This window comes from Wolbachia endosymbiont of Protocalliphora sialia (assembly GCF_053891855.1).
The window spans coordinates 118116-175786 of the sequence record NZ_JAIUJX010000001.1; the positions used below are offsets into that span (position 1 = coordinate 118116).

The following is a 57671-nucleotide window of genomic DNA, read 5'->3' on the forward strand; positions in this document are numbered from 1 at the left end:
GGATCACTTTGAAAAAAATGGTCTAGACAAATGGGTGCATTATAGGTGTTGATGCATCATCTTCAACAGATCAAAAAGAGGCTAAGGAAGAAGAAGCTCGAACAAACATACCACAAAACATTATGGATTGGCCTGTTCCAATTCCAGACGATAAACCAGAAGAGCAGCGAATTCCATTAGAGCCAACTAAGGTAAATACAGAATTATCAGATCCAAAATCAACCCCTGCTAAGGTTCCAGAAAAATCTACTCCTTCAAAAGGATGAGTTTTTGCTTCAGCTATAGCCAGTCCAAACGAGATATTATATTGCAACAATCACTAATTTTCTGTGCTTTCAAAAAAACACATCAAGTAAAATCATTTGAGAGTAAGTGGACATTGTTAGATGAATTAACCCTAACTTAAGAATCAGATATATACAATATTAGTATATTTAATTAATAGTGAGGTTAAAAATGTTACCTAGTGCAATAAAATCTAACTCACGTCCTGTTGAAGCTCAACAAGATAATTTTGGTGTTAGTACAATTATGAAAGATTCATTAAGTGCAGATATTGTTCATGATTCTAAAAAACTAAAGGAAAGAATTACTGACTTGTTAAAAGGAGATACAGAATTCTCCAAGATGAAAAAAGGAGATCAGGCTCTTGTAGTAGGTACAGCAAGTGGATTATTTGCAGCAGTGCTACCACTTTTGGCAGTTGGTGCAACGCTTGCTATACCAGGTGCTATAGTTGGTCTTACTTTATTTTTCGCTGCGAAAGTTGCTGTAAAAGCAGTTCTATCTGGATATAAAGGACTCAAATGGTCAGCAGAAAAAACAGTTGAAGGAGCGAAGCATATTGGCGGAAAAATCAAAGATGGTGCTGTATATGCCAAGAATTCGGTAAAAGAAACTGCAAGTTCTGTAAAACAGGCAACACAAGAGAGAGCTAGCTCTACATTAAGAAAAATGGGGGATAACATTCAAAACCTTGGAAGGAAGATGAGTGATAGTGGTGCAAGCATGTCTAGTTTAGATGGCATCGCATATTCAATAGGTAATGAAGATCAAACTGTTATTTTGAAAACAAAAGAAAAAACGAGAAGTTTTAATAGTGTAAAGGAAATGTTTGTCAAGGAAGTTTTTGAAGACAAAGGTGTGAATAGCTCTGCTTTAACTAGGAAAATATTTTCTAAGCTGGGGGAAAAAATATTAGAGAAAGCTTATTCTGTTGATGGTCAACACAGTGCCAAAAAGGACCAGTTGATCAACCGATTGAAGCAGCAAATAGATTTTATCAATAAATTAGATGCTAAGAAGTTGCAACATTTGTTAGCTAAAGATAATAGCAGCCTATATGAAATTTTTTCTGAACATCATAATGAGATTAAGGAAGTTATTAGAGAATGCAAGGAAGAGCATACTCGTTTTAATACTTTAGAAAGGCTTAATAAGTTAGCAAAAAGGCATAAAGCAAGTTCTATGAATTCACTGGAAAATAGCTTATCAGGAAGTAGTTCAATGAATTCTTTAAGTAGTTACAGCACTACTAGCAGCGAAGCGGAGTTGTTAAACCCTAGTGAGCACAAGGAAGTAAAAGCACCTACTTCATTCTTTGGTAGGATGTTCTCGTCAAAAGGTAGCAAAAAGCCAGAGGAAGTTACTTATATAAGATATCAAGATTCTGAGTTGGATCAGATACAATCTGCGGAGATAGGAAATAGCCGTTTTTATGTTGCTCCGGAGAAATCGCCAAGAAGCAATTCAATGGGTTCTTTAAGCACTGACAGTACTGCTACAACTTCTAGCTTTGCCAGTTACCGTCGTAATTCTGATAGTGGGTTCAATTCACCAAGTTCTTCTACTCCACAAAGACACAGTCCTTCTCAAGAAACAAGATTTGGTCTAGGAGTTACGGAAGAGCTCACTGAGAAGTTGGCAAAACGACGTGCGATTGTAGATCAACCAAACGTAGAATCTGTTCAACAAAAAGCTGAGCCTAGTAAAGGATAAACAAAACCGCTTATCATTCTAAAAGGATGTTACTCAATGAGTAACATCCTTTTTCCATTTGATCAAAATGTTCGCTTATTTAAGATCAGTTTTCTAGCACTGGGCCAATTATTGAGTTTCTCTTGCCTTTTTTTCTAGGTTATGCAAGAAACTTGAAAAATAAAATTTTTATTCAATAATTTGTGTATAAGGGATATCATTTTACTGCTAGCGAAATAAACCAGAATGAAGTCTATTTTATTGACAAGGCCTTTATTAGATTCGTTGAGCACAAGAAGCACGCTAAAAAAATATGGATACAAAGTTTTTATAGAGCCAGTATTCACAATAAAGTACTTAAATCCTGATATATCTACGTATGAATTTGACGTTGTGATATCTACAAGTAAAAACAGTGTAAAGGCTTTCAGTCAAATATGCAAAGAGGATAACTTTTCGATTATTACAGTTGGTAATTCAACTATGCAGGCTGCAAAAAATTTGGGATTTTCCGATATAATCTCAGCAGACAGCAACGTTGATGGTCTGATATCATTCATAAAATCTCATTATTCAAATGCAATAAAGTTCTTATATATAAGGGGACAAGAAGTATCATGTGACCTAAAAAAAAGATTATCTGAAGAAGGTTTTAACGTAAGAGAAGTTGTACTCTATAAAACAATTACTAAAAGGAGTCTAACTAATAGGTGTAAAAATTTACTATTGGACGGTAAAATTGATAGCATTGCTTTTTTTTCCTCACAAACTGCAAGGGTATTTTGTTCATTAGTTCTAAAAAGTGGGCTATCTCCTGTGATGAATAATACAGTTGCATATACCATGAGTAAAAACATTGCTGATAGTTTAAAGTTAATCAAGTGGAAAAAAATTATAACATCGAGGTTGCCTACAGGGGAGAGTTTAATTGATATAATTAATAAGGATTGTTGATGCTAAAGATTGCAACTTGGAATGTAAACTCCATACGTAAAAGAATTAACCAACTTTGTAGTTTTATAGTTGATAGTCAGATAGATATAGTTTTGCTGCAAGAGATAAAATGTACAGAAGAGCAATTTCCTTATGCAGAGATAGAAGAATTAGGATATGAATATGCTGTCTATGGACAGGTTGCAAGAAATGGTGTTTGTGTTTTATCTAAATATCCAATACTGGAGAAGTTTAAAATTGATATTGTAGAGAGTCATCAAGAAGCACGTTATATAGAGTGTGTGATAAAACACACCAATAATAAGGTAAGGGTAGGAAGTGTATACGTTCCAAACGGTCAAAGCCCAGACTCTCATACTTTTGAGTATAAACTCAAGTTTTTTGATAACCTATATGAAAGGATGGGCACTTTGTTGAAAAATGAAGAGTTAACTATTATAGCTGGCGATTATAATGTTGCACTGGATGAAATTGATGTTTTTGATTCAAATTTATTAAATGGCCAAGTGTGCTTTCATATAAAAGAGCGTGAGAAATTAAGAGCGATCTTGAATCTTGGTTTTAAAGATGCATTTAGAATATCTCACCTCAACTTACAACAATTCACTTGGTGGCATTATCAAGGTAATTCACTCAGAAACAATCAAGGAATGCGAATAGATCATATGCTGCTATCGCCACAAGCTGCAGATAAATTGGAAACATGTTACATAGATGATAGGTTGCGTAAACTAGAAAACCCATCTGATCATACTCCTGTTGTATGTGTTATAAAACAATAAAAGACCTCTTACATATTTGGTAAATCTGTTTGCTGTCCTGTACTTTTAGCTGGCTGATCTAAAGTAGGTTGTTTAAGGGTAGCAGGTGTTTCTTTTCGTGGACTGCAAACTCGCTCAGAAGCAAAATGCTGTTTATTCTCTCCGTCTCCCTGAGAAATTTGTTCAGGAATTTCTTTAATTTCGGTTTTTAAAATATCATCAATACCCTTGCAAATTTTTTCATTCAATTTTGCTCTCTTTTCTGTATCATCTTTATCTTGTGAACTAGGGTCATATAAAGTACCTGGCCTATTATTTGAAAAAAGAACCTCAACTCCTCCCTTTACAGCAAATATTGTACCAATAACAGCAGCAACTATTGCAAGTGTAGTAGGACCAAAAATTAATATTGAAGCAATGGAAAAAAGAATAGGAAGAAAAACTTTACGTAAGAACTTTGTTACCATCTCTTCATCACTAAGTGGTGGTTCATCATCCTCTTTTTTACCACCGCCTAAGAATGGTATTTTCTCTTTTAGCCCACTCATACAAGAATCAGAAATATTTTTCGGGTCTATTTTTATTCCCAATGGTAACCCAACAAGTTTTATTAGTGAATCCTTAGCTTCTGTACCACGTATATCAGCTACACAATCATCTACTAATTTCTTTATTTCAACATTCTTGACATTCTCTTTGTTCGCTAATTTTTTCTCTCTAACTTCTTTAAATACAGAAAGTAAAAACTGACACAAATTCTCTTCACTGAGTGGTCTTATTTTTTCCGGATTGACATTATTAAGTAGTATGTCCTTATAAACTGATATGAAAGCATTAGTTATTCCTTGATTCTCTTTGGCCTTATCTTGTAGCACTTTCACAAAGTCATCATAAATTACCCTATGTTCCTCCTTGAGGACCATCTCATTTTTCTCCACCGCCTGAACAGGTGGCTTCGAAGGTTCCTGATTCTTTGATTGTGAAATTGGTATTCCTGTCATAACTGATCTATCCGTACTAACCTATGCTTTAATTATAGCATATTTTTCGCATTAATTCAAATTTCTTAGAACCTGTCTTGAAAGGGAAAAAAGAAAAGAATAAAGCAAGAAATAGAAAAGTAACAAATGATAAGGGAATGTAAAAAATTGCTTCCATATATTTTAAATCTGATTATAATTACAGTTAGAGATATTTTAAGAGCTCAAAATCTATCTTTGTCTGCAGACTTTTCAGTCAAATTTTTAATCAAAAAGCGTAGCGTATCTTCTTTAGTGCATGTAAATATGCTTAATCTCTGTTGTATGTGCGCTGCACTTTTTTCTAATCTTTTTTTTACACAGGGGGATTTTATGTCCATAATTCCAGATATTTGACCTTTACTTTAGCTAAAAACCAATAGGCGCCTATTGCTAGCTAAAATAAAATTTATATAGAAAAATCACTATTTACTGAAAACGGGGCAAGAAAGCTGCTAATGTCACAGAATTTTAGGTAAACGTTGTTTGCTTAACGTGCTCTCCTTACTTCAAGAACTCTTTAATATGACTACTATTATACTTACGAAATTAACCACTCAAGGCATCCGTTCAGGGGTGTGGCAAAATAAGGTAAAAGTGAATTTACAACAATAAGGTATCATTCCAGTGCTTGACACTGGAATCCAGCCTTTTGTAGTCTCATTGAAAGCGTTGCTTTTAATATCTATGATTAGGTTGCTTGTGAGCAATTTGGATCCCAGTGTCAAGCACTGGGATGACATTACTTTTGCTTCAATATTTACACATTAGCCATGCATCTGAACAGATACTACTTAAGTCCTTTCAAGACAGGTTCTTAGGGTCTACGGTATAATTAAGAAAAGCCCCAGTTGTCGCTAATTTTTATTTCTACTTCAAGTGGTATAGAAATTTCTACTGCATTTTCCATTATATCTTTCATAAGTTTTGCTGTTTCTTGCACTCTGCTCTCTTCCACTTCTACAAGTAATTCATCATGAACCTGGAGGATTATTTTACCTGACTTTAACTGATCAAAAAGCCGAATCATCGCGCGTTTTATTATATCAGCGGCAGTTCCCTGCAGTGGTGCATTTATTGCTGCCCTTTCTGCAAATTGTCTTAGATAAGGAATTTTATTGTTGATGTCTCTTACAAAACATCTTCTACCAAACAAAGTCTCTACATAACCATGATTTCTCGCGATAGATACTGCTTTTTCCATATAGACCTTTATTTCTGGGTAACAAGAAAAATAGTAATTAATGTATTCAGCAGCCTCTTGAAAGGTAATGCCAAGTCGCTTTGCAAGGCCAAATGGACTAATGCCATATATAATGCCAAAATTAATGGTTTTTGCTTTGCGTCTTAATTGCTCATCTATTTCTTGCACTCCAAAAACTTGTCTTGCAGTGATATCATGAATATCTTGCCTGTTTGCAAAAGCTTCTTTAAATGCGGTAACATTTGCAACGTGTGCCAGGATTTTTAATTCTATTTGTGAATAGTCAGCAGAAATTATCTTGCAACCTTTTGGCACAATAAAGGCTTGCCTGATAAGACTACCTTCTTCGCTTCTGATAGGAATATTTTGTAAATTAGGATTGCTAGAGCTCAGCCTTCCAGTTGCAGTCACAGTGATTGAAAAGCTTGTATGTATCCTACCATCAAGCGGATCAACCTGTTTTATTAACGCGTCAGTATAGGTACCCTTTAATTTACTTGAATGTCGCCAACTTAAAATTTTACCTGCGATTTCTGTCCCCTCCTCTTCAAGTGCCTCTAGAACTTCAGAGTTTGTGCTATAAGACCCAGATTTTGACTTTTTCTTTTTACTTAGCTCCATTTTATTAAACAAAACATCACTTAATTGTTTTGGCGATGCAATGTTGAATTTTTCTCCTGCTAAATTATGTATATCGTTTTCAAGTACAGCAATTAGCTGCTCAAACTTATCAGACAATTCCTGTAGTTTTTGAATATTGAGCAGTATTCCATTTTGCTCCATATCAAATATTACTTTCATGAGAGGTCTATCAAAGCGCTCGTAAATCGTAAAAAGTTTTTCCTGAAATAATCTTTGTGTCAGTTTCTCATGGATCGCTATTAAAATTTTTGCCGAGAAAGTTTCTACATTTTTACTTAAATTGTGTGCAATTATGTTTGGAATGCTGTGATCATGCTTACCTGTGTCAAGGCTGTATGACATGATCATCAGGTCATCAATTGAGTCTAGCACTCTCTCTATTGTAGGAAATATTTCTCTGATCTTTCTAATATCATGTACTATTTTAAGCACCCCATTTGAAAATAAAGTTGAATTTATTATAGTAAGTGCATCTTGTAGGCAGCTTTGATCTATGTAGAAAATATTATCCTCACTACAAGATAAGGAGATTTTGTTCAATCTATTGTTTTCAAAGTGGCAATGAATTGCAATTTTACCTTCATATCTGCAATGCTCCAAAAATTTTTCTAATTCTTCACTACTATATTCTATTTTCTCTTTTGTGCTAGATCCACTATAAGAAAAGAGCTTTTCTACTTTTCCTATCAATGAATTAAATTCATATTTCTTCAAAAAGGATAACAATTTTTCCATATTTGGAGGATGGACTTCATATTTTACAATATCATGTTGAAGATCTACTTTTTTGCATAGTGACAAAAGTTCTCTTGAAATTAGTGCTTTTTCCTTATGCTCAGTAAGAATATTACGAACTCTTGTTTGCTCAATGTTATTGATGTTTTCTATAATGTTATCCAACGAATCAAATTTATCCAGCAATTTAGCTGCAGTTTTTGGGCCTATTCCTGGAACGCCTGGAATGTTATCAGATGCATCTCCAGTTAGAGAAAATAAATCAAGAAGCTTATTTGAATTTACACCAAATTTTTCTATCACTTGTTTTTCATCTACGTATATATTTTTGATAGGATCAAATATTAGAATGTTGTAATTCAAAAGTTGAAATAAGTCTTTATCTGATGAGACTACTACTACTTTAAAGTCTTCGTGGTTGGCATATTTTGCAGCTAGTGTTGCAATTATGTCATCTGCTTCATAGCCTTCAATCTCTTCATAGCTGAAGTTAAAAGCTTCTACCGCTTCTCTCAGTATTGTAAATTGTGGAATTAGATCCTCAGGAAGCGTTACTCTGTTTGCTTTATACTCAGAATATAAACTGTGCCTGAAATTTTTTTTGCCAGAATCAAGTGCTATAGTTAAGTAGTCCGAATGGGAAATATACTTCAGAACCATATTAAGAAAACCGTACACAGCACCTACTGGAATACCAGCTGTGGTAGTCAAATGATGCAAAACGTAATAAGCTCTGAAAAGAAAACCATAACCATCAATGATTGTGAAAGTTTTTTCTTTCATTGTAGATATTTATGTGTGCCTTTGATGGTCTTTTATTTAGCTATAAAAATCAAGCTCTTGTTTCCTATAGCCAAAATAATCATAATGCTATAGTTACTATAAGAAAACATATTACGTAAGGGAATTAACTATTCTGCCACAATTTTGCTCTATCACACTTGCCATATTTAATATTCCAGCTTCATCGTAATAATTTCCAATTACTTGCAAAGCAAGTGGTAAGCCTTCATTGGAAAGTCCAACAGGAACAGAAATAGCAGGTAACCCCGCTAAGCTTGCCGGCACGGTAAACACATCATTGATGCACATAATTAGCGGGTCTGGCTTTTCATTTAAGCCAAAAGCTTCTGTTGGAGCAGATGGCACAAGTATGTAATCTATTTTTTCAAACGCTTTTATAAAATCATTTCTAATTAATGCCCTAATGCACTGTGCTTTTTCATAATACTCATTGTAATGACCTGAAGAAAGCGCATAAGCACCAATTAAAATTCTCCTTTTCACTTCTTTACCAAAACCTTCTGCTCTTGTTAGCGAATACATTTCTTCAAGGGTATCAGCATCAACCCTGAATCCGTAACGTACACCATCATAGCGAGCAAGGTTAGATGAAGTTTCAGCAGAACAAATTAGATAGTAAACCGGTATCGCATATTTAGTATGAGGCAGAGTAATGTCAACAACTTCAGCACCATTTTCTTTTAAATTGGAAGAAACTTTTTCCCAATGATGAACGATTTCTTCTGAAATTTCATCCATTCTATATTCTTTTGGTATACCAATGCGCTTACCCTTGATATCACCATTTATAAGATTAGAGAATTTAGGCACTGGCCTTTTGCTCGATGTTGAATCTTTTTCATCATAGCCACAAATTGTTTCCAGTATTAACGCTGAATCAGAAACGGAACGAGTAATTACTCCTGCTTGATCAAGAGAGCTCGCAAATGCAATCATACCAAAACGCGAACACCTTCCATAAGTTGGCTTTATTCCCACTACTCCGCAATAAGCTGCTGGTTGACGTACAGACCCACCAGTATCGCTTCCTAATGCTCCAGCGCATAAAAACCCAGCAACTGATGCTGCAGATCCACCAGATGATCCACCAGGAACAACTTTTTCTCCGTCACTTTTTCTAATCCATACATTTTTAACAGGACCAAAATAGCTATTTGTGTTCGCAGAACCCATAGCAAACTCATCCATGTTAAGTTTACCAAGCATGGCTGCTCCATTTTTTAAAAGCAAGTTAGATACCGTAGATTCATAAGTCGGGATGAAATTTTCCAGCATTTTTGAGCATGCCGTTGTTTTTATTCCTTTTGTACAAAATAAATCTTTAACACCAACTGGTATGCCCATAAGTGATGAAATATTATCTTTTTGTTTCAAAAAGTATTCATCTGCTATTTTAGCAGCTTTTATCGCGATTTCTGGGGTTTTTGTTACAAATGCATTCAGTTGCTCATTTTCAACTGCATTAACATGCGTCTCTACAAGCTCAACAGCAGAAAAATCTCTCCGCCTAAGTCCATCATGCATCTCTGTAATAGTGAGCCTTCTCAATTCATTCATTAATATTCAATTTTAGCGAGGGGTTAATTATAACAATAATAGGACAGAAAATCTATATATTTATGATCGAAAACGGGAATACAACCGAGATCAATTCAGATTTCTGAAATGGATTGGTTAGTAGTACGTTTTAAATAGCCGGTTTGGCACACAATGCTAAGCCATAAGGGTTTAGCGTTTCTAAAATCAAATATCAACATCATGCACGTTAAGTGCATTGTTATTTATAAAGTCACGACGTGGTTCAACTATATCACCCATTAGCACCGAGAATATGCTATCTGCTTCTTCACAATCTTTTATTTCAACTTTTAGCAGAGTTCTAGTTTCTGGATTGAGTGTAGTTTCCCAAAGCTGATCAGCATTCATTTCACCAAGACCTTTAAATCTCTGCAGAGTTAAACCTTTTTTACCATAATCCATCACTATTTTTGCGAGTGCACTTGGAGACTTTATTTTTATTTCAGTTTCTTGCGACTGTAAAAATGAATCACCATTAAATAAGTCAATTATGTTATCAAGAGAACTCAATATATTCCGTATTTCTTTACTTTCAAGCATACTAAGCGAGAATACATATTTGTCTGCTAACCCTTGAAACAATTTAGCAATGTGAATTTCCTCATCTTTTACTTCTACTTCCCAATTATATTCACTATACATCAATTTTAAATATTTTAATATCTCATCAGCAGACAATAGAGCATTCTTTTTGCTTAAAATTAGCAATGATTCTAAGAGATCTTTTGGTATTTCCCTATCATAATTTTTGCTAATGTTTGAAATACTGAGGCACTTATTCAAAACGAAACGCAAATCTTTGCCTACACCATTTAATGTTAATCTTTTAATCGCTGAATTTACTATATACTCTTCAAAAGTTTCATCATCTTTGATATAAGTATATTTAGCATTTTTTGTAACTTTATAGAGCGGTGGCTGCGCTATGTATAAATATCCTTTTTCAATTACTTCGCGCATATGTCTAAAAAAGAAAGTTAGAATCAAAGTCCTTATATGTGAACCATCAACGTCTGCGTCTGTCATAATGATAATTTTATGATACCTAATTTTTTCAACATCGAAGTGCTCACTCCCTATTCCAGCCCCAATTGCTGTGATCAGAGAGCCAATTTCTGCAGATGAAAAAATACGATCCAGACCTGCACGTTCTACGTTTAGAATTTTCCCTCTTAGAGCAAGTACCGCCTGTGTTTTACGATTACGTCCCTGCTTTGCAGTACCACCTGCGGAGTTACCTTCTACTATAAACAATTCCGATAACTCAGGAATTTTTTCCTGACAATCAGCAAGCTTTCCAGGTAGAGTTGCGATATCAATATTATTTTTATTTTTAACTAACTCCCGTGCTTTTCTTGCGGCTTCTCTTCCTTTTGCTGATCTAATCGCCCTTTCTACTATACTTGTTGCTAACTTGGGGTCAGTTTCAAGCATTGCACTCAATTTGTCAAAAACTATGCTCTCTACAATTGTCCGCGCTTCAGAACTAACTAGTTTATCTTTTGTTTGTGAAGAAAACTTAGGATCAGGCATCTTAAGAGATAAAACACAGGTTAAGCCTTCTCTAACATCCTCTCCAGTCAAATTTACCTTTGCCTTCTTCAAAAACCCTTCGTTGGTTGCATAACTATTGATACACCTGGTTAGTGCAGATCTAAACCCTGCCAAATGCGTACCACCATCCCGTTGTCTTATATTATTTGTGAAGCATAGCATATTTTCATAGTAAGAATCATTCCACTCCATCGATATTTCCAAACTGATGCCTAGACTTTTTACATCATCTCTAATGCTGGCGATTTTAGTAACGTTTGTCTTATTCTTGTCTAAGTACCGTACAAAATTTGCTGTACCAAAATTATCTTTAGACTCTTTATTATCGTTAAAATGAGACTTTACATGCGGCTCATTACGTAGATCATGCAAAATGATCTCAATATTTGAGTTTAAAAATGCCAATTCTCTGATGCGACTCTCAAGAGTGGAGTAACTAAAATCAATACTACTAAAAGTCCCCGTTGATGGCATAAACGTTACTCTAGTTCCTCTTTTACTTGTGTTTTCATTGACTACCTTTAAAGATTCAACAGACTCACCATCTTCAAAGCGCATAAAATGTTCTTTTTTATTGCGCCAGATGGTTAATTCCAGCCAACTCGATAACGCATTAACAACTGAAATTCCAACACCATGTAATCCTCCGGAAACCTTATAGGTATTGCTGTCAAATTTACCTCCTGCATGTAGTTGGGTCATTATTACTTCTGCTGCTGATATTCCTTCCTCTGGATGAATGTCTGTTGGAATGCCACGACCGTTGTCGGTTACAGAAACTGAACCATCTTCATTTATGCTAACTTCAATCTTACTACAATAACCAGCCAAAGATTCATCTATCGCATTGTCAACAACCTCATACACCATATGGTGCAAGCCTGATCCATCATCAGTGTCACCAATATACATACCCGGACGCTTTCTTACAGCATCAAGACCTCTTAGGATTTTTATTGCGTCAGCGTTGTAGTTACTTTCCATGGAATTGCTTTATTTATAAATATTAATTAATATTACATTTGTATGTGCTGATTAGCAACATCTTTAAGTTGAAAGAAGGATCCTTGACATGTAGATAAAACATAACATATCACCTACACGAAGTGGTTTCACATGTTATTTCAATACATAAACTTAAGTTCAAATAATCCAAAACTCTGCTTCATATTTCAAGATAAATGGCTAGAATCAAATACAATTTACCTTCTTCTTTCAATTGGACTTTCTAGCTCAACAAAGGATAAGTTGCTCATACACTCTTCTAATATTTCATTCTTTTTATCATTGTTTAATCTATTGCTGAACTCTTGACACCTTCTCTCAAGAGCTGAATGCGTAGTCATAATATACCTTACTGTTTCAGATGATAACTCTGGTAACTCGCTACGGATCCTTTCTTGTTCTGTTCCAGAGAAATTGGTGAAATTGGCTCTGGCCATTTCAGGGAATTTTTGTGTGATCGTTTCTTTTATCATTGCTCTAGCCTCTTCTCCATCGAGTGTAATAACCACTGATGGATGTAAGCCAGATAAAGACTCAAATAATTTATTGTATGTTCCACCCGCACAACTTTGACCTTGATTACCGTAAGTTGTTGCAGCGTCTACAAGACCTTTTAAAAACATATCTTTTCTGTTTTTTATGTCTTCATCATTCAAAGGAGTTCTTTGATTCTCTGTCCCTGTATTTCTATCATTGCAGGCTTTCCAACATAAAATAGCTGCTTGCTTTAGTGTTAACTTACTATGATTGTCTTTAAAATTATCTCCTGTTCTATTGATAAATCTTAAGCATTCAAGTGCATTAGATTTATCGCCTTCTGTAAATTCATTTGACTGTTTGATGTACTCTTCAATGTCGGTTGTGTTGCCTCTATTTAGCTGTACATAGAATTCATCTTTGCTTAAATTCTCTTTATACTTTTCTATGAGTCTATCAACACTCAAGTTTATACTAGCAACTGCACTTGGGTCATGAGTAGTTTGTGCCATAAAAGGAATGGCTGCTAAATCTTGAAAGAAAATAGGCCTTTCTTCCTCTGGAATTTGTTGTATTAAATCGTTAAACTGCTGTATTTCTTCAATGAGTGATTTGTTTAGCAACCATAAGCACAATATAGGCAGTACCAAAAGCACACAGGAATTAATAATGTTTATAATTAAAAAAATGCTTAATGTTATTCTAATAACATTTTTTGGCCACGCTGATAATCTTTTTTCATTTTCCCTTGGTTTGAAAAAATAATTTACTAATGATAAATACAAAGAGAGCTGTACAAGAAGAAAAAATGAAGGAATCATACTTACTAATAAAACTATATTAATGAATCTTTTAATTTTATTAGTGTTGTTGTAAGCATTTTGCACTCTTTCTATTAAAGCCTGTGCTCTATTTCTATTTTGCTGTTGATTATTATTTTGACCTGCAAACATACCCTATTCTAACATTAATATATCATACTATAGAAAGAATGTAAATAAAGCAAGAAACTTATCAACTACCTGTAAAAAGCTTTATTTTTGCTTGATAGGAGGTTCTATCTTTGTACTTTCTACATTATTGAGAGTACTGCCTGTTTTTTGTGCAGCAATTTCTTGAATACCTTTCAAAACAAAATACACTACTAGTGCTAAACCAAGAGTTATAATAGTTAGCGTAACTAATGCCGCTAACTGAACTTTTATCTCTAAACTTGTTTTTGCTTTATTCTCTCTTAGGAATCGAGCCATGTCTTGATCGTTTTCCCGCATCGCAATATCTAAAGGAGTAAGCACCTTTCCATTTTTTATATTAACGTTTGCTCCTTGCTCTAAAAGAAGCCTCGTTTTTTCTATATTACCTTCTTTTACTGTACGAAATAGACGACTTTCACCCTCTATCTTCTCAATGTCTGCTCCATATGATCTAAGTACTTCAATGGCCTCTTCATTTCCACTATTGAGTGCAATATCCAAGGCATCCATTCCAGCTTTATTTTTGTGGTTGATAAAATTCTTCAACCGATCTCTACCAAAGCTTTCTATATATTGTTTAATGATGAGTTCCACTACTTTTCCAGGACAATTATTAGCAGCAGGAAAAAGTATTGTGTTGTTATTATTATCTTTTTTCGTTATGTCTGCTTTGAGTTTATTTATCAAATACTCGATAACTTCTACTCTGCTATCATCCTTTGCTTCAGTGCATTGTCTAATAGCTAAAAATAAAGCTGTCCACCCATTATTATCAATATCTTCAATATCCTGTCCCTTATCAACTAAGGCTTGTATTACACTTTTATTCCCATATAAAGCAGCAAGGTGAAAAGGTGTATGTCCTTCAGTGCTTTCCCTTTCATTAATTAACGCACCATTGCTAGCTAGCAATTCTATAAACTCTGGCGTGTTTGCAAAAATTGCAAGGTGCATTGGTGTTAAGTCATCTTTGCCATGATTTCCAGTTTTTGCGTTAACGTTTGCTCCGTTATTTATCAGCAATTTCGCTATTTCAAACTGCTTATACCCGATAGCAATATGTAGTGGTGTACGATTACGTTCATAATTATCATTGACATTTGCACCAAACTTTATTAGCAGCTCTGTAGCTTCAATATCACCCATCCGAATTGCAGAGTATAAGGAAGGAGATTCATCTTTTTCTATTTCCCCTGTCATACGAAATTGCGAACATAATAATTCATATATTATTAAGAATTATTATTAATTTTTTATTAAAATAATATTAACAACAGTAAAAATCTTTAATTTTTATTAAAGATTTAATATCCATCAATGCTTATATAAGCATTCCAAAAGTGAAGAAGTGAAAAAAAGCTTTTCATGAGAAATTATAAATGATAGATTGTTAATCATGAGTTATCGAAAATAAGTTATGTGTTTTGGTCTGCCTAATATAAACAAGGAAGGTTATTTATTTATAATTGTCTCCTTTATTGTAACGTGTATAGCATTCTCTATATCTTGGGGAACTGGAATTACCTGCTTATTTCCAACGTTATTATGTACTTATTTTTTTCGTGATCCAGCAAGAGCTGTACCAAGCAATAAGGATTTTATATTAAGCCCCGCTGATGGTGTGATTTCAAAGATAGAAGAAGTTAGTTACCCTTTATCAGAAGAGAATGAAGAAGAAAAGAAGTTTACGCTTGTTAGCATATTTCTAAGTGTTTTGAATGTCCACGTTAATCGTATACCAATATCTGGTACGATAAAGGAAATGAGCTACAAGAAAGGCAAGTTTGTTTCTGCAATGAGTAATAGGTCCAGTAATGAAAATGAAAAGCAGATTATTGTGATTGAATATGAAAAGGGAAAAGAAATCATTGTGGAACAAATAGCTGGATTTATTGCACGCCGCATTGTTTGTAATTTGAGGACATCTCAGAGCGTAAAAGCAGGTGAAAGATTTGGAATTATAAGATTTGGTAGCAGAGTAAATATTTATATTCCTATTGGTATAGAAGTAAGAGTTTCAGAAGGACAAACTGTTATTGGTGGTGAGACAGTTATAGCAGATTTAAATAAACAAGAGAAGCTTACCTTTGACATTGTATGAATAACGATGAAAGTAACGGTAAATCCTTACCTATTACCAAGTTATTTCCAAATTTTATAACTTTACTGGGTTTATGTGCTGGCCTTACTTCACTTAAATTCACATTTAATGAACAATGGGAATTTTCAGCAATTTTTATTATCATTGCAGCAATAATAGATGGAATGGATGGCAGAATAGCAAGAATTCTAAAATCAACTAGCGATTTTGGAGCACAGCTTGATTCTTTTGCAGATTTTCTAAATTTTGGTTCAGCACCTGCTTTTCTTTTATATTTTTGGAAATTAAAGGAAATTAAAGTTGTAGGATGGATTTTAGTAATGATATATGTAATCTGCATATCAATAAGACTTGCAAGATTCAATGTTTCGCTACATTTAGAGCAAGTATACTGGAAAAAATTTTTCTTTTCTGGTGTTCCAGCTCCTGTATGCGCTTTACTTGTTCTGTTTCCAATAATTATTACCTTTCAATCTCATGAAAGTGAATATTTACTTCTTATAGAGCAATTTTTTAACGTAAAGAATACAGCTTGTTACTTTTTGGCCATTTCATTTTTTTCGATAAGTCATATTCCAACTTTCTCTGCAAAATACATTTATGTCCCTAAAAGTTTATCTTATATATTTGTGTCATTTTTTGGAATATTGATCATATTTTTTATAAGTAAGCCCTGGATAACACTACCAATTTTAGGTGCAGTTTATATCTTGACTATTCCAATAAGTACCGGACTTTATATACATTACGCATATAAAACTAGTCAGCTATATAAAAAATAGTGAGCAGCATGATTATAAAAGTAACTGATCTATTAAACTCTTTTTTATATATAAAGATATTCAACATACCATTTATAATTATTTGGGTAATTGCAACTGGGGTTTTTTGTACGATTCGATTCAAATTCATTAACTTTAGGTTGTTCAAACATGGGATACAAACACTATTCAACCTAGAGAGCCATAATAATAACGGCATAATCACCCACATTCAGGCATTTGCAACGGTAATTTCAGGAACAGTTGGTCTTGGAACAATATCAGGAGTTGCAATAGCTATTACAATAGGGGGGCCAAGTGCAGTTTTTTGGATGATAATTACCGGGGTACTTGGCATGTCAATAAAATTTGCTGAAGTAGTGCTTGCATTTACTCATCGCTCTGAAAACACAACTGGTGGGGCTTTTTATTATATGGAACATGGACTTGCAAAGATTGGATTTATGAAGACTGGCAAATTCCTTGCATTTATCTACGCAGTTATGCTGCTTGTTGCAATGATTCTAGGCGGCATACCATTTCAGGCAAATCAAATTGCAGCGTTGTCAAGTAACTTATTTGAATACAACACATCTGTTATTATCTCGCTATTTGTATTAATTGTAATACTGGGAGGAATAAAGCGAATTGCTTTAGTTGCAACAGGTTTAGGGCCGATCATGATAATGTTATATATAGGCATGTGTATATATTTAATCTGTGTAAACGGAAATAATCTACTGAATGCTCTATCTATAATATTTCAAGATATCTTTAACAAATCAGCTATAGGAGGTGGAGTATTGAGTGGATTAATAGCAGGGGTAAGAAGGTCAGTGTTTGCTAATGAAGCAGGTACTGGAACAGCAGCTATAGCACATTCGATTGTAAAAGAGAAAGACCCAGTTAAAGTTGGAAGTGTTGCAATGATTGCACCATTTGTAGACACAATATTAGTCTCATTTTTGACTGGTATTGTGATAATTATCACCGATATGCATATCACTAATACCGTAGGTGATATTACGTTAGTTAGCTCAGCATTTTCAACAGCCTTACCTTTATTTAGCAAGCTAGCTCTTCCGCTGATAATGTTTTCCTTTGCATTTTCCACAATAATAGCTTACTATTACTACTGTGAAGTTGCCCTAGTGTACTTATTTGGTAACAAAAAAGTACTGATATTGTTTCAGTTTTTTATAGTGGGTTCAGTGTATATCAGCTGTATATCAAAAAATATAGAATTTATATCTTATTTAGGTGATAGCCTGTTTATGTGCCTTATGATTCCAAATGCTGTTGCGATATATCTACTGAGAAGGGAAGTCTTAAATACAATAGATTCTTATTACAAAAGGTATTAAACATGATTTATAGAATGCTTTATATAGTGTTATTTTGCCTACCATTTAATGATGTATACGCTGCTTCAGTTTTTCATAAAAGTTATGACACTGCATTAAATGGAGTAAGCAACTTCATGAATGAAGTGTTGTTTTTCAAGATCTTTCACGTACCATTTATAATTCTTTTATTGGCCTTTGGTTATATATTTCTAACACTACGTTTTAGATTTCTCAACATAAGGATGTTTAAGCATGCGTTCGCTATTTTATGTGGAAAATATGACACAGATCATCATGATGGTCACATTACGCATTTTCAGGCATTTGTAACCGCGCTATCAAGCACAGTAGGTCTTGGAACTGTTGCTGGTGTTGCAATTGCAATTTCAATGGGAGGGCCAGGAGCGGTACCTTGGATGATGATCACAGGCTTTTTTGGTATGTCTGCAAAGTTTGCTGAAGTAACTTTAGCATTCAGACACAGAACAGAAGGCCAGGAGCAGTTATTCAGTGGTCCCTTTCAATATATAAGAAATGGACTAGAGGAATTTGGATTTAAGAAGCTTGGTATTGTGATAGCTGCAATATATGCAGTGTTTTTTGTATTGTCAGGTCTTGGTGGAAGTGTAGCATTTCAGACTAATCAAATGGTTTCAATATTATCTGGCTATTCAAGCTGGATAGATAGTCATCCTTGGTTTCTCTCTTCCATAATTTCTACGTTACTTGCTCTGGTAATTATCGGTGGAATAAGGAGAATAGCTAGAGTATCTTCTGCACTAGTTCCTATTATGTCACTCATATATATTTTGAGCTGTGTCACAATCATTGCATTCAATATTCACAATTTTAGCAATACATTAAAAATATTGTTTTCCAGTATGATAGACTTCAATGCTGTTGGTGGTGGAGTAGTAGGAGCATTTGTCGCTGGAATTCAAAGGGCAATTTTTGCCAGTGAAGCAGGTGTTGGTTCTGCTGCAATTACTCACGCTGTAGCTAAAGATAAGGAGCCGGTTAGGACTGGTCTAGTTGCGATGATAGAACCATGCTTTGATACAATGTTAATTTGTTGCTTGACAGGAATAACAATAGTAATAACAGGTGCATACCAGACCGGCATTGGCGAGGGAATATTGATCACCCAAAAAGCATTTGAAACAGTTTCTTCTTGGTTTCCTATACTTTTAACCATCGCTGCGCCTTTGTTTGCGTTTTCCTCAGTAATTTCATTTGTATATTGTTGTGAAATGGGATGGCTGTATTTGTTTGGTGTAAAAAGTGTAGTAATATATCGTATAGCGGTGGTGGTAGTTGCATTTTTGTCAGGTTTGTCTAAAGATATAATGGCTATTGCTAATATTGGTGGGGCTTTATTCTCTTGTTTAGCACTCATTAATATGACAGCACTTATACTGTTTAGCAATCAGATTAACAATGAAGTCCAATGTTATCTAAAAAGGCTAAGGAATAACAAAATTAGCTAGATTTCTGCTATGATAGAGATATTTGTAGTCTTTGTATTATCTTACATATTAGGTTCAATACCGTTTAGCTTAATTATTGCAAAAATAAATGGTATAAATTTAAGAGAAGTAGGTTCAGGAAACATTGGCGCTACAAATGTTGCAAGGACAGGAAATAAATTTCTTGCTGCTATTGCGTTATTTCTGGATACCTCTAAAGGGTTTATCGCAGTTTATACAGCACAACAATTTTGTGATAATAACGATTTTTATATATATGTATCTGCAATTTTAGCAGTTCTAGGGCATATGTTTCCTATTTGGCTAAGGTTCAATGGAGGAAAGGGAGTTGCAACAACTTTGGGAGTTTTGATAGCACTTAACATTTCTATAGCATTAGCATTTGTATTTGTCTGGCTAATAGTATTTTTTATCTTTCGGTACTCCTCTCTTGCTTCCTTGGCTGCTACTGCAGCAGCTGTTATAGCATCTTTCTTTTTTCAAAAGGAGTTATTCCTTATACTACTCACTGTAGCGATATTAATTTTCTTGAAGCATTACAAAAATATTGCAAATCTTCTGCAAGGCAGAGAGCATAAGTTTCTATAAGCAATGAGATGTTAAATCACTGACACTTAAACTACGAGATAAACTGCTTGATGGTATTATTTTATCTTCTTTATTTAAGATTGTAATTTTTACTCTTGTTATACTCTCTACTTCTTGAGGTATTAAAAATTCATCTTCAATGAATCTTTGCTTCACTTCTTGTATTTTTTCATAAAGTGTGGTTACATTGCGCTTATTTTGATTATAAATATCTTCAATCTCTATCTCTAGCCTGTGTGAAGCTTCTTTTTTTAACATGTTATTTATCGCTGCTTCTGTTATTGCTAGCTTTTCTTGCAGAATTTTCTTTATTTCTTCTTTTTTATCGTCTCTGCTATTTTTACTCAGTTCCGTGTATACCCTATAACACCTTTTCTCTAGTGGTAACGTTCTTAAACTATCTAACATTCTGGCCACTTGACCCTTAATAGTCTTCTTGGCTTTCAATTTTAATTCTTTTACTTCTTCTTTTATTATTTTGCTAGCTATTCTCTTAGCTTCAGTTAAAGATGAGTCCTTGAGAAAAAAATCTGTTCTAAGTAAATTTTGGTTTAAAAGCTCCAAAAAGACTTTTCCTTTGATGTTTTCGAGTTGATCGTCTAAACCATCCCCCTGTAGTTTATTTGTTATGTGCTGAGACAGCGCAAAGTGCTCTAATTTATTTAACTTTACAGAGTTAATATTTTTCATTAACGTCAGCACAATTTGTTCACTATATTGAGAAGTAAAACTCAGTAAATTTCTCATTAAGGAAATACTTACTTCTGCAATAAAATCATCAACTATTTTTTGATTTTTATCATCTTCATAATTATTTTGGGCGTTATGCCAAGCCCTAAGAATTTCTTTACTGTTTTTCTTATTTTTTAGCCTGTCTAACATAAACTTACGTGCTTCATTTTCTGCTTCTGTAAGGAGCATTTGTCTAGGTGGTGTAAATTTAATCTCTGGATCGGAATGAATACCCTCTAATGTACTTAACATTCTGTAGATAACACCAGTAAAACATGTGTTAGGAATTCGTTCTTTTCTAGAGAAAGTTTGGCTATCTAGTAAATTTGCAATCAACGCGTCTTTTTTATTTTTTACATCTTCTCTATCTCCATCATTGCAAGCTCTCAGAACTAACAGAAGAATTTGTCCACCAGTGAAGCCAGAGCTATGTTTCTCATTACCTTTGCAAAAATCTTGCAAAAACATTACTAATTTTCCCTTATTCTCATTACTAAATGGTTGGCCATCAAGCATATGTAAGTGATTTATATATTCAATAAATTCTTTAAATCCCTCATTATTAATAGTGTCTTCAGATACTTGTTCAGTATATTTATCTTTTAATTTGTCAATATTTTTAATGATATCATTATTTAATTGATGGGGCAGTAAATGCTCATAAGTACCATCAAACTTATTTGTCATACTGCGAGTATTTTCTTTTATGCCTTCTAAAAAGAAACTTATAGCAGCTTTGAGTAACGTAAATGGATTAAAATCCTTTGGCCTTAATTCACTTTGTAATAGAATTAAAACCATTGCAAGTGGTATTGTTGCAAGTAACGAAACGAGCAGAAAAGTAGTTGTAAAGGTTAGATATGTTACAGAAGCAAAAAATAAAAGGAAAGATGCTATCTTAATTTTATTTTTCTCAAAAAATATTTCCCAATATTCCTTTTTACTTATTTTTTCCTGCTTTGCAGCTTTTATGTCTTTATAAACGTAAAAAGTTTTTATTTCAGATCTAAAAAACAATGTGGCAAAAGATAAAAAGACATTGGCAGGATTAACTAAAATGCTTAAAGAAACAAAAGCTGCGAAGTAACTTGCTGTCTTTAATCTGTAAGAATCCTTTCCAGGAAATTGTATTTGGGAAATACCTATCATAGCCTACTCTCTATAATATTATGATATTGTAGTAATAACAAATAGCCTATAGATGTCAATGCTTAAGTATTTTACTGTCTACGCACTCATCGTATTCAATTTCAACTGTAGAGTGTGCAATTTCAAATCTATTTAATAGTATTTTTTTTATCTCATACAGAATATTAGTATGTTGCCCATTTTGCTTTATCTTGGCATGCATAGTAAGTATAAAATAATTATCAGATAGTGACCATGCATGTATATGATGCACATCTATCACTTCAGGTAACTTAGATACAATCTCACTTTTTATCTCCTCAGCAGATACACTCTCAGGTGTACCTTCAAGGAGTATATGGCAAGAATTCTTGAGAATTTTATATCCACTGTTTAAGATTATTACACTGACAAATACTGACAAAATAGGGTCCACTATTTGCCATCCGGTAAACATGATAATTATGGATGCAAGTATAGCAGCTACAGAACCTAAAATATCTCCGATAACATGCAATACAGCACTTTTTATGTTTATATTACTTTCGCATTTACTATGTAATATAAAAAAGACTATAATGTTAGAGATCAGGCCAAGTGTGGCAATTATTAGCATTACTTTCCATTCCACATTGACTGGACAAATGAATCTCTTTATTGATTCAATTATAATGACCGCTGCAATGAAAAATAGAGTTAAACCATTAACAAATGCTGCAATTATCTGCAATCTGTGATACCCATATGACCTCTGTAAATCAGATTTCTTAGCTGAAAATTTGTGCGCTACCCAGCTTAAAATCAAGGCAAAAAGATCAGTGAGCATATGCCCTGCATCTGATAACAGAGCAAGCGAGTGTGAAATTACTCCACCTACTATCTCCATAAGCATTGTTATTGCAACTATTATTATGGAATAAATTAAGCGCTTGGACTCTGCTATTGAGTGTTTGCCATTGTGCACTGCTGTCATATAAAATCTTTTTATGAGCAAAAAAACGTGGGTAACACTGGGCTCGAACCAGCGACCCCTTGCACGTCAAGCAAGTGCTCTACCAACTGAGCTAATTACCCATCGTAGCTTTAGTATAGTGCTTCAGTGGAATGGAAGTCAATTTGCTTTTAGACTCCTTGCTGAATGAAATTCTTTGACAAATTTCCATAAGTGTTGAAAGTATCAAAAATGGCGTGATATAAGGTGATCAACGACATGTAAGTTACCTCCTGATAGTAAGAACGTAAAAAAAGAGTCATTAAGATCTAATGTAAACTGTAATAGTGCTATCTTAAATCCGTCTAAGTTATTCCTGATTTTGTAAATAAGAAGCTGTTTATATAAATATACACTTTCATTTATGTCCAAGTTGATGTAATTTATTTGAAAATGGTAGGAAAATTTAGTATATCGTGAAAATAGCTATATTAGACTACTTTTGCCACATTTATATACGAACTAATTTACCTGACTTTGTTGCAGCAATTTGAAGCTTCTATTTTTACAACCATGTATTTATGCGGCTTGCTCTTATAAAGGTGGGTATTTCTTGCAATTTTAAGAAGGTAAATAAACAAATTTCTTGTAACGCTACAGGGTTTAGTATTTTTTATAAATCTTTACTTAATTTATTAAAATCTTGACAGTTATTATAATATTTGCTACACATTTATATTGTATTACCGTGCTTTCATAAAGATATAGTATTGGTGATGTAATGAAAAATGTTTCAAAATAGTAGAGGAATAAATGATTGATCATTATAAAGTATTAGAAGTAGAAAGAAATGCTACTCAAGACGAGATAAAAAAAGCATATCGAAAATTAGCATTTAAGTTTCATCCAGATAAATTTCCTGAAATAGGAGATCTCAATATGTTAAAAGCAAAGACACACCTTTCAGAAGCAGAAAGAGATCAACTAATTCAACTGAAAAAAAATTTTAAAGAGCGCGAGGAAAAGTTCAAAAAGATATCAGTAGCATTCGAAGTATTATCTGATCCAGCAAAAAAAAGCCGGTACGATAATGAAAAGGATCCTAGTCAACAAACTTATGATGGACACTCATCATGGGAACAACAAGAGTCAGAGAAAAGACATCAAGAAAATAAAAATCCAATAATTCCTATGTCTTTAGTAATATTTTCAATATCTACGACAATAACCTTAAGCACTAGTCTTGGAAAATCAAAAGTAGGTGAAGTTGTTGCAGCAACACTTGGAGGACTGCTATCTATGCCAGTCGTAAATAATTTAGAAAATATACTGAAGTCAAAGTCAGATAATCCTGAAGAAAGACAGAAGGCAAAGTTAACTGCAGATAATTTAAAAAAAATATTAAAGCCAATTAGTACAAAAGATATTGTATTATCAGGAGTTATTGCAGGATTATATACATCTATTCTTAACGTCATCGTTAATAAAGAATCATTCAAATCTGGCCTTATAACTGTAACTGCAGCTGCAATTGGGGGTGGAGTTGGTGCTGCATTGTCAAGAACTATTTCTACAAAATTGGAAAATGTTGACACTGAACAACCAAATATCCCAGGACAGAGCATATAGCTACTCTCTCCTTTATCGTTACCCCGGTGTTATGATACTGGGGTAACACCTTTCGCTATGTAAATTAACTAAAATGTTCATACAGTTTTTACTGAAATGACATTATTCACTGCTTCCTATATAGTTTGAAAACATGCTCTTAGCAGCTGCTTGAGGTCAGCTATAGAATTTTAGCCACATTCTAAATGTTATATATTAAGTTAACTATCTATACTTTTTTATTAAGATATAAATTATACCAATATGAGAATTTACGTTTTTTTCAGATGAGTCACTTTATGCTTGATATTGTAAAGACTAATAAATTAGAGGTTAGAATTATGACAATTAATCAACAAGTAAATAAAAATATAACTAAAGAAGAATATTTTAACGATAAGCATGTTATAGAAGTTAAAGATTTAAATATTAAAGTAGAGGTTTATTCTCACGATTTAAGAGCAAGTAAAGTTGCTAAAATTGAAAGTGAAATAAGAGAAACAGCTACTAATTTTAAAGATGCATTTAAGTTGGAGCCTGGTAGCTCAGAACAAACGTTCAAAATTTATGTGTTTGATGATAAGGCTGATTACACTCATCTTGGCGGAAGCGAACGTTTTGGTTCTTACCTTGGAGATGAGGGTGGTAAATGTTACTACAAAGGAGAAGCTGATGTTTTTGCTGAGATGTATGTCTATCAGCAAGGTGGCGTTCATAACCTTCAGCATGAATTTGCACATGGTTTAACTTACTTGGCTACAGGAGGAAAATCTCTACCTACAGTATTAATGGAGGGAATTGCAGATTACTTTGAACATCATTCAGATCACAAGTTCAATGCTCAAGGGTCAAGCATTGATAAAACTGAAGCCGCAAATTTGGATCTAGGTGGAATTTTAAATTTACAATACTCAGCCAATGGTGAAGAAAACAGTTTAGTGTATAAAACTGGTCATGCGTTGATAATGTACTTACAGGAAAAAGATCCTAGTTTATTAAGAGACTACCTAGATGCTTTACGTCAAGGTAACTCAGATGAATCAAAAAGTTTCTTGAAAGACATAAAAAGACATGATGCTGACTTCAAAAGTTGGCTTGCTGAGAATGATACAGAAACTGCAATGGAACATCTCAACGCTTTGCAAGTTACAAAAGGAGATTTTATAGCAACTGGTCAAGAAATAGTGGGTGGAGAAATTAAAAACATATCCTACTATAAAGCAAATATAGAAAAGATAGATGGAGAAAACGTTGGAAGTTTTTCTCCTGTAGAACATGTTGCATTTTATGATGTTGCTCGTGCTATTAATAGGGCAACAAATGATAACCTCGATATATCAAAGGAATATCATTTTTTAAAGGTAGTAAAAACTACTGATGGGCAGGTTAAGCTGACTTACTCTGATCAACAAGGTAATGAATATCAAAATAGTCAAGAGTATAAAATGCAAGCTTTGAGGATATTATCAAAACATGGTGAAGATCTTAGAAAATCTTACTATGATGGGAAAGAAGACTTAGATAAGCAGAAGGATATAAAATATAATGATGTGTTGAAAAGCCTGCGTGAACAGGAAGAAACACAGCGTCATGATGCATACGAACAATACAAAAGAGGAGAGATCTCTTATGAGAAATTTGTAGAAAAATGCAATTCAGCCAGCACTAATTATCATAATGAAGATAAGAGATTATATAATGCTACACAGGACAAATATACACAACTGAAAGATGATTTGCTTGATAAAACCATAAACGCTGGCTTGAAACAAGTAAAAGAAACTCAGAACATTGACGTAGAAAAGATGTTAGAAGAGATGGTTAATATCGATCCAAACTTGATAAGAGGTACAAATCATATTGATCTACAAGAAGGCAAGATTTTTTCTATGCAAGCTCTTGGTCACGGAGATATGGGTGCACTATCTATATATGATGGGAATACAAAGCTTGGAGAGTTGTCGAGCGAATCGGGCTTTTTTAAGCAAGTTGAAGGTCAAACTAAAGAAACTTTTGTTTTTGAGGACATATTGCACAACTTGAATACTCAATATGACGGTGGTGCTTATATGGCTATTACAAAAGAAAATGGTCATTATAAAGCTTCTTTAATAGACGGTAGAACAGTTGAACGTGATGAATACTTTGATGAAGCACATTTACATGAAAATGAATTGTTGCATCCTAGCACTGGACACATTCAAAAAGATTTAGATTCTCTGCTTCTTAGAGGGACCAAAATTCTAAATCATCAGGATTCAAAGCATGCTCAATATTCTGATGAGCAAAGAGAAAGCGGCGTAATCGTAGAAAAAGGAACATTATTGGATGATAAAGGGACTGATAGAACAGACGACGATGTATACGAAGCGGTTGTAAAGCAAGGAGGCGAAAATCTACATGCATTCAAAAATATGGGTTTCTATATTACTGAAGAGATAAAAAATGAAAGAGGTGAAGTTATAAATGAAAGTAACTTGTTCATTCATGATCATGGAAAAAACGTAAGGTTTCAATTGCCAGGCAATGTTACTCACCTAAAATTGGTGGAAAAAGATGGACAATATAAATTAGCACCATCTGATTCTGAAGGAAGAGAATATAGTAGCATACCAGACGAATACAAATATATTGACCCAGTATTTGCACATGAATATGAAAAGAGAGATTATTCTCATAAACATATAAATGTGGGCCTTATAAACTTAGAAAAATATGCCTCTGGTAAACTTTTTACCATTAAACATGATCCAAATGATTATCAGATACAAAGAAACTCGAGTGGTGAAATAGTGAGAATCAACAATCAAAGATATTTCACTAAAGTAAAACTATTTGATGGTGATACTGATGAAGAAATTGGAATGTTATCTAATAATTTCCATAACTTCAAAGGAAAAATATTCTTTTCTGCTGATTATAACTACAGTTATAACGATTTCCTATCATCTGTTTCTCCTCAAGTTGAAATTGAGGATATGGGAAATGGAAGTAAAAAAATAACTTTTGATCAAGGTGATGGCGATATCGGTGACACTAATAGAGGCTACACTGACTATCAGAGAATATTCACAAAAGAGAAACAAACCGAAAGTCCAAAAGGGCAAGTAAGTGAAACTAAGACAGAAGTTCATAGTACTACTAATGTTGTTGCTGAAGAGAGAACTGTATCAAACGACAATAGTGAAATACAGTCTGATCAACCACAAATTCCAACAAGGGCAAAAAGGTCAGCTTCAGTGGAGGAGAAAGAGCAGGTAGTGTTGAAAGACACAATCTTGAAAATAGAAAAGAGCTATGATAGAGATGTAGAAGGAAAGCATAAGGCAAATGTAACCATAGATTATAATGATGTAAAAGCTTTGTATGATAGGGCAGAAGGAGCAGAAAAGCAATCTGTGTTAGATTTTTGGAACAAACTGCATACATCGAATTATAAGGTTGGTACTTTGCCGGAAGACAAGTATTACTTTAAAGATGGCAAATTTGTAATTCACGATAGTGATACAAAAAAGCTTATAGTGTTACCTGAGGATAAGGTATCTATCAAAATAATGAAGGATGGTGATAGTTATAGTTTGGCTATATCAAATGGTAATGGCAAAGTAATAAGCAGCATTAGTAAAATAGATAATCCAAATTACGAATTGCTATCAGATTCAAGTCACTTCAGCTTAGAAACACAAGATAACTTTGAGTTATTAGATCAACATCATGAATATAATCTCTATCTAGAGAATGGTTTTGTGAAAATGTTCGACTGCGCAAGCGATCACGTTTATCACGATCATAACTCAGCCTATATATAATATACAAGGAGGGCCCTGCCCTCTTTTTGTTATTCCAATGCCCAGACACTGGCATCCAGTTAAATTTGCTAGTATAAAAGTAATCAACGTTTCTTATGATGGAAAAATGGATTCCAGTGTCAAGCACTGGAATAACACCAAAGGGGCTACTAGGATGACATCATCTGCTACATACTTGAATCACAAGAGAAGAATTCTGAAGCAAAAAGCTTCAAGGAAATCTTATGCAAAATCTAGTATTTACGGAATTTATATTATTTTCATGCACATTATGGTTTTTATAATTAACGGAGAGTGTGATATGGCGTTGAGTGATAATTTGAATGGTAAAACAGAACAACAGCTCATAGACGATGGTGACTTTATAAATGCTCTAGTAGGAAAGCTTAAAGCAGGAGCTGGTGATCATGGTGTTTATACTAAAACTGCTGCCGATACTGCATTTGCTAAAGTCGATGGTGCAAATTTAGATGATGCTAAAGTTACTGCTATTTTAGAAAAGCTTACAGACAAAGTTGTTAAAACTTCAGAACTTCCAGCAAAAGTTGCAGATAAAGCTGTTGTAGATGCTATAACTGCTTCTTCTGATTTTACCGGTAACGTATACACTAAAACTGCTGCCGATACTGCATTTGCTAAAGTCGATGGTGCAAATTTAGATAATGCTAAAGTTACTGCTATTTTAGAAAAGCTTACAGACAAAGTTGTTAAAACTTCAGAACTTCCAGCAAAAGTTGCAGAACAAGCTGTTGTGGATGTTTTAGTTCCTGCCCTTGCAACAGTTGGTACTGATGATACTAAGAAGGTTTATACTAAAGGCATAGCGGATACTAGTTTTGTTAAAATCGATGCTTCCAACCTTACAGATGCAGCAAACCAAAAAGCTTTCGCAGAAGTTATTCTTCCTGCTAAAGATGGCCTAAAATCAATCTTAGTAGAAAAATTAGGAGGATTCCTTGATGCTCCTGAAACTCCATACGGTGCTCAGGAAAATCAAGCAGCAAAAGCATTCTTAGCTGAAAAAGGATTGAAGCTGATACCTTCAGAAGTAGCCACCGCACTAATTACTGATGCTGTGAGTAAAAAAGGCCTAGCAGATGAAATTGTAAGTAGTATAGATTTACAAAAAGATTTAGCAGAAAGTCCAGAATTACAAAATGGATTAAAAGAGAAATTGATAGCAGACCAAAAATTTAAAACTGAGATCAAAACTCAGGCTAATGCTCAAGACGCAGGATTTCAAAAAGCTGTAAAGGCAGTAATGTCACAAGATGACTCTAAAAACACTATACTCAGCTCTAGTGATCCAATTTTCAAAGGCGCTGTACAAGATGTAATTTCACAAGAACAATCGAATTTTGCAATTCCACAAGATTCAAGTTCACCTCTTTCTTGGGATTGGTAATGTAAGTGCTAGTGAATGACATCGCAAGATGTCATTCACTGTTGTCATTCCAGTATCACATGCTGGAATGACATCCTTGTTTTATTGCAACTAATTTGCAGTGATTTTTGTTTTAATGTAAATGGAATATAGTCCTATTGCTGCTGCGTTTGAAACATTTAGACTATCAATTACGTTTGACATTGGAATTTTTAAAAGATAATCACAACTTTCTTTCACTAATCTCCGCATTCCTTTCTCTTCAGAACCAAAAATAATTACTCTTTTTTGCCCAAAATTCTTTATTTCATCTATATTTTCCTTTGCATTGCAATCAAACCCATAACACCAGTAGCCTATCTTTTTTAAAGACTCCATCGTTTTTACTATGTTTGTAACGTATATTAGAGGAACAATATCCAGTGCTCCACTTGCTGCTTTTGCGATAGATGCATTTTCGCTCGGTGAATGGTGATGTGGTAAAACCAGTGCATCAATGTTGAAATAAGCTGAGGTTCTTAAAATCGATCCTATATTGTGTGTATCAGTAATTTGATCTAAAATGACTATAGTAGAGCTGTTTTCAGCTATTTCTTCAATATTTAAGCTATGAAAAATAGGAGTAACTTTTAAAGCAATTCCTTGGTGATTTACACCTTTGGGTAAAACATCATTGAACATTTTGTTCTCTACCAGTCGAGGTTTAATGCCCTTACTATCTGCACATTGTTTAATTTCTTTCTCAAATTCTCTGTAGAAATTTTCTGTTACTAACAGTTCTATACACCGCCTATTTTTGTTTCTTAATGCTGAAATACAAGTGTGCTTTCCATATATCCAACAGTTTTCATTAGCTTTTGATGATTTCATCTCATTATTGAAAATCAGTTTTTTATAGAATAAGCAATATTTTACTGTGTTTATATATTGTTGTAAAATTATGCAGTTCAATTAATGAATTTATGTCAGATGATGAGTTAGATTGGCAAAAAAATGTTAAGCCAATAGAATGTGGAAAAGTTACTTTGAAAGTTGATCACAAAGTAAATATAAAATCTATGATTGATAAAGGTGTCTCTAGTTTACAAGAAAATTTTCTTAATACTGATAATGGTGATTCATCATTTTGTCTTGACTACAATACAAAATTAAAGATCGATAGGGGTAAATATTTTATAAGCGATAAACTCGATTTGCACGGCTATAGTATAGATAATGCTTATTGTAAATTGATAGATTTTATTATCAAAAATTATCAAGCAAGGAATAGGTGCTTATTGGTAATTACGGGGCATGGTAATAGTACAGATAAAATAGACACTATAAAGAATAGCTTAAATAAGTGGTTGAATGACACAAAAGTTCGAAATATGATCTTATACTATCAGCAAGCCATAAAAAAACATGGTGGCAAAGGAGCTTTTTATGTCTTATTAAGAAGAAATAAAGGTTAATTTTAGAGTACCTATTTAGGAGTACCTTTCTTAGAATTCACGTGTTGAAGAATGATTTCTGCTAAACCTTTACTAATTCCAGGTACGTTTTGAATTTCAGCTAGAGAAGCTTTGCTTATATTTTCTACAGAACCAAAATGAGACATGAGTGCCTTCTTTCTTTTACTGCCAACACCGGATATTTCACTTAATTGTGAAGCAAAAAACTGTTTATCGCGTTTTTTTCTATGCGAAGTTATCGCAAAACGGTGAGCTTCATTACGCAGCAATTGTAAATAAAGCATGACCTTACTGTCACTTGCTAGAGTAAATTCTTCTCTGTCCGGCACATAAAATCTTTCATTTCCTGCATTACGATCATGACCCTTTGCCATACAAGCAAAAGGAACTTTTATATTCAATATTTCCAACACATTCTGCACTATGGAAACATGTCCTGGACCGCCATCAATCAGTAAAAAATCAGGGATTATATCTTTTATATTGCCAGAGAAACGTCTAGTCAGCACTTCTCTCATCATTTTATAGTCATCACCTGAAATTTCTTCTTTTATAGTAAATTTTTTGTATTCACTTTTTAAAAAACCTTCCTGCCCTGCAACAATCATCACACCAACTTGTTGATTTCCAGATATATGGCTATTATCATAAACCTCGATACGCTTTGGAATATTTGGTAACGAGAAAATCTTCCTAAGCTCTTCGAGCTTTTCTAGATTATTTCTATAATCAGTAAGCTTCTGTTCTAGACTATGCTGAGAATTATTGTAAATAAAATTCAACAAATCACGTTCTTTACTATTTTTCGCATGCAAAACTTTTATTGATTTTTGAGTAAGAGCATACAGTGCTTGTTCTATAATTTCCTTATCCACAATAGAATATGGAACGTAAATTTGCGCTGGTGGTGTGTTAACTGGATTATACAAATTGACCAAAAAGGTGGATAAAATTTCATCATTTGAATGATCACTACAATTCTCAATGAAGTAAGGAATGCTTCCATAGTTACCTTTATCTCTGAAAGATAGTACACCAATGCATGCTAAGTCTGCCTCACGTACAACGCTAAAGAAATCTGCATCTTCTTCAAAAGAAAAATCCATTGGCTGCATTTGAATCTGCTGAAGAAATTTCAATCGATCTCTATAGACAGCAGCAAGCTCGTAGTTCATCTCCCTACTGCACTTTTCCATTGTAGAAAATAGCTGTCTTTGCACTTCTTTATTCCTTCCTAGCAGAGTATCTTGTGCTTGTTTTACTGATTTGCAGTAATCATCTTTTGTAATTTTATCTACGCATGGTGCTGAACAGCGCTTAACTTGATACTCAAGACATGGTCTTTTTGTTGAAGAGAAATATTGATCTGAACATACTCTTAAGAGAAAAGCTTTTTGCAATGATAATATAGTGTTCTTAACAGCAGCAGCAGATGGAAAAGGGCCGTAGTAATGAAACTCATTCTTCTTAAACTTACCTCTATATTTCGCTATTCTTGGATAATCATGCTTAGAAATTGTTATATAAGGATAAGATTTTCCATCCCTAAGCAAAATATTATAAGATGGTTTTAACGATTTTATTAACTGTGCTTCAAGAAGCAATGCTTCGATTTCATTCTCAGTGATGAATATTTCAACCTTAATAACCTGTAAGATCATTACTCTGATTCGTTCAGAAAGGTTTTCGAATTGAAGGTAGTCGGATAATCTCGACTTCAAGTTTTTTGCTTTACCAATGTATAAAACCTTACTCTTATCTCCAATCATCTTATAAACGCCACAGGATTGTGGAGATGATTTGATTTGTTCCTTATATTGCCTGAGCATTTATCAATTGTTTAACCTGTATAAGGTTAAACTCTGCTACTAAATGAAAGGTAGAAACAACATTTGCAAGCAAAGATAACCTGTTTATTCTAAGCTCATTAGAATCACAGTTAATCTTTACACTGTCCATAAATTGATTGATAAATGGAGCAAAACGAGCAAGTTCATCAAGCGCTGTATTAAAGTCGTTATTTTCTATCGCTTGTTTTATGTTTTTACAAGCAGCTATAGCACAATTTGATAGCGCAATCTCCTCATTTTCAATCAAAAACTTCTTACTGTAAGATGCATTATAAGTAGTGCCATCACTTTTTCTCACTTTGCCCATCATATTACTGGCTCTTTTATAAGTGCTTAGAACCTGTTCACCTTCTTTTGTACTAAGATAACGATCCAATATCACAGTTTGCTTTTCCGCTTTCAGCAGATCATTAATATCGACTTTATATAGTATTGAATCTACAACATCTTGCCTTATATTTCTATTTTTTAAAATAATCTTGAACCTTTCTAAGCAGAATTTAAATACTAGTTCTGAAATTTGTTTTTCACTTGGCTTATCAACTGGAGTTATATTTTTATTCAATAGAAGTCTTGAACATAAAGATACTGACTTATCTATCAGCAATCTAATTGGAATATGCAAATTATTTTCAAGTATTGTTCTAATTATACCAATTGTCATTCTCCGCAAACCAAACTGATCATACGAACCAGAGATTTTCTCACCTGCTGCAATTAAACCAACCAAACTATCCATCTTGTCTGCAATAGCTACAGCAATCGCAGTAGGAGATTTAGGACATTCTTGCTCCGATCCAATTGGCTTATAGTGCTCAGTTATAGCTTCTACTACTTCTTTATCTTCTTGAAAATAAGAAGCGTAGTATCCACTCATTACTCCTTGCAATCCCGGAAATTCTTTCACTATCAACGTTGCAAGATCTGCCTTTGCTAAATATGCAGCACGTTCAACTTTAATTAATGAAGCATGTGGAATAAATATCGCTATATACTTTGAAAGAGCGATAATACGCTTCACTTTTTCTTCTACGCTACCGAGCGAAGCATGAAATGAAATAGAGCTCAATTTTTTGACATAGTAATCTAGGTTTTCCTTCTTGTCTTGAGATATCAAAAACTGGGCATCAGCAAGACGTGCTTCTAATATTCTTTCATGACCTTTGACAACTTCATTATTGTTAACATTTACAACAGTAACAAAATGTGATATTTTCTGTCCATCACTTAAAGCAAGATACTTTTGCTGCGTATTAATTATACTAAGTATTACTTCCTTCGGTAATTCTGATGATTTTACTTTACCAAATAATACTATTGGCCACTCTATAAGCCCTGCCAATTCATTAAGTAAATAATCATTTTTTTCAAGTTGTAAGTTCTCCTCTTTTGTAAACTTATTAATCTGATCTAGTATAAATTGCTTTCTTTTGTCCAACTGGAGAATGACATTATTTTTTTCTAACAATTCAAAATAGTCTTTGGGTGTTTTAACAGTAAGTACTGCATCACCTGAAAGAAACCTATGACCATACGTCACGTTGCATGCTGTAACCCCTGCAAAAGATATAGGTATTATTTCGTCATTTAAAATACATAGAATATTTTTAATTGGCCTAACCCATCTCTCTTTTCTTTCACTCCATCTCATACTCTTTGGCCAAGAAAAGTTTTTTAGCATTTCCTCCAGTTGATTTTTGAGAAACCCGTTGATGTTAAATAAGCAGCTTTCTCTCTTAATGAAGTAAAAATCTTCATCATTTACTTTGCGAATGAGTAAATCTTCTTCACCTTTCCGATTTTTTCTCAAAAAACCTTCGATAGCACTTTTCGGTGCATTAACTCTTGGTCCTTTAATTTCATTGTTAGAATCTTTTAGCTCTAAAGCACTTATGCCATCAATAAAAAGAGCAATGCGACGTGCAGTCACATAAACTTCTATAGATGCAAATTTCACATTATTTTTACTAAAAGCATTAGTGATATAGCTCTTAACCTGAGCTGCAGATGAATTCTGCATTCTTGATGGAATTTCTTCTGAAAGACATTCAAACAATAATTGTGACAACATATTCTACTTTGCTCTATATAATTCACAGCATTTTTTTGTTAACTCTCTCACTCTACCAATATAGGCTGTACGTTCATTCACACCAAGCACACCTCTTGCATCAAGTAGATTAAGTAGATGGCTCGTTTTAATACATTGGTCATAAGCTGCTATCGGCAATTCTTTTTCAACAAGGAATTTACACAGTTTTTCTGTATCCTCAAACTGCTGTTGTACTACTTTAGTATCATAATAATCAAGTGCCAGGTAAGAAAACTCTCGCTCTCTTTGTTTAAAAATATCTCCATAAGTTACACCATTATCGTTCCACATTATGTCGTAAACATTATCTACACCCTGTATGCACATTGCTAAACGCTCTAACCCATATGCTACTTCACCAGGAATTATTCTGCAGTCAATACCTCCCACTTGCTGTATATAAGTAAGTTGTGTTACTTCCATTCCGTTGCATGTAACCTCCCAACCAAGACCGGATGCACCAACACTTGGGTTTTCCCAATCATCTTCAATAAACTTAATATCATATTCTTTTGTCGATACACCAAGAGCTTTTAAGCTATTTAAGTAAACATCTTGCAAATTGCTGCCAGATGGTTTTATTATAACTTGGTATTGATGATGCTGATATAAGCGATTAGGGTTGTCGCCATAACGCCCATCTGTAGGTCTTATTACTGGTTGTAGATACGCAATTTTTGTTGATTTTTCGTCAATTGCTGACATGATTGTTGCGGGATGTAGTGTTCCAGCTCCAACTTCAGACGTATATGGATGAAGTATAGTACACCCTTCATCTGCCCAAAAATCTTGTAATCCCTTTATTATATCCTGTAGATTCACGCAAACTGTATATCTTTTAAACTGAATACATAAGCAAATAAGTACTATTCTATACTTATTTTTTTAATAGTGCCATGAAAATAGTCACTCAAGGCTATTGAACTTTCTTTTACATACTCAAATATGCTTTTGTTTAGAACAATCGCATCATGCATAGTCAGATCGCAGAATATAAATGCAGTCAAGTACAATAAAATCACTGCATAAAACACATGAAAAATCCCTTCAAATGTGATTGATATTGCATTGTTATAACTAAGCTGTATCGTACTTATCGGCCATGGTTTTATTACTTCTACAATATTAAAAAATAAATAAGGTATTATAAAGAAAAAGAACAAATGCATAAGATCATTAAACCAAAATGGACATTTAAGTATTGCCTTGCATATACTTAAATAGAATTTACTTACAATATAATAAATTGACATTATTGCCGGCATCGAAAGCGCAACAGTCATCACCTGTCCTGATGCTATTTGTACTACTATATTCTCATCACTGCTGGCTGAAGGATCTTGAATGTGAAAAATGGATATTGCAACTAATTGCAGCACTAACATAACTATTGCTAGCTTGGTAAAAATAGCAGCTACAACTATGCCTGAATTCGGCATTTTATATAGTATAAAATCACCTCCGTATGTAAGCATTAATATAATGTCGGTAATAAATAATATTAGAAAAGAAGACCAATAATGCTGCCAACCCGGTAAATATCCTACTCCTAAAAAAGAGCTTACTATTTTGGCAGGAAAAACCTTGCCTAGCATCTTACCCAAAAATTGAAAAAAAATCCCCATGTCCTAACTAACACTTGACTTATATTTTTCACAATACTGAATTGTAATGGACTTATCAATACACTTCTTGCATAGAAAAAAGGCAAATAGTTAAAAACGATCTAAACCGTTGCCCCTTTATACTAGTAGCCTCCTTTTTTGTCATCCCAGTGCTATCCCCTTCTTGTCATTCAAGTAGCTGACACTGGGATCCAGCCTTTCTTACCAATAAAAACTTAGAATAAGATCTCCTTTGTGCTCAAAAAATTCCTGGATTCCAGTGTCAGCTACTTGAATGACATCTTTAATCTCCGTATAGCTATGCGTCACGCGCTGGCCTGAAGCTTTAACTATAAATATTAAAAAATTTACCAAGCGAGAAAAAGGCAAAAGAATCCCCTAGTAGTGAGTTTTGACCCTATAATAATGTAAATTGGCATTGTAATAATGTGCTAACGCTTATTTTAAGCGCATTTTGGCTGAATGTAGAAAAAATAAAAAAGACATGCAGCCGCTATAATTTTATGTAATCTGCCAATATATACCTGAGTTTTTTACTGAATTTTGTTGTTAAATCTGCAGAGATTAAAAACAAGGATAAATACTCTTATTGATATGATAAGGAAAGTGGGAAGGTTTGTCAAGTCACTTCAGCCAGCTACCTACTTAGATGTTCCAGACTGCTAAGTAGATACCAAATTTTTTGCAACATCAAGTGCAGCATAGGTAAATATTGCACTTGCACCTGCACGTTTAAAACCAATTAAGGACTCATAAATCACTCTGTTATAATCCAACCATCCATTATTTGCTGCAGCTTTTATCATTGCGTATTCGCCGCTTACTTGGTAAGCAAAAATCGGAAAATTGAACTTTTCATTTGCTATTTTTATTACATCTAAGTATGGCATACCTGGCTTTATCATAATAAAATCTGCACCTTCATCTATATCCATTTCGATTTCGCAGATTGCTTCACGTGCATTTCTATAATCCATTTGATAACCACTTTTGTCGATGAAATTTGATGATGCGCACGAACCGACAACTTGCCTGAATGGCGCATAGAAGCTAGAACAGTACTTTACTGCATAGGACAATATTGACACATTCTGAAAGTTATTATCATCCAATGTTTTTCTTATTTTTCCTATCCTGCCATCCATCATATCAGAAGGAGCAACTATATCGCATCCTGCTTTTGCTAAAACAAGTGCTTGCTTACATAATGCTGACACAGTCTCGTCATTTTCTACATCTATCCTACTGCTTTTTAAAATGCCATCATGACCGTGAGTAGTGTATGGGTCTAGTGCAATGTCTGCAATAATGCCAATATCCGGTACATTTGATTTTACAGCACAAATTGCTTTACAGATTAAATTGTCAGGATTGTACGCTTCCTCGGCGTTTTCAGATTTTAGTTTACTATCAACTACAGGAAAAATTGCAACAGCATTAATCCCCGAGTCCTTAGCTTTCTGAATTATAGAAATTAATCCATCTATTGAATAACATTTGATATCAGGTAAGCCAGAAATTGGCTCAATTGTTTCTTCTCCGTCATGAACAAATAAGGGAAAAATCAAATCATTTACTGATAAAGTGCTTTCACTTGTTAAATTGCGAATCCACTTGCCTGAGCGCCTACGCCTTAACCTTGTATTTGGGAAATTAAACATTGGATCCAGGCAAATTCCCAGTAAAAAGCAACACTCCTGAAATGAGTATTACCCAAAGTACCGATATTGGCAAAAATACTTTCCAACCAAGACGCATTAATTGATCATAACGATAACGAGGTATTGTAGCTCTAATCCAAACAAATATAAACAAAAGTACAACTATCTTCAAAACAAACCAGATTAAACTAGGAATTTTATACAGCAAACTAAGCTCTAATGGAGGATACCACCCTCCTAGAAAGAATATTGTCATCATAGCGCTTGCTAAAATCATATTTGCATATTCTCCCAAGAAAAAGAGAGCAAAAGGCATTGATGAATACTCGACGTTATACCCAGAGACGAGCTCTGCTTCAGCTTCTGGTAAGTCAAATGGGTGACGATTAGTTTCGGCAAGCAAAGAAATAAAAAATATCATTCCTATAGGCATTAGTAATAAATCAATCCAAAATGGCATATTATGTTTCGCTACCACCATCTCTCCAAGATTTAATGTGCCAGTTGTAATAACAACTGTAGCAACTATTAGACCTATTGAAACTTCATATGAAATCATTTGAGCAGCTGACCTTATAGCGCCAAGAAATGCGTAATTAGAATTACTAGACCAGCCTGCAATAATAATGCCATATATTCCCAAAGAGGATATAGCTAGCACATAAAGCACTCCAACATTAATATTTGCTATTACCTTAGGGATTATTACCTGCTGTCCATTTTCTGTAGTTATTTCAGCTCCAAATGGTATAACTGCCCAGGAAATTAATGCTAAAATAAAGGTGATCATTGGAGCCATAATAAACAGTATTGTGTTTGCTCTAAATGGTATTATCGGCTCTTTAATTATCAATTTGATAGCATCTGCAAACGGCTGCAATAAACCAAATGGCCCTACTACACTTGGACCATGTCTCAGTTGAATTGCACCAATAACTTTGCGCTCAAAATATACTAAATATGCAACTGAAAGCAGTAGCGGTACTAAAACAAATAAGATGTTAACTAGCGTATTCATAAAAAGTCTTAGTACAATCCGCCATTATTTTTGAAGCGCGACTTATTGAGTCTGTCATATAAAAATTACACTTTTTTAGAGTGAAAGGGATATTACTTAATTTGATCTCATCATAGGCAATCGACACCCATTTATTTTTTACTACTTGGTCAGCATCTTTAAACTGTAGGCCAACAGTGTCTAATTTTTTTCTCACGTCAAATAAACTATCATATAGCAAGGAAAGACCCAAATATTGGGATAAATTTTTTATAATCAACCAATCTTCCTTTGCTTCACCAGGAGGAAAAACAGCTAAATTTGTTCTCTGTGCTCGACCTTCAGTATTTACATAAGTTGCATATTTCTCTGTGTATGCAGCTCCAGGTAGAATGACATCTGCTATATGTGCCCCCCTATCACCATGGTGACCTTGGTAAATTACAAACGTATTTTCTAACTTTGATATATCAATTTCATCTGCACCAAGAAGATAAACAACTTCTATCTCGCCACTTTCTGCCTGCTTTAGTATTTGGTTAATATCTTTTCCATCTTTTTTAGGAACAAATCCAATATCGAGTCCACCAACTCTTGCTGCAGTTTTATGTAGCACATTAAAGCCATTCCAATCATCTCTGACCATGTTGAATTTTTCTGCAATTGTACTAGATAGAGCTAAAATTGATTCAGAATCGTCTCTTGTCAATGCATCTTGACCGATGATAAACATAGGATTTGAAGCAGCGCTCAGCAGCTTACAAAATTTGTGATTCCCTTTTGCTATTTCATTTAAGATATCAGGATTGTCACCTAGCTTCTCAACATGGTATAAATACTCAATGTCAGGGCCAATGCTTGCAATAAGAAAATTGCCTTGTAAATATCTTTTTCTTATGCGTGCGTTAATAATTGGTGCCTCTACTTTGGGATTTGTATTTATAAGCAGACACAAATCTGCATTCTCTATGCCCTCGATAGTGGTATTGAACACATAAGATCCACGATTACTTGGTATCAGTTTTGCTCCATCCTGTCTGCAGTCTATATTTGCTGAACCAAGCTTATGCATCACTTCCTTCAGCAGAAGCATAGATTCACAATCTGCTAAATCACCTGCAATTGCAGCTATTTTGTTTGGTTTCGTACTTTTTATTTTTTTTGCAGCAAAAGTCAATACTTCATTCCAGTCAACTGAGACTAATTTGCCCTCTTTTTTTATATAAGGTCGATCGAGGCGTTGTACTTTGAGTCCATCGTAAGCAAAACGAGTTTTGTCTGATATCCATTCCTCGTTCACTTCTTCATTAAGTCTTGGCAATATTCGCATAACTTCAGGACCACGATAATCAACTCTAATACTGCTTCCTACAGCATCCAGCACATCTATAGTTTCGCAATGTGATAGCTCCCATGGGCGCGCTGTAAAAGAGTAAGGCTTTGAAGTTAAGGCTCCCACAGGGCAGAGATCTATAATATTCCCAGATAATTCAGAGCTAATATGCCTTTTTATGTAAGTACTAATCTCTATATTCTCTCCCCTTCCGATTCCTCCAAGTTCGTTTGTACCTGCAACATCAGACAAGAATCTAACACACCGAGTGCAATGAATGCATCTATTCATTGCAGTTTCAACCAGCGGACCAAAATGTTTTTTTGGCACAGCTCTTTTATGCTCATCAAGTCTGCTTATTCCTTTTCCATAAACCATTGTTATATCTTGCAAATCGCACTCACCACCTTGATCACAAATTGGACAATCAAGTGGATGATTAATTAGTAAAAACTCGAGCACTCCTTCACGTGCCTTTTTTAACTTGGTAGTGTCGGTGTGAATCACCATACCCTCTGCAACTGGCATTGCGCAGGAAGCTACTGGTTTTGGAGGACCACCCTCCACTTCAACTAAACACATTCTGCAGTTACCAGCAATTGCTAAACGCTCATGATAACAAAAACGTGGAATTTCAATGCCCACAGCTTCACAAGCTTGGATTATAGTGAGCCCATGCTCTACTTCACATTCCTTAGAATTAATAGTAACTTTCACTATACAGCTTCCCACTTTATAGGGTTACCACTTACCTCATCTTCAACTAGATTGCCGTTATCGTATTGAGCAGACATATAGTTCATACGTGAATCACGGTCTATATACTTAACCGGTTTTACCGGTTTATCCTTATACATTTTTTGTTCAGCTTTCTTACGTTGAGTAGGGTTATTTTTACTAGCTGTTTTCGCTTTCCCACCTGCTGCCATATAAACTCCTAAAAACTTCTTATTTTATTTTAACACTTAAGTATACACCGTCAATGCTAAATAGCTTTAAAGTTTTAATAGGCCATCATTACAATCATCATTTGAACAAAATACTTTCTCTTGATGCTGCTCAAGTGTGTAACTTTAGAATCCCCAAAAAAGAAAATGTAAGTTACTTTGATGATATCATTTTCTACGTCTTATAAACAGACATTCATGTAGCCGTAAATTAAGCTATAAACTCAATACAAAGATCCTTAATTATTAATCTCATAGTACTTCTCAACCAACTTATTTAGCAACCTTACACCGAAACCTACTGCCCCTCTTGGAGAAATATCAGTGCCTTTTTCGTGCCAAGCAGTGCCTGCAATGTCTAAATGTGCCCAACAAGTGTCGTTTACAAAACGCTGTAGAAACTGTGCAGCCATTATACTATCTCCACCAGAACCTGCAGGAGCTATATTTTGCACATCAGCAATCGGCGAATCAATAATTTTGTTATAAGTTTCATTCATAGGAAAGCGCCATAATTTCTCATTTACTTCATTTCCTGCATCAATCAGATGATTCGCTAATTCATCGTTATTTGAAAAAAGACCAGCATATTCATTATTTCCCAGTGCAACCACTATAGCACCAGTTAAAGTTGCAAGGTCGATCATAAATTTCGGTGCAAATCTATCTTGTGTATACCATAAAGCATCCGCAAGTATTAGTCTTCCCTCTGCATCGGTATTTAATATTTCTATTGTTTGTCCAGACATTGAAGTGACTACATCGCTCGGTCTTTGAGCATTACCATCCACTGCATTTTCTGCAAGTGCAACCACACCAATTGCATTTACTTTTGCTTTTCGCCCAGCTAGAGTACGCATCACTCCAACTACAGTAGCAGAACCTGCCATGTCATATTTCATTGACTCCATACCGCGTGAGGGTTTAAGTGACACTCCACCAGTGTCAAACGTTATACCCTTGCCTATAAAAGCTATTGGTTTTTGTTCTTGAGAAGCCCCATTCCATTTTATCACCACTAACTTTGGCTCTTTACTACTTCCTTGCGCTACTCCAAGCAGGGCTCCCATTTTTTTCTCTTCCATTTGCTTTTTATCAAGCACTTCAACCTCAAGACCAAGTTTAGTAAGTTCAGCTTTTATACGATTAGCGTAAGACTCTGGATATAAAATATTAGGTGGCTCAGTAGTAAAAGCACGTGCAAGAAAGATACCTTCACCTTCGTGTTTTAAACGCTCAAATGATTTTTCAATGCTACTTAACTGTTCATCTTTTACTAATAATGTAATTTCCTCTACTTCTGTAATTTTTTCATCCTTTTTAGTTTTATACTTATTAAACTTGAAACTGCGCAGAAATGCTCCATATGCAACATTTGCTGTACTGCCCTCGATTGAAATAGCTGCTCGCTTTATTCTTAATCTGCTTAGCTCACAATATATTTTACCACCGATATTTAATCCTTTGCTTTCATCCCATTCATCTCTCATTCCAAGACCAGCAACTATAATATTTTTTCCCTCTGATGAAGTAACGGAGAAAAATTCACCAAAACCTCCATTAAAACCACTAAATTTCTTGATGTTATCTATAGCTTGCTTATCTTGTAGAACATTAGTTATGAGCTTATCACCCTCAAACAAACCTACCACTAGCGTCTCAAAATCGGGTAAAGCTTTAGAAATTGTTATCTTCATCGTTGACATCTCCGTTGCAAATAATTGTAAGCTGCACATAAAACATAGTAAAAACATTAGTAAGATATTTTTCATATACATTTTAAGTACAATAGCGCTTAAGACTACTATGAACTCCCCTGATATGCAAGGGCTTTATCTTTTATCAGAAAATTTGTTATGCCCACCTAGGGTTATATTAAATGTGTAGGTCTTCATGGCCTGATTGTTATAAGTAAATGGTGCTATCAGAAGGCTTGCAAGTCCACTCTCAATAAGATTACCAAGAAGAAGATCATCACAGTTATCGCAATTATGATCAGCAAAAAACATTTGTGTTGTGAATTCTGGAAAATCTGGATGTTGGACCAAAAAGTTGATGTGTGGAGCCCTATCACCAATTTTACCTGGTACTATTGTAATAAAATTATAATAGCCAAGGTTATTTACTACAAATCTTCCTGATCCAGCAAAATTTGGATCAAGCTCCACATTTTCATCATAATAGCTCATGCCAAGTGAGTCTGCGTGCCATATAGAAACCACAGCATTTTGTATCGGTAAGCAATTTACATCAGTAACTCTACCCACTACATTTATTAATTCTCCTGCTGCATTATTTGGAGAGCCAGGTTTTCTTCTTAAATTATTTGAAGAGTTAAAGCTTTTTGGCCTTGTTTCAAGATCATAAATCCCTGGAGTTTCAATACAATTAAGCAAAATAGGATCAGCCGCAAATAATGACAAATCGAATATAAATTGTACTAAAAACGCTAATAAGATATTTTTTACATTCATTTTGTTTATAGTGCTTTTATCAGAATTATAGCAACCTTTTTCTTTTATTAAAGACAAGACTTTCTTTGAATCCTCCTTAGAATCACAACTATCCTTTCAGTGTATGAGTTTTAGGTTTTAGTACTGCATACACAACTGCACGGACTTCCAATTTAGAAATTGCAAATCAATCCAAACACGCAAGTGTAATGTTACCGCCACATGCTGTAGTGTTGACACTTACAACCTTTTCTATAGAAAAACGTTGCAGATAATTAGGACCACCAGCTTTTGGTCCGGTACCTGACAGTCCTCTACCGCCAAATGGTTGCATTCCAACTGCTGCACCTATTTGATTGCGATTGATGTATACATTTCCAACTGATATTTTCTTGCTTATTAAATCGATCTTACTTTGTACACGGCTTTGCAAAGAAAACGTAAGTCCATATCCTGTATTGTTTATATCACTTATAACTTCATTTAACTGCAACTTATTAAAACGTATGATATGTAAAATAGGCCCAAACACTTCTTGCTTTAATTGCGAAATTTTTTGTATCTCATAAATGTACGGAGGAAAGAAATAACCATTATAAGAATTTGTATCCATGGGTACCTTGGACAAAAGGTTTGAATCTTCATCCCTTGATATTTTTTCCGTATGTTTAGTGAGCATATCAATAGATGCTTTGTCAATTATTGGACCAATATCTGTGCTCAGTTGTATTGGGTCACCTATCTTTAGTTCTTGAGCTGCATTGCATATCATTTTTATCTGTTTTTCTGCTATATCTTCTTGAATAAATAGCACTCTGAGAGCAGAACAACGTTGACCGCCACTGCGAAATGCAGAAATTAAAACATCCTTAGTTACCTGCTCTAAAAGAGCAGAACTATCAACAATCATAGCATTTAATCCACCAGTTTCAGCGATAAGTGGCACAATAGGACCATCTCTGCTGGCAAGCATTCTATTAATTATTTGAGCGGTCTGTGTTGAGCCGGTAAAAGCTACACCGGAAATTCTATTATCTGGCACTAATATTTTACCTAAATATCGACCATCTCCTGGAACAAGATGTAATACATTTTTTGGTATTCCAGCTTCGTGTAGTATCTTAACGGCTTCATAGGCAATAATCGGCGTTTGCTCTGCCGGTTTTGCCAGCACTGCATTACCTGCTACAAGTGCAGCTGAAACCTGCCCAATGAAGATAGCAAGTGGAAAATTCCACGGTGATATGCATAAGAAAACTCCTCTGCCCTCAAAAAAGATGAAGTTATCTTCACCTGTTGGACCTGGCAATTTTTTCCAGTCATTCAGTTCGTTTTTTGCTATCATTGCATAATAGCGCAAAAAGTCGATTGCCTCTCTTACTTCTGCTATTGCATCGGATAAAATTTTTCCTGCTTCCAAGATCAGAATGTAAACCAACTCTTTCATCCTTTCCTCAAGCAAATCTGCAGCTTTTTCAAGGCATTTAGCGCGCTCTTCTGCTGAAATATTCTGCCACTTAGTAAAAGCACTATGTGCTATTTCAAGAGCATTTAAAGCCTGAGCGCTTGTTGTACTTGACACTTCTCCAATTACATTTTCCAAATGTGCAGGATTCACTACTTCGATAAATTCAGCACTATCAAGTAGTGCCTTTCCATCAATTATTGGCCCAACTTGCCATTTCTTTTCACTAAATTTTTTTATATCATTTGCAAATTGCGAAACTGTAATTGAATCACTAATATCCATCCCCAAGGAGTTTTTTCTTTCCTCTCCAAAAATATCTTGTGGCAATGGAATGTTTTGATGAGGTTCATATTCTAAACTTTTAGCTTTTTCTAATGGATCCGAGACTAATTCTTCAATTTTAACGTTAGGATCATTTATTTGATTGACGAACGAACTATTAGCTCCATTTTCAAGAAGACGCTTAACAAGATATGTTAATAAATCACTACGTTTACCAACTGGTGCATATATACGACAGCTGATGCTTGTTGCAAGTTCTGACATTGCATAATCATATAAATCCTCACCCATTCCGTGTAAACGCTGAAACTCAAATCCAGGATGATCTTTGTCAGCAAGCTCTATTATAGTAGCAAAAGTATAGGCATTATGAGTTCCAAAGCATGGGTAAAAGTGATTTACTTTGCTTAAAAGCTTCTGTGCACACGCAAGGTAGCATACATCAGTATAGCTTTTTCTTGTAAATATTGAATAACCACTTAACCCTAGCTCTTGTGCACACTTGATTTCTGAGTCCCAATATGCACCTTTCACAAGCCTTACCATAATTTTATGCTTTGATCGGATAGCAACATCCTCAACAAAATCAAGCACAGATAAAGCACGTTTTTGATATGCTTGTACAGCCAAGCCAAGCCCTCCCCACTGAGAAAGTGACTCATCAAGACGCAGTTGCTCGAATAAAACTAATGACATCTCAAGTCTTTCTGATTCTTCTGCATCTATGCATAGTGAAATGTTGTATTTTTTTGCTTCACGACAGAGCTCTAAAACCCTAGTAAATATCTCACCAGCAATTCGGTCAAATTGACCAAATTCATAACGTGGGTGCAAAGCAGAAAGTTTTATTGAAATTCCATGGGATTTAAAACAATCATTCACTTCAGTAGTTGCACCTATAGCTTTTATTGAGTGCATGTATGAATCAAAACACTCTTCTGCATCTTCAGCTGTGTGAGCAGCTTCGCCAAGCATATCAAAAGAGTATAAAAACTTACTATTGTCATCTAGTTTTGCATATCTTAAAGCTTCTTCTATGGTTTCTCCAACAACAAAATGATTACCAAGCATAGACATTGCTTGTTTTACTGCTTTGCGAATGATCGGTTCTCCTAAATTCTTAAGTAACTTAGAAATTGCGTAATAGAACTTCGAATCGCCTTCATTATCTCTCAATATACTGCTACCTATCATCAAGCTCCATGTGGAAGCATTAACAAACAATGAAGAGGAACGCCCCAAGTGTTTATTCCATTCTTGGTTGGTAATTTTATCTTTGATCAATTCGTCTATTGTGTAATCATCTGGTATTCTAAGTAGCGATTCAGCAAGGCACATCAATGCTATTCCTTCATCATTGGAAAGCGAATATTGCTGCATAAAGGAATCTACAATACTTAATTTATTGTGTTTGATTTTTTCAATAACTTGTTTTGCAATATTGTAAATTCTGTTTTTCGAATCAACCGAAAGTTCTACTTTTTCTACAAGATAACGTACACAGCTTTTTTCATCAGTACGATAAAATCCTTGTAAACGTTTTCTGAGTTCATTAGGTTCTTGTATAGAGCTAATCATAATTATCTATAAAACACCTTTACTATATGTAAGGTAAAATTATATCATAACTTCGCATAGAACAAATCATTATTTAAAAGGACCAGGGCTGGAGCTAAAAGAAGTCTAGTACTTACTTTTACTAAGTCGAAAGAAGTATGTAGCTTAACACTCCACCACTCATTAAGTATTTAATCTCAGTTGCGGTTTGTACACAGCATTTGAGTTGTATTGATTGCTTTGAATTATCCTGTCTTTTAATGATACATTCTAGATTTCCATTTGATACTATTTCACCTTTTATGCTTATTATCTCACTACCATCAAATATCTTTCTGGTTATTCCATTTTGGAATATAAGTGGAAGAACACCCATGCCGACCAAATTGGACCTATGTATGCGTTCAAAACTTTCTGCAATCACAGCTTTAATTCCCAGCAATGCAGTACCCTTTGCTGCCCAATCCCTACTTGAACCTGTACCATATTCTTTTCCTGCAATGACAACTAATGGAACAGCTTCTCTTTTATATTGCATTGCTGCATCAAAAATTGACATAGTTTCTTGAGAAGGAATATGTTTTGTATAGCCACCCTCAGCGCTCACCATTTTATTTCTTATTCTGATATTAGCAAAGGTTCCACGCATCATTACGTTGTGGTTACCGCGGCGAGATCCATATGAATTGAAATCTTGCGGTTCAACTCCAAGACCTTTTAAATATATGCCTGCAGGACTATTTGAGGCAATATTTCCAGCAGGGGAAATGTGGTCAGTAGTGACGCTATCGCCAAACATCGCTAGTATTTGCGCATTCTTTATATCAACTATGTTGCTTCCATTGTTCTTAGTCGATAAATTATCAAAATAGGGAGGGTTTTGTATATAAGTGCTTTTCGTGTCCCAATCATAGATTTCACCTTTCTCACACTTTATCTTTTGCCAATGCTCATCACCAGAAAAAACATCCTTATACTTTTGTATGAACATTTCACGCGTCACAACACTTTTAACACAGCTCTCAACTTCATTATTTGTTGGCCATATATCTTTGAGATAGACATCATTTCCATTCTTATCTTTGCATATTGAATCTTTTGTCAAATCAATTTGCACAGTGCCTGCAAGTGCATATGCAACAATAAGTGGCGGAGATGCCAAGTAATTAGCTTTGACTAACGGATGAATTCTTCCTTCAAAGTTACGATTGCCAGACAAAACTGCAGCAACAGTTAAGTTTTTGTTTTTTATATCATCTTCTATATCCTTATTAAGTGGACCAGAATTTCCAATGCAAGTTGTGCAGCCATATCCAACTAGATTAAAACCCAAAGCATTTAGATCTACCTGTAATCCAGACTTTTCTAAATATTCTGTCACAACTTGTGACCCTGGAGCAAGAGAAGTTTTAACCCAAGGCTTTGATTTTAATCCAAGTTTAATTGCATTACGAGCTACAAGACCTGCAGCAATCATCACACTTGGATTTGAGGTGTTAGTGCAGCTTGTTATTGCTGCAATCACTACGCTGCCACTCTGGAGCTGATCGCCATAGATAGGTTCCAACGGAGGTCTGTTTGTCTCATTAATAGGAAAAGATGTAGAAAAAGATTCCGCTACTTCTGAAAGGAAAATCTTATCCTGTGGTCTTTTAGGACCAGCCATCACTGGCTTTACGCTTGATAAATCAAGCTCTAGTGTGTCAAAAAATGCTAACTCATTACTGCTACGCCACAATCCCTGCTCTTTTGAATAGACTTCAACTAATTTGATCAGCTCTTCTGGTCGCCCTGTTAAATGTAAATAATCGAGTGTTTTCTGATCAATTGGAAAAAACCCACAAGTTGCACCATACTCTGGGGCCATGTTAGCCATGGTTGCCCTATCTGCCAAAGATAAGTAATCTAAGCCATCACCATAAAATTCTACAAACCTGCCAACAACGCCTTTTGCTCTTAGAATATTGGTAATCGTTAGCACTAGATCAGTTGCGGTTACTCCTTCTGAAAGTCTTCCTATTAATTTAAATCCTACTACTTCTGGAATTACCATACTGATTGGTTGACCAAGCATCACAGACTCAGCTTCTATTCCACCAACGCCCCAACCAAGAATTGATAAGCCATTCACCATAGTAGTGTGGCTATCCGTACCGACTAAGGTATCCGGGTATACAACTCCACTATTGTTACATACAACTTGTGCTAAATATTCAAGATTCACTTGGTGGCAAATTCCGGTACCTGGTGGCACTACTCTAAAATTTGTGAAGGATGATTCTCCCCACTTTAAGAATTGATATCTCTCCAAATTTCTTTTTACTTCTAGCTCAACATTCTTACTGAATGCGGAAACACTTCCATAACTATCTACTTGAACAGAGTGATCGATCACAAGATCAACAGGTACAGATGGATTTATTTTGCTTGGGTTACCTCCGTTTTTCTTCACATAATTACGCATTGAAGCTAAGTCAACGACAGCGGGAACTCCTGTGAAATCCTGCATCAAAACCCTTGCTGGTTTGTAGCTAATTTCGTGATTAATGTGTTTCTTGACGCAATTTGCTAATATCTTTATGTCATCTAATTTAACGCTTACTCCATCTTCGTTGCGCAATAAATTTTCAAGCACAACCTTCAGCGAGCAGGGCAATTTAGTTGTATCTATTCCTAAAAATTCACTAGCACTACTTAGGCTAAAATAGTTGTATGACTTCCCGTCAATGTTTAAAGTCTTCTTTGCATTTAAAGAATTGTTCATCCTGTATTAGTTAAAATTGGAATTACTAACGCTACTTTTTTGTTGTTGACTTTGCTGCTGATACATAGTTTCAAAATCTATAGGATCTAGCATAAGTGGAGGAAACCCACCATTACTTGTAGTTCTTGCGATTATTTCTCTTGCAAAAGGAAAAAGAAAAGTAGGCCCGCCAATAAACAAAGCTTGTCTTACTTCCTCTTTACTCAACTCTTTCAAATTTTCTATTGAAAAAATACCACAATACTTTATCTCACAAATGAAAGCTATACCATTTTTTATATCTTCATCTTTTACCGTCGCTTTGACTTCTATATGCAAAGTAATTTCATGAAAAGGTTTTTCTTTATTTATTTCTTCTTTGCTTTCCGTTCCTTCTAATTTTGCTGAATTAATATTAACCGTTACATTAATATCGGGAGCTTTACTAGAAGGAAGGAATGGCGAATTTGGATTCTCAAACGAAAGATCTTTGACATACTGACCATGAATTTTCATTTTGTGTTGTAACATTTCTTACTTCTCCTTTAATTAAGTTGAGATATTTAATACTTTCTTATATAATATATTCATTTATAAACGAATAGCAAACCTAACTATAGGCTAATATGCAAAACATATTTTTATCAATAATTAATAATATTTAGATACTTTATATACCAAGGGGTTAAGTTACCATGATAGAGCTTGTAATATATGCTTTACTAGCGGCGTTTATTTTTTCACGCTTATACAATTCTTTAGGAAGATCAGCCAGTCTCAATCTAAAAAAGCTGACAGTTGTATTGGATGCAAGTCAAAGTAAAGAGGATGTGGTAGAAAATATCGAAGATTATATTTATAGCAACGACAAAAGTTCAATAGAAGCTACTTATAAACAAATATTACAAAAAAACAGAGAGTTCTCTATTTCCAATTTTATAGAAGGTTCAAGCATAGCTTTTGAATTAATAATTAAATATTTTAACCAAGGGAATTTACCTCAATTAAAACCCCTTCTGGACAAAGACTTGTATAACAGTTTTGTGGATAAGATTAAACATCGTAAAGAGATACATGAGTCTATAATTGTTTCTATCGTTTCACAAAAAATCTTAGAAATAAAGTTAGTGAAAAATGTAGCATTTATTGCAGTATATTTCCTTTCAGAGCAAATTAACTTTGTTAAGAATAATGAAGGGGAAGTCATATCAGGTAGTATGTCTACTATTAACAAAGTTGAGGATGTATGGCAATTCAAAAAAAATATTAATTCATCAGACCCAACTTGGATGCTTGTTTCTATTAACTATAAGAAGGCAAGTACTGATAAAAATTTAACAACAAATGACAAATAAGATTAATTACACTGATGGAAAGTAGGTTGCGAGAAATAGTACTTGATACTGAAACTACTGGTCTTGATACTGGATCTGGCCATCGAATTATCGAGATAGGATGTGTAGAACTAATTAATCGTGTTCCAACAGGTAAAACATTTCATCGATATCTTAATCCAGAAAGAGATGTACCTTACCACTCATTTAAGATTCATGGTATTAGTGAGGAGTTTTTAGAGGATAAACCACTATTTTCAGATGTTGCATTTGAATTTCTCGACTTCATATCTAATGACATTTTGGTGATTCATAATGCTGAATTCGATGTTAAGTTCCTTAATATGGAGTTAGGCAAGTTAAATGCTGGGTTAATTTCCTCAGATAGAGTGCTAGATACATTGCCGCTTGCAAGAAAAAAGTTTGTAGGATCACCTGCTTCTTTAAATGCATTATGTAAACGTTTTGACATATCGCTGGAAGGTAGAGAGTTGCACGGAGCATTAGTTGATGCTCAATTGCTTGCAAAGGTCTACGTTGAGCTTACAGGAGGATTGCAAACCTTTTTGTTTAATAGTAAATGTGATCAGGACAATAGCTCTACGTTTATTCAGCATAAAGTGCGAAATTTAGCTCGCAGAGAACATTCACCAAGCAGCGAAGAAATTGATGAGCATAAGAAATTGTTAGATAAAATTAACAATCCACTTTGGAAGGAATATGTTGAATCAATCAGCTAATCAAGATATGATTTAATTTTATTGGAAACGCTTTAATGGTAAAATTCATAAGGTTATTGTCTGGTTTATTAATAATAGTAGCAGTTGTCTTCTTAGGTTATTGTTATTTTACCAAGCAAGGCATATTTGTTTCACAAAATACAGAAATTAAAATAGGTGGGGATTTTTCTTTGATTAATCAAGACGGACAAACAGTACGCAGTAGTGATTTTAAAAATAAGTATATGATGATTTTTTTCGGATTTTCCTCATGCAAAAGAATTTGCCCTATGAACCTCGGAATAATTTCAGAAACACTTGCAAAGTTAGATAAGAAAACTGACAATAAGATACAAACATTTTTTATCACAGTTGATCCTGAGCGCGATAACATAGAAAGGCTTAAAGAATTTCAGCAGCAATTTGACCATAGAATACAAATGCTAACTGGTGAAAGACAAAAAATAGATGAAGTAGTTGCAAAGTATAAAGTATATGCAAACAAAGTAGGTGGAGAAGAGGAAATTAACCATTCTTCAATAATATACCTTATCGGCCCTGAAGGAAAATATGTCACACACTTTGTAGCTGATTTAAATTCAGATGAAAGTCAATCTGATAAGATTCTGGCTGAGATAAAAAAATATGTAAGCTGAACTAAAGAGCTTAGCTTACTTTAAATTTATGCTAACGGCTGTTTTGATTAAACTAAGTCGTTTTTTTAATTTTTTCTAGGATCAACTCAGCAGCTTTTTGTTCAGCAATTTTCTTACTAGGAGCGCATGCAGAAACTTTGTCATAACTCTCTATGCAAACTGATATAGTAAATTCAGGATTGTGTGCTGGTCCAGTTTGTTTTACAAGCTCATACTTTGGTAAAGGTAATTTATTTCTCTGAGTCCATTCTTGCAGTGAAGTTTTAGGATCTTGAGGAGGATCGAGGATGTCTTTAGCTAGCTTTTCCCAATGTTGGATAATAAATTTTTCAACACTCTCAAGTCCACCGTCAATATAAATTGCACCTATTAGTGCCTCAAGCGAATTTTCTAAATTTTTTAAGTTACATTTCCCTCCGTTGCAACGTTCACTATTATTCATTATGATAAAGTTACCTAACTCTATTTCTTTAGCAACATTAGCAATGGTACTGCCACAAACTAGATCCGTTTTTCTTTTTGCCAATGCTCCTTCTTTTTCTTCAGGAAACATTTTAAACAGCATAGCAGATACAACCATGTTCAAAATACTATCGCCCAAAAACTCTAGCCTTTCGTAGCTTACGATCTGGTCTTCGCTGTTCCTTTTATTTACGCTTGGATGGGTTAATGCCTCTTCTAATATTGCATGATCTGTAAATTTATAATTAATAACTTTAGATATTATATCGTTCAAAACTTTCATGTTCATCATTCAAAAGAAAAGCACTCCCTATCATACCTTTACACTAAAAAGTTAGCTCTACTTTACTAAAACAATATCAATAACTTCCAAAATTAATGTATACAACCCACTGCTTCAGTAATGTTACTAAATCCATCTCTTTTTACCAATTCTGCAAGCTCCAGATTGATTTTGTTCACAACTTGATGCCCCTGATATACGAGAGCAGTGTACAGTTGTACTAAAGAGGCTCCTGCCTTTATTTTTTCATATGCGTCAATACCACTTGAAACTCCCCCACATCCTATCAATAGAATCCTGCTCTTAGTAAGCTTGTACATATCACTCAATAACTCGGTTGAAAGTTGAAACAATGGTCTGCCGCTCAACCCACCACTCTCATTATAGTAAGAATCTCGACTTATCGTAGTGTTGCTTACTATTAAGCCGTCAATTTTATATTCTAGTGTAAGCTCAGCGATATTTTCTTTTGTTTGCTGATCTATATCTGGAGAAATTTTTAATATTATCGGTATGGATTCAGAGCTATCGATTGATTTCCGGGTTAGAGTGATAGATTTCAACAATTTGGATAATTCTTGTTTATTGTGCAAATCGCGCAAGTTAGGTGTGTTTGGGGATGAGATGTTCAGTACTATATAATTGCTCTTTCCATATACTATCTTTATTAAGTCAACATAATCGCTGATTTGGTCCTTTGATGTACTGTTTCTTCCTATATTTATACCAAAAATACAATCACCAAGTTTAGTTTTACTTATCTGTTTAAGAAAATAGTCTACTCCTTTATTATTAAATCCCAATCTATTAATTATTCCTTCATCTTTAATTAATCGAAAAATTCTCGGTTTTTTGTTTCCATATTGGGGATGTTTAGTTACAGTACCAGCCTCAATAAATCCAAAACCAAATGAGAGCATCGGCTTTACAACTTCCGCATTTTTATCAAAACCTGCAGCAAGACCTACAGGACTCCTAATTTTATTACCAAAAAAGTTTACATTTAAAGACTTAGGTAGTTCTATAGGTTTCCTACAGGGCATCTTTTTTAACGCCGTTATTACCAAGGAGTGAGCGATTTCAGGCGGCAGTAAAAACAATAAATTACGTAATATCATTTTGTAAAACACTTTGCTTATTTTTAGTTTATTTTTTACCATGCAACAAGAATAACTTAGAAAGCTTGAGGTTTATCAAAATAGTAAGTATATAGTTTCTATGAGTAGTAAAAACTAATTTTTCTGAAGGGAAACCAGAACTTGATCAGTATTTTTATCTACTAATTCGAGGTAGCCAAATTTGTTAATTTGAGATTTTATTAGTATAGGAATCTTATTTCGATTTAAATAAAATCCCTGTTTTGATTGTTTATTAATCCGCAACCTTACATCCCCATTTTTCCAAGCAAGCATCTTATTTATTCCAGATTTTTCTTTACAATTATCTTCATTTACAAATCCTAAGTATTCATCTTCTGAAGAAGATATTGCAATCTCGCATATTCTATACCCTACCCAATTCCCTAGATATGGATCAGTATCGTCTTTTTCGTGAAGCTTGAACTCTCCTTTGACATATTCCCATGGAGCTTTTGCATCACCTACCTTTTTTAGAAAGAGTACGTCCTGATCAAAGTTTATAATGGTCCTTGTATGAAATGTTGTTAAGCTTGTGTCCCATAATAGTTTTTCTGTGATGCTAAAATGCTCTTTATCCTTTTGCATATTTTGAAATGATACGATTATCACATCTGCTCCAACTTCTCTTCCATAGTTAACATATTGACTAGCACGCCCATGTTTGGCTGTGAATGATGACTTACCTATTAACAGAAAGTCATTAAATAACGCATTATATATAGTCTGTGCACTGTAAGCTGTACCGACGTAAACCGGCTGTTTGTTGGATGAATGGTACTTTTCTGGTGCAAGATGAGTATACGAGCTCTTTAATAAATAGTGAAAAGTGCAACTGGTAAGCAAGAAGGGCAAACCAATCAATAATAAAACTTCTGTTAATCTCTTTGGCATTTTACTGCTTATATTTTGAATATAGTATCTTATTTTTTTAAATATTTCATTAAAAGCCACACTTCTTGTTAAAATTTCAGAAGAAAAAACGATCTAATTGGAGTAAGAGGCCGGGACCGGAATTGAACCGGTATAAAAGGATTTGCAGTCCTCCGCATAAGCCATTCTGCCACCCAGCCGTTTTTTATGCATAGATATCCATTATATCTTTTAGCATAGATAAAGCATCCTCTCTTTTTCTTTGAAAAGTGTTACGCCCGATAATTGAACCATTACCACCGCCTTGCTTAATTTCTTTCGCTTCATTGCATATGTCATTCACTGATTTCGACTCGCCACCAGAAAAAACTACTATTCTTTTCCCTGCAAAACAAGATCTTTTAACATATTCAATTCTTTTAGATAATGACTCAATATTTTCTGTTTCTATTTTCTCCCTTTCCAAATAGTTAATTGGAAGTTTTACTTTGATTATATTAGCGCCAAGTAAAGCTGCTATGTGCGCAGCATAGGCAATAACATCAACCGCTGTTTCGCCTTCTTTGGAAATTCCTTCACCGCGTGGATAAGACCATAGCACTACGGCAAGGCCGCAAGACTTAGCCTCAGCTATAATTTCGCGAGCTTCTTCCATCATATCGAAGCACTTAGCAGAACCAGGATATATAGTAAACCCAACAGCTACGCAACCCAAACGCAGCGCATCTTTTACAGAAGCAGTTATTGCTTGATCAGAAGTTAAGTTTTTCGAGTGCAAGGAGTTGGCACTATTAATCTTCAAAATAAGTGGTAGCATTCCAGCATAAGTTGAAGCACCAGCTTCGATCATACCAAGCGGAGCAGCATATGCGCTTACTCCCGAATCAACTGCAAGCTGAAAATGATAATGCGGATCGTAAGCATCAGGATTAACTTCAAAACTTTTTATTGGCCCATGCTCAAATCCTTGATCTACAGGAAGAATTACTAACTTGCCAATTCCACTAAGTTTTCCATGCATAAGAATACGAGCAAGATTTGCTTTTACTCCAGGATTTTCACTTTCGTAATAACTTAGGATTTTTTTTACTTCTTCACTCATTAATATCTTCAAATTTACTTAAAGTGTAGCAAAAACTATAGTTGAAGCAAAGACCTTTTTATACTCTTGCTCCTACACCTATATTTAAAGGTGTAACTTTAGGATCGGTGGTGTGCTGTTGTGGTTTTTCTTGAATTAAATCTTCAAAATACATTTTAACAATAGGAAGAATGAGCGGCATAAGCACTAATTTATAGTCATACCATGCAAACTTTTCCTTGTAGCTAAATTCTGCATCTTCTTCGTATAAACGCTGGATGCAGTGCTCACTATATAATTCAGAAGCTTTCGTAAAAGTTCTAAGTAAAGCAATCAATAATAAATCCAATGCCAAATTAACTATCAGCATTGTTCCATATTGAACAGGCCAGCCATTTTGTGCAATTTCCGATGCTAAACTGCACACAGCAAACGCTACTGCAATACATATCACATAATTACCAGCAGCAATAAGTAAATTAAACCTTCGGTTGAATCTATCCATATTTCCTTCTTGTGAGCCTCTTTGTTTACTTGCTGCATAGATAATACTACAAAAGGATATAATAAATAACCATGGCCAAACTCCGATGCTGAATGCATAAAATTTATAAGCAATATTTTGCACTTTGCCACTGTTAGCAAGTTGTGATAAGCAATATTTGACTTGAGGCGACGGACCAAGTACCACATTTGCTAATATAAAAAATAAACATGCTCTATTCACAGCTTTCTCTCTACGCAATAGAATCTCATTGATTCTCCTTTGTTTTTCCTGCACTTCTCGCTGTAATGTTATAGATATGCCAGCTGCTTTTAAGTCGTTAAGATATTTCTCTAGCTTATCTTTATCTGCACTAAGTTTTTTAAACTTTTCTTCAGCTATTTTTTTCTCTTTCTCTCCTACTACTTTATCAGGGTGACATTTTAATGAAGCTCTTCTAAAGTGCCGCTCAACTAACTTAAGTACATCATCAAACTCCTGGCTTATTACTTCTTCTGCTTTTATTCCCAGCCTTGAAAATAAGTTCTGTAAATCTTGATTACTGTAATATTGATTTCTGGTTAAACTTGCCACTATAGCCTCATTAAAAAATAGTGACTAT

42 protein-coding genes, 2 tRNA genes and 2 pseudogenes are annotated in these 57671 nt (G+C 34.4%); 15 read left to right on the forward strand and 31 right to left on the reverse strand.

Translation table 11 applies throughout. From position 1 onward, the window contains the following. Positions 1-70: 70 nt before the first annotated feature. Complete coding sequence (locus LB100_RS00445) at positions 71-313, reverse strand: hypothetical protein (protein WP_456200953.1); 243 nt, start codon at positions 311-313, stop codon at positions 71-73. 143 nt (positions 314-456) lie between these two features. On the opposite strand from LB100_RS00445, the gene LB100_RS00450 reads away from it, so the two are divergent. The 3 genes from LB100_RS00450 (at position 457) to LB100_RS00460 (ending at position 3713) form a co-directional block, all read left to right on the forward strand. Beyond that, the gene (locus LB100_RS00450) at positions 457-1998 is read left to right on the forward strand and encodes an actin-bundling T4SS effector WalE1 family protein (protein WP_264719946.1); all 1542 of its coding nucleotides are present in this window, start codon (positions 457-459) and stop codon (positions 1996-1998) included. 225 nt (positions 1999-2223) lie between these two features. Further along, the gene (locus LB100_RS00455) at positions 2224-2931 is read left to right on the forward strand and encodes a uroporphyrinogen-III synthase (protein WP_264719945.1); all 708 of its coding nucleotides are present in this window, start codon (positions 2224-2226) and stop codon (positions 2929-2931) included. After that, a complete protein-coding gene (locus tag LB100_RS00460) occupies positions 2931-3713 on the forward strand; it encodes an exodeoxyribonuclease III (protein WP_017532452.1) in 783 nt (260 codons plus the stop codon). Before LB100_RS00455 ends, LB100_RS00460 begins: the two co-directional genes overlap by 1 nt. 8 nt (positions 3714-3721) lie before the next feature. Here LB100_RS00460 and LB100_RS00465 read toward each other — a convergent pair whose 3' ends face one another. The 7 genes and pseudogenes from LB100_RS00465 to LB100_RS00495 form a co-directional block, all read right to left on the reverse strand. After that, complete coding sequence (locus LB100_RS00465) at positions 3722-4615, reverse strand: hypothetical protein (RefSeq protein WP_456201041.1); 894 nt, start codon at positions 4613-4615, stop codon at positions 3722-3724. 281 nt (positions 4616-4896) lie between these two features. Continuing rightward, positions 4897-5052 carry a hypothetical protein gene (locus LB100_RS00470; RefSeq protein ID WP_456200956.1) on the reverse strand — a complete coding sequence of 52 codons (156 nt, stop codon included), beginning with the start codon at positions 5050-5052 and terminating at the stop codon, positions 4897-4899. Between the two features lie 494 nt (positions 5053-5546). Next, positions 5547-8075 carry a DNA polymerase I gene (gene polA / locus LB100_RS00475; protein ID WP_456200957.1) on the reverse strand — a complete coding sequence of 843 codons (2529 nt, stop codon included), beginning with the start codon at positions 8073-8075 and terminating at the stop codon, positions 5547-5549. Between the two features lie 111 nt (positions 8076-8186). Beyond that, complete coding sequence (gatA, locus tag LB100_RS00480; RefSeq protein WP_456200958.1) at positions 8187-9653, reverse strand: Asp-tRNA(Asn)/Glu-tRNA(Gln) amidotransferase subunit GatA; 1467 nt, start codon at positions 9651-9653, stop codon at positions 8187-8189. Positions 9654-9839: 186 nt separating this feature from the next. Further along, the gene (gene gyrB / locus LB100_RS00485; RefSeq protein ID WP_264336902.1) at positions 9840-12212 is read right to left on the reverse strand and encodes a DNA topoisomerase (ATP-hydrolyzing) subunit B; all 2373 of its coding nucleotides are present in this window, start codon (positions 12210-12212) and stop codon (positions 9840-9842) included. 218 nt (positions 12213-12430) lie between these two features. Next, positions 12431-13663: a hypothetical protein gene (locus LB100_RS00490; RefSeq protein WP_456200960.1), complete on the reverse strand. Its 1233-nt coding sequence runs from the start codon at positions 13661-13663 to the stop codon at positions 12431-12433. Positions 13664-14113: 450 nt separating this feature from the next. After that, a pseudogene (locus LB100_RS00495) lies at positions 14114-14884 on the reverse strand (ankyrin repeat domain-containing protein); the annotation flags it as partial. A gap of 217 nt (positions 14885-15101) precedes the next feature. Here LB100_RS00495 and LB100_RS00500 point away from each other — a divergent pair. Genes LB100_RS00500 through plsY form a run of 5 tightly spaced genes read left to right on the forward strand, consistent with a single transcriptional unit; the run spans position 15102 to position 19967 of the window. Beyond that, positions 15102-15785 carry a phosphatidylserine decarboxylase gene (locus LB100_RS00500; RefSeq protein ID WP_456200961.1) on the forward strand — a complete coding sequence of 228 codons (684 nt, stop codon included), beginning with the start codon at positions 15102-15104 and terminating at the stop codon, positions 15783-15785. After that, positions 15782-16567, forward strand: coding sequence for a CDP-alcohol phosphatidyltransferase family protein (locus tag LB100_RS00505; protein ID WP_456200963.1), 786 nt, complete (start codon positions 15782-15784; stop codon positions 16565-16567). The genes LB100_RS00500 and LB100_RS00505 overlap by 4 nt, the downstream gene beginning before the upstream one ends. An 8-nt stretch (positions 16568-16575) precedes the next feature. Further along, complete coding sequence (locus LB100_RS00510) at positions 16576-17910, forward strand: alanine/glycine:cation symporter family protein (RefSeq protein WP_456200965.1); 1335 nt, start codon at positions 16576-16578, stop codon at positions 17908-17910. Between the two features lie 2 nt (positions 17911-17912). Then, on the forward strand, positions 17913-19379 hold the full coding sequence (locus LB100_RS00515; protein WP_456200966.1) for an alanine/glycine:cation symporter family protein: 1467 nt from the start codon (positions 17913-17915) through the stop codon (positions 19377-19379). A 9-nt stretch (positions 19380-19388) separates the two neighbouring features. Then, a complete protein-coding gene (gene plsY, locus LB100_RS00520; RefSeq protein WP_456200968.1) occupies positions 19389-19967 on the forward strand; it encodes a glycerol-3-phosphate 1-O-acyltransferase PlsY in 579 nt (192 codons plus the stop codon). Here the strand turns inward: plsY and LB100_RS00525 are convergent. The 3 genes from LB100_RS00525 to LB100_RS00535 form a co-directional block, all read right to left on the reverse strand. Then, positions 19962-21848, reverse strand: a complete 1887-nt coding sequence (locus LB100_RS00525; RefSeq protein ID WP_456200970.1) for a hypothetical protein — start codon at positions 21846-21848, stop codon at positions 19962-19964. The two genes, plsY and LB100_RS00525, sit on opposite strands and share 6 nt — an antisense overlap. Before the next feature lie 55 nt (positions 21849-21903). Further along, positions 21904-22800: a cation diffusion facilitator family transporter gene (locus LB100_RS00530; protein WP_250120286.1), complete on the reverse strand. Its 897-nt coding sequence runs from the start codon at positions 22798-22800 to the stop codon at positions 21904-21906. Positions 22801-22828: 28 nt separating this feature from the next. Further along, positions 22829-22901 (reverse strand) — tRNA-Val (locus LB100_RS00535). 670 nt (positions 22902-23571) lie between these two features. Here LB100_RS00535 and LB100_RS00540 point away from each other — a divergent pair. The 3 genes and pseudogenes from LB100_RS00540 to LB100_RS00550 all read left to right on the forward strand — a co-directional run. After that, positions 23572-23847 (forward strand): annotated as a pseudogene (locus LB100_RS00540) (DnaJ domain-containing protein); the annotation flags it as partial. An 860-nt stretch (positions 23848-24707) separates the two neighbouring features. Continuing rightward, positions 24708-28175 carry a peptidase M2 gene (locus tag LB100_RS00545; protein ID WP_456200972.1) on the forward strand — a complete coding sequence of 1156 codons (3468 nt, stop codon included), beginning with the start codon at positions 24708-24710 and terminating at the stop codon, positions 28173-28175. A gap of 37 nt (positions 28176-28212) precedes the next feature. Next, positions 28213-29580, forward strand: a complete 1368-nt coding sequence (locus LB100_RS00550) for a hypothetical protein (RefSeq protein WP_456200974.1) — start codon at positions 28213-28215, stop codon at positions 29578-29580. A gap of 90 nt (positions 29581-29670) precedes the next feature. Here the strand turns inward: LB100_RS00550 and rlmB are convergent, their stop codons facing one another. Beyond that, the gene (gene rlmB, locus LB100_RS00555) at positions 29671-30429 is read right to left on the reverse strand and encodes a 23S rRNA (guanosine(2251)-2'-O)-methyltransferase RlmB (protein WP_456200976.1); all 759 of its coding nucleotides are present in this window, start codon (positions 30427-30429) and stop codon (positions 29671-29673) included. Between the two features lie 92 nt (positions 30430-30521). On the opposite strand from rlmB, the gene LB100_RS00560 reads away from it, so the two are divergent. Then, entirely contained in the window at positions 30522-31013 is a 492-nt protein-coding gene (locus tag LB100_RS00560) for a Smr/MutS family protein (RefSeq protein WP_456200978.1), read from the forward strand. Between the two features lie 11 nt (positions 31014-31024). On the opposite strand, the gene uvrC is transcribed toward LB100_RS00560, so the two are convergent. The 13 genes from uvrC to secB form a co-directional block, all read right to left on the reverse strand. Then, positions 31025-32842: an excinuclease ABC subunit UvrC gene (uvrC, locus tag LB100_RS00565; protein ID WP_456200980.1), complete on the reverse strand. Its 1818-nt coding sequence runs from the start codon at positions 32840-32842 to the stop codon at positions 31025-31027. Beyond that, complete coding sequence (glyS, locus tag LB100_RS00570; protein ID WP_264719615.1) at positions 32826-34934, reverse strand: glycine--tRNA ligase subunit beta; 2109 nt, start codon at positions 34932-34934, stop codon at positions 32826-32828. Before glyS ends, uvrC begins: the two co-directional genes overlap by 17 nt. 3 nt (positions 34935-34937) lie before the next feature. Next, positions 34938-35777 (reverse strand): glycine--tRNA ligase subunit alpha, encoded by an 840-nt coding sequence (locus tag LB100_RS00575; RefSeq protein WP_341813171.1) that lies wholly within the window; start codon positions 35775-35777, stop codon positions 34938-34940. Positions 35778-35821: 44 nt separating this feature from the next. Beyond that, positions 35822-36580 carry a phosphatidylglycerophosphatase gene (locus LB100_RS00580; RefSeq protein ID WP_264719614.1) on the reverse strand — a complete coding sequence of 253 codons (759 nt, stop codon included), beginning with the start codon at positions 36578-36580 and terminating at the stop codon, positions 35822-35824. Positions 36581-37242: 662 nt separating this feature from the next. Further along, positions 37243-38241 (reverse strand): porphobilinogen synthase, encoded by a 999-nt coding sequence (gene hemB, locus LB100_RS00585; RefSeq protein ID WP_264719612.1) that lies wholly within the window; start codon positions 38239-38241, stop codon positions 37243-37245. Next, complete coding sequence (nuoH, locus tag LB100_RS00590; protein ID WP_264719610.1) at positions 38234-39259, reverse strand: NADH-quinone oxidoreductase subunit NuoH; 1026 nt, start codon at positions 39257-39259, stop codon at positions 38234-38236. The genes hemB and nuoH overlap by 8 nt, the downstream gene beginning before the upstream one ends. Then, positions 39243-41291: an NADH-quinone oxidoreductase subunit NuoG gene (gene nuoG, locus LB100_RS00595; RefSeq protein ID WP_456201043.1), complete on the reverse strand. Its 2049-nt coding sequence runs from the start codon at positions 41289-41291 to the stop codon at positions 39243-39245. Before nuoG ends, nuoH begins: the two co-directional genes overlap by 17 nt. After that, a complete protein-coding gene (locus LB100_RS00600; protein WP_264336834.1) occupies positions 41288-41500 on the reverse strand; it encodes a hypothetical protein in 213 nt (70 codons plus the stop codon). Before LB100_RS00600 ends, nuoG begins: the two co-directional genes overlap by 4 nt. Before the next feature lie 257 nt (positions 41501-41757). Further along, positions 41758-43254, reverse strand: a complete 1497-nt coding sequence (locus tag LB100_RS00605; RefSeq protein WP_050780608.1) for a leucyl aminopeptidase — start codon at positions 43252-43254, stop codon at positions 41758-41760. Between the two features lie 96 nt (positions 43255-43350). Beyond that, on the reverse strand, positions 43351-43992 hold the full coding sequence (locus LB100_RS00610) for a protocatechuate 3,4-dioxygenase (protein ID WP_064085711.1): 642 nt from the start codon (positions 43990-43992) through the stop codon (positions 43351-43353). Positions 43993-44158: 166 nt separating this feature from the next. Beyond that, entirely contained in the window at positions 44159-47299 is a 3141-nt protein-coding gene (gene putA / locus LB100_RS00615; RefSeq protein WP_264336832.1) for a bifunctional proline dehydrogenase/L-glutamate gamma-semialdehyde dehydrogenase PutA, read from the reverse strand. Positions 47300-47420: 121 nt separating this feature from the next. Then, a complete protein-coding gene (gene acnA / locus LB100_RS00620; RefSeq protein WP_456200983.1) occupies positions 47421-50042 on the reverse strand; it encodes an aconitate hydratase AcnA in 2622 nt (873 codons plus the stop codon). 6 nt (positions 50043-50048) lie between these two features. Beyond that, positions 50049-50552, reverse strand: a complete 504-nt coding sequence (gene secB, locus LB100_RS00625) for a protein-export chaperone SecB (protein ID WP_456200985.1) — start codon at positions 50550-50552, stop codon at positions 50049-50051. A gap of 164 nt (positions 50553-50716) precedes the next feature. Between secB and LB100_RS00630 the strand changes: the two genes are divergently transcribed. Genes LB100_RS00630 through LB100_RS00640 form a run of 3 tightly spaced genes read left to right on the forward strand, consistent with a single transcriptional unit; the run spans position 50717 to position 52730 of the window. After that, positions 50717-51376, forward strand: coding sequence for a Tim44/TimA family putative adaptor protein (locus LB100_RS00630; protein ID WP_456200987.1), 660 nt, complete (start codon positions 50717-50719; stop codon positions 51374-51376). A gap of 14 nt (positions 51377-51390) precedes the next feature. Further along, positions 51391-52095: a DNA polymerase III subunit epsilon gene (gene dnaQ / locus LB100_RS00635; RefSeq protein WP_063630940.1), complete on the forward strand. Its 705-nt coding sequence runs from the start codon at positions 51391-51393 to the stop codon at positions 52093-52095. 35 nt (positions 52096-52130) lie between these two features. Then, complete coding sequence (locus tag LB100_RS00640) at positions 52131-52730, forward strand: SCO family protein (RefSeq protein WP_456200989.1); 600 nt, start codon at positions 52131-52133, stop codon at positions 52728-52730. 52 nt (positions 52731-52782) lie between these two features. On the opposite strand, the gene rnc is transcribed toward LB100_RS00640, so the two are convergent. The 6 genes from rnc to LB100_RS00670 form a co-directional block, all read right to left on the reverse strand. Next, positions 52783-53475, reverse strand: coding sequence for a ribonuclease III (gene rnc, locus LB100_RS00645; protein ID WP_026092689.1), 693 nt, complete (start codon positions 53473-53475; stop codon positions 52783-52785). A 92-nt stretch (positions 53476-53567) separates the two neighbouring features. After that, positions 53568-54635, reverse strand: coding sequence for a quinone-dependent dihydroorotate dehydrogenase (locus LB100_RS00650; RefSeq protein ID WP_419215156.1), 1068 nt, complete (start codon positions 54633-54635; stop codon positions 53568-53570). Between the two features lie 72 nt (positions 54636-54707). After that, positions 54708-55505 carry a hypothetical protein gene (locus LB100_RS00655; RefSeq protein WP_456200991.1) on the reverse strand — a complete coding sequence of 266 codons (798 nt, stop codon included), beginning with the start codon at positions 55503-55505 and terminating at the stop codon, positions 54708-54710. Between the two features lie 107 nt (positions 55506-55612). Continuing rightward, a tRNA-Cys gene (locus tag LB100_RS00660) sits at positions 55613-55684 on the reverse strand. Positions 55685-55689: 5 nt separating this feature from the next. After that, positions 55690-56586: a class I fructose-bisphosphate aldolase gene (locus LB100_RS00665; protein ID WP_456200993.1), complete on the reverse strand. Its 897-nt coding sequence runs from the start codon at positions 56584-56586 to the stop codon at positions 55690-55692. Positions 56587-56644: 58 nt separating this feature from the next. Continuing rightward, the gene (locus LB100_RS00670; RefSeq protein ID WP_264719644.1) at positions 56645-57643 is read right to left on the reverse strand and encodes a molecular chaperone DnaJ; all 999 of its coding nucleotides are present in this window, start codon (positions 57641-57643) and stop codon (positions 56645-56647) included. Between the last annotated feature and the right edge of the window lie 28 nt (positions 57644-57671).

Excerpts from the sequence above, each read along its gene's own strand:
- LB100_RS00455 (WP_264719945.1), top strand. The coding sequence starts at position 2,224 with ATGAAGTCTATTTTATTGACAAGGCCTTTATTAGATTCGTTGAGCACA.
- glyS (WP_264719615.1), bottom strand. The coding sequence starts at position 34,934 with ATGTTGTCACAATTATTGTTTGAATGTCTTTCAGAAGAAATTCCATCA.
- LB100_RS00515 (WP_456200966.1), top strand. The coding sequence starts at position 17,913 with ATGATTTATAGAATGCTTTATATAGTGTTATTTTGCCTACCATTTAAT.
- LB100_RS00470 (WP_456200956.1), bottom strand. The coding sequence starts at position 5,052 with ATGGACATAAAATCCCCCTGTGTAAAAAAAAGATTAGAAAAAAGTGCA.
- plsY (WP_456200968.1), top strand. The coding sequence starts at position 19,389 with ATGATAGAGATATTTGTAGTCTTTGTATTATCTTACATATTAGGTTCA.
- polA (WP_456200957.1), bottom strand. The coding sequence starts at position 8,075 with ATGAAAGAAAAAACTTTCACAATCATTGATGGTTATGGTTTTCTTTTC.
- putA (WP_264336832.1), bottom strand. The coding sequence starts at position 47,299 with ATGATTAGCTCTATACAAGAACCTAATGAACTCAGAAAACGTTTACAA.
- LB100_RS00530 (WP_250120286.1), bottom strand. The coding sequence starts at position 22,800 with ATGACAGCAGTGCACAATGGCAAACACTCAATAGCAGAGTCCAAGCGC.
- LB100_RS00465 (WP_456201041.1), bottom strand. The coding sequence starts at position 4,615 with ATGGTCCTCAAGGAGGAACATAGGGTAATTTATGATGACTTTGTGAAA.
- LB100_RS00580 (WP_264719614.1), bottom strand. The coding sequence starts at position 36,580 with ATGGGGATTTTTTTTCAATTTTTGGGTAAGATGCTAGGCAAGGTTTTT.
- LB100_RS00560 (WP_456200978.1), top strand. The coding sequence starts at position 30,522 with ATGTCAGATGATGAGTTAGATTGGCAAAAAAATGTTAAGCCAATAGAA.
- gatA (WP_456200958.1), bottom strand. The coding sequence starts at position 9,653 with ATGAATGAATTGAGAAGGCTCACTATTACAGAGATGCATGATGGACTT.
- gyrB (WP_264336902.1), bottom strand. The coding sequence starts at position 12,212 with ATGGAAAGTAACTACAACGCTGACGCAATAAAAATCCTAAGAGGTCTT.
- LB100_RS00600 (WP_264336834.1), bottom strand. The coding sequence starts at position 41,500 with ATGGCAGCAGGTGGGAAAGCGAAAACAGCTAGTAAAAATAACCCTACT.
- LB100_RS00630 (WP_456200987.1), top strand. The coding sequence starts at position 50,717 with ATGATAGAGCTTGTAATATATGCTTTACTAGCGGCGTTTATTTTTTCA.
- LB100_RS00550 (WP_456200974.1), top strand. The coding sequence starts at position 28,213 with ATGCCCAGACACTGGCATCCAGTTAAATTTGCTAGTATAAAAGTAATC.
- rnc (WP_026092689.1), bottom strand. The coding sequence starts at position 53,475 with ATGAAAGTTTTGAACGATATAATATCTAAAGTTATTAATTATAAATTT.
- LB100_RS00450 (WP_264719946.1), top strand. The coding sequence starts at position 457 with ATGTTACCTAGTGCAATAAAATCTAACTCACGTCCTGTTGAAGCTCAA.
- acnA (WP_456200983.1), bottom strand. The coding sequence starts at position 50,042 with ATGAACAATTCTTTAAATGCAAAGAAGACTTTAAACATTGACGGGAAG.
- LB100_RS00500 (WP_456200961.1), top strand. The coding sequence starts at position 15,102 with ATGTGTTTTGGTCTGCCTAATATAAACAAGGAAGGTTATTTATTTATA.
- LB100_RS00655 (WP_456200991.1), bottom strand. The coding sequence starts at position 55,505 with ATGCCAAAGAGATTAACAGAAGTTTTATTATTGATTGGTTTGCCCTTC.
- uvrC (WP_456200980.1), bottom strand. The coding sequence starts at position 32,842 with ATGCTCAGGCAATATAAGGAACAAATCAAATCATCTCCACAATCCTGT.
- hemB (WP_264719612.1), bottom strand. The coding sequence starts at position 38,241 with ATGTTTAATTTCCCAAATACAAGGTTAAGGCGTAGGCGCTCAGGCAAG.
- LB100_RS00525 (WP_456200970.1), bottom strand. The coding sequence starts at position 21,848 with ATGATAGGTATTTCCCAAATACAATTTCCTGGAAAGGATTCTTACAGA.
- LB100_RS00605 (WP_050780608.1), bottom strand. The coding sequence starts at position 43,254 with ATGTGCAGCTTACAATTATTTGCAACGGAGATGTCAACGATGAAGATA.
- LB100_RS00650 (WP_419215156.1), bottom strand. The coding sequence starts at position 54,635 with ATGGTAAAAAATAAACTAAAAATAAGCAAAGTGTTTTACAAAATGATA.
- LB100_RS00510 (WP_456200965.1), top strand. The coding sequence starts at position 16,576 with ATGATTATAAAAGTAACTGATCTATTAAACTCTTTTTTATATATAAAG.
- LB100_RS00640 (WP_456200989.1), top strand. The coding sequence starts at position 52,131 with ATGGTAAAATTCATAAGGTTATTGTCTGGTTTATTAATAATAGTAGCA.
- secB (WP_456200985.1), bottom strand. The coding sequence starts at position 50,552 with ATGTTACAACACAAAATGAAAATTCATGGTCAGTATGTCAAAGATCTT.
- LB100_RS00490 (WP_456200960.1), bottom strand. The coding sequence starts at position 13,663 with ATGTTTGCAGGTCAAAATAATAATCAACAGCAAAATAGAAATAGAGCA.
- dnaQ (WP_063630940.1), top strand. The coding sequence starts at position 51,391 with ATGGAAAGTAGGTTGCGAGAAATAGTACTTGATACTGAAACTACTGGT.
- LB100_RS00610 (WP_064085711.1), bottom strand. The coding sequence starts at position 43,992 with ATGAATGTAAAAAATATCTTATTAGCGTTTTTAGTACAATTTATATTC.
- LB100_RS00505 (WP_456200963.1), top strand. The coding sequence starts at position 15,782 with ATGAATAACGATGAAAGTAACGGTAAATCCTTACCTATTACCAAGTTA.
- LB100_RS00460 (WP_017532452.1), top strand. The coding sequence starts at position 2,931 with ATGCTAAAGATTGCAACTTGGAATGTAAACTCCATACGTAAAAGAATT.
- rlmB (WP_456200976.1), bottom strand. The coding sequence starts at position 30,429 with ATGAAATCATCAAAAGCTAATGAAAACTGTTGGATATATGGAAAGCAC.
- LB100_RS00545 (WP_456200972.1), top strand. The coding sequence starts at position 24,708 with ATGACAATTAATCAACAAGTAAATAAAAATATAACTAAAGAAGAATAT.
- nuoH (WP_264719610.1), bottom strand. The coding sequence starts at position 39,259 with ATGAATACGCTAGTTAACATCTTATTTGTTTTAGTACCGCTACTGCTT.
- LB100_RS00665 (WP_456200993.1), bottom strand. The coding sequence starts at position 56,586 with ATGAGTGAAGAAGTAAAAAAAATCCTAAGTTATTACGAAAGTGAAAAT.